Origin of the sequence: Rossellomorea sp. NPDC077527, from assembly GCF_044542955.1 — a bacterium.
In the GTDB taxonomy this organism is placed as follows: Bacteria; Bacillota; Bacilli; order Bacillales; family Bacillaceae_B; genus Rossellomorea; species Rossellomorea aquimaris_E.
Map to the genome: position 1 here is coordinate 1 of NZ_JBITVL010000011.1, position 57,671 is coordinate 57,671.

Consider the following 57,671-nt stretch of genomic DNA (forward strand, 5'->3'; position numbering starts at 1 on the left):
TCACACCCGTTCCCATGCCGAACACGGAAGTTAAGCTCTTCAGCGCCGATGGTAGTTGGGGGATCTCCCCCTGTGAGAGTAGGACGTCGCCAGGCGAAACATTTCTTTTTTGTACAATCACTTTAAATGTGAGGGTACATATAGTAGTATAAAAGGTAGAAACATTTTTATCGTCGCGGGGTGGAGCAGTTCGGTAGCTCGTCGGGCTCATAACCCGAAGGTCGCAGGTTCAAATCCTGTCCCCGCAATACCATTTTTGCTTGTTATCAGTAAGAGGTTAACTTTGATCTTTTATGAGTCACGCAAGGATAGTTATTTTTGCTAGCGCAAAAAAACTCTGGTCCGGTAGTTCAGTTGGTTAGAATGCCTGCCTGTCACGCAGGAGGTCGCGGGTTCGAGTCCCGTCCGGACCGCCATTTTGTTTATTCAAACGAAACGTTGTTTCGTTTTTTTTATTGTCTATTTTCATAACCTTTACTCTCATACCCGAAAAAGGGTAAACTACATATATACATTCTCCCTTAGGGTAATAAATGATCCTAAGGTTTTTTTATACTCTAAATGATGATTGAGGAGATTAACATGAATCAGTTTGAGATCGTAACGAACAGCCCGGAGGAAACAGGCCGATTTGCTGAGGAACTGGCAGCGCATCTGAAGCCCGGTTCTGTATTGACATTGGAAGGTGACCTTGGGGCGGGAAAGACGACGTTTACGAAGGGTCTAGCCAAGGGTCTCGGTGTGACTAAAACCGTGAACAGTCCCACTTTTACCATCATAAAAGAATATAAAGGGCGTTTGCCTCTTTATCATATGGATGTATACAGACTGGACGATTCCTTTGAGGATTTGGGTTTTGATGAATATTTTGAAGGGGAAGGCGTGACCGTCGTTGAGTGGGCTCACTTAATACAGGATCAGCTTCCGAAGGAGTTATTGAGTCTATCGATTTACCGGGAAGGCGATTCAGCGAGAAGAATCGTGTTGAAGCCGTATGGAGATCGATATAGTGAATTGTGTAAGGAGATTGTGTCATGACGATATTAGCAATAGATACCTCCAATTATCCGTTTGGGGTTGCCCTTATTCAAGAAGATAAGGTAATTGGGGAGTACATCACGTATATGAAGAAGAATCATTCTGTAAGAGCGATGCCTGCAATCGAACAGTTGTTAAATGAATGCGGAATTGAGCCGAAGGACTTATCGAAGATAGTCGTGGCAAATGGTCCGGGATCCTATACAGGTGTAAGGATTGGGGTCACGTTAGCCAAGACCTTGGCATGGTCATTGAATATTCCCCTTATCCCGGTATCCAGTCTCGCGACACTTGCTTCGTCTGGACGGTATTTTTCAGGGTTTATCGTTCCCATATTCGATGCTCGAAGAGGGCAGGTGTACACAGGGCTGTATGAGTTTCAGGGAGATCAATTAGTTTGTGTTGAAGAGGACCGTAACATCATGCTTGAAGAATGGGTGACTAAGTTAAAAGAATCAAATAAAGATCTATTATTCGTCGGGAATGATGTTGCCATCCATGAAAACATCATTAAGGAAGTGCTGGGGGAGCAGGCCAAAATCGCTCCATTTGTCAGTCATAATCCGCGCCCGTCCGAGCTTGCTTTTATTGGAATGGGCCTTAAAGAGACAACAGCGCATGAAGTGCTTCCAAACTATATACGGATGGCAGAAGCAGAAGTGAAATGGCTGAAGTCTCAAAAAAAATCTCAATAGATGGTAAAGGATCGTTACAATATGGATATACGATTTATGACGGTTGATGATTTAGATGCTGTAATGGAAATAGAAAATCAATCTTTTAGCATACCTTGGAGCCGGGAGGCCTTCTTGAATGAAATGGAACATAACCATCTGTCCACTTATCTTGTTGCCGTGGAGGACGAAAAGCTTGCAGGCTATTGTGGGGTGTGGCTTGTTGTGGATGAAGCCCATATCACCAATGTAGCCGTACTCCCTGATTTCCGTGGGAGAGGCCTGGGGGAAAGCCTTATGCGCAAGATCATGGGGATTGCGATAGAATTCGGGGCACGCGTCATGACTCTGGAAGTCAGAGTCTCGAACATGCCTGCCCAGCATTTATATCGTAAGCTCGGGTTTCAGGATGGTGGAATCCGTAAGCGGTACTACTCGGATAACCAAGAGGATGCTTTAGTAATGTGGGTGAATTTATGAGAAAAGATACGTTCGTATTAGGAATTGAAACAAGCTGTGATGAAACAGCTGTAGCGATCATTAAGAATGGAACCGATATTGTGACGAATATCGTATCGTCGCAAATAGAAAGCCATAAGCGATTCGGTGGAGTAGTCCCTGAGATTGCTTCACGTCATCATGTAGAACAAGTAACATTTGTGCTGGAAGAAGCCCTGAATCAAGCAGAGATGACAATGGACGATATTGATTGTGTCGCCGTCACAGAGGGACCAGGTTTGGTAGGGGCCCTCTTGATTGGAGTAAATGCAGCTAAAGCACTGGCATTTGCCCATCATAAACCGTTGGTGGGAGTCCATCACATTGCAGGGCATATCTATGCCAATCGTTTAGTGGAAGAGATGAGATTTCCTCTCCTTTCCCTAGTCGTTTCCGGAGGTCATACGGAGCTTATACTCATGAAAGAGCATGGTTCGTTTGAGGTCATCGGAGAGACGCGGGATGATGCGGCAGGGGAAGCCTACGATAAGGTTGCACGAACCCTCGGTCTTCCGTATCCGGGAGGCCCTCATATCGACCGGTTGGCCCATGAAGGGGAAGCGACTCTTGAACTGCCCCGGGCATGGCTGGAGGAAGGTTCTTATGATTTCAGTTTTAGCGGGCTAAAATCGGCAGTTATCAACACATTACACAATGCGAAGCAAAAAGGAGTGGACATTCCTCCACAAGATTTGGCAGCAAGCTTTCAGGCAAGTGTCATTGATGTATTAGTGACGAAAACGGTGAAAGCTGTGAAGGAATACGGAGTGGAGCAAGTACTATTGGCAGGTGGAGTTGCGGCCAATAAAGGTTTACGGAGTGCCCTTCAAGAAGCATTTGATGGGCTGGAGGCAGAATTGATTATCCCTCCTTTATCCCTTTGTACGGACAATGCAGCCATGATAGCAGCTGCAGGTACGATTTTGTTTGAACAAGGAAAAAGGGGAGGCATGGATATGAATGCTCACCCGGGACTTGATATTGAAACGTTTTAAAATGAAAGCCTGAACGAAGTCTTCATTCAGGCTTTTTTTAATGCAGGTTTGTTGATATCTTGTGTGTAACATTCTGAATGGATCAAAAGAAGAGAGAAAATAGAAACGAACATACGTTTTATCAACAGGTTGTGGATAAAATGTGAGTAACTGTAGATATGATGTGTATACTTTGTGAAAAACACTTGGAATAAACTTCCTATAAACTTGGTTATTCTGTGGATAAACTAGTGAAAATTTGTGGATTATGTGGAAAAGTGATGTGAATGACGGTTCATAAGTCTTTTTACTGTGGATAATAATGTGGAATAAGAAAGGATTGGGGTGAAGTAGTTATCCCCAATCCTGTGGATTATTGTTCTTCTTGCAGAAGCTCTTCTAGTTCAGTCCACTCTTCCAATAAAGAATCAAGCTCTTCCTTCTCTTTGGTGAGTGATTCATTGATGTTCTGTACCTTCTCGTGATCTTGAAAGATTTCAGGATCGCAGAGCAGGTCCTCTTTTTCCTGGATGTTCTCTTCGAGTGTTTCCATGAGGCCTTCGATTTCTTCTACTCGGCGCTTTCGTTGACGTTCGAGTTTTTTCGCTTCTTTATCGATCTTATGAGACTGCTTTTGAGTCGTACCTTGAGATAAAGACGTTTCTCCTTGTTCGATACGTTCAAGTGCCGCCAATTCTTCCTGCTGTTGTAACTTTTCCACATAATAATCGTAATCGCCAAGGTATTCGGTTGACCCTTTCTTGGATAATTCTACAACCTTTGTGGCAATCCGGTTGATGAAGTAACGGTCATGGGAAACGAATAGGATCGTTCCTGGATAATCGATCAGGGCATTTTCCAACACTTCTTTGCTGTCTAAATCCAGATGGTTCGTCGGTTCATCGAGAATCAATACGTTTCCTTTTTCCATCATCATCTTGGAAAGCGCTAATCGTGCTTTTTCTCCACCGCTTAATGTGGAAACGGGCTTAAGGACATCTTCGCCTGAGAAAAGGAAGTTACCCAGGACTGTGCGAATTTCTTTCTCCATTTTCATCGGATACTCGTCCCACAGTTCATTTAAGACGGTTTTATTAGAAGACAGTTCGGCTTGTTCCTGATCATAGTAACTGATGGACACATTGGATCCGAATTTAAATGTTCCATTCAGTGGCTGGAGTTTATTCACCAATGTTTTTAAAAGCGTCGATTTCCCGATTCCGTTCGGGCCGACGAGCGCGATGCTGTCCCCTTTTTTGACAGAGAAATCAATATGAGAAGAAATTTTCTCGTCCCTACCATATCCAATGGTAAGATCCTGGACATGCAGGACGTCGTTTCCACTTGGACGTTCGATCTGGAACGCGAAGTTGGCAGATTTCTCATCTCCGAGTGGCTTGTCCATCCTATCCATACGTTCTAACTTTTTTCGACGGCTTTGAGCCATCTTGGTAGTGGAGGCACGAGCGATATTCCGTTGAATGAAGTCTTCGAGCTTGGCGACTTCCTGTTGTTGACGCTCGAACATTTTGAGATCCTTTTCATAGTCTTCTGCTTTCTGTTCAAGGTACCTACTGTAATTGCCCAGATATTTCTTGCTCCTGTTCCGTGAAATCTCATACACCTGGTTGACGACGCTGTCTAAGAAATAGCGGTCATGGGATACAATCAGGACGGCCCCTTCATAGCTTTGAAGATAGGTCTCAAGCCATGATAACGTGTCGATATCCAAATGGTTGGTCGGCTCATCAAGGATGAGGATATCGGGCTTGGTGAGAAGAAGTTTACCGAGAGCGAGACGGGTTTTCTGCCCACCGCTCAATGTGGATATCTTAGTGCCGTAATCGAAATCGGCGAAATTCAATCCGTGAAGGACGGATCGGATATCCGCTTCATACTGATATCCACCGGAGTCCTTGAAGCGTATTTGAAGTTCATCATATTCTTTCAATACTCTTTGATAGAAATCTTCTTGTTCATAAACGGAAGGGTCGGCCATCTGCTGCTCCAATGAGCGTAATGTTTTCTCCTGTTGCTGTAACTCTGCGAAGACGGTGAGCATCTCGGCCCAAATGGACAGATCAGACTCCAAGCCAGTATTCTGCGCAAGGTACCCGATGGAGACACCTTTTGGCTTTGTGATTTCACCGGCATCATAGGAAAGATGACCTGCAATAATTTTAAGAAGAGTCGATTTGCCCGCTCCATTACGGCCAACGAGGGCAACACGATCTCGGGTCTGTATTTCAAGTTTAATATTTGATAGGATATTATCTGCACCAAAGTTTTTGGTTAGTTGATTCACTTGTAGAAGAATCATGACGTTTCACCTCTATTTCATAGTGCTAGTGTACCGTATTTGAGAGGGGAACGGCAATCATTCGACTATTAATCATCATACACTTGGGATAAAATATAGTGTATGATGATAGGAGAGTTTATAAATTCTGTATGCCCGCTTTTTTGGAAGCGGTATCAGAGGGCTTGAAAAGATGTGGGGGAATACAATATGAACCAGGATACAACGAAAATTCCACAGGCAACGGCCAAGCGCCTTCCGTTATACTATCGCTTTATTAAAAATCTGTATTCATCTGGTAAGCAAAGGGTTTCATCGAAGGAATTAAGTGAAGCGGTGAAGGTCGATTCTGCTACCATCCGCAGAGATTTTTCTTATTTTGGAGCATTGGGAAAGAAGGGATACGGCTATAATGTCAATTATCTCCTCTCCTTCTTCCGCAAGACACTGGATCAGGATGCCCTTACGAAGGTAGTGCTGATCGGGGTGGGGAACCTTGGAACGGCGTTTCTTCATTATAATTTCATCAAGAATAATAATACAAAGATTGAAATGGCATTTGAAGTCGATGAAAAAAAGGTCGGCACGCAAATCAGCGATGTCCCTGTTTTTCATTTGGATGATTTAGAAGAGAAGCTTCTAGGGCATGATATTGAAGTAGCGATCCTGACAGTTCCGGCATCTTCTGCTCAGAACATCACAGATCGGTTGGTTTCTTCCAATATAAAGGGGATCTTGAATTTCACCCCAGCGAGATTGACCGTACCAGACCATATCCGCGTCCACCATATCGATTTAGCGGTTGAACTACAGTCACTCGTATACTTCTTAAAGCATTACTCTGAGGATGACACGGAAATGTCACAAGATGGAATCATAACAGAATAGAAAATCTTTCAAATGTACGTTATGATAGAATGGTAAAAGAGGAGGTGTCTCATTATGCCAGGTCCAGGTAGCCTCGTATTAATTGCAGTCGTTGCATTACTTATTTTCGGTCCTAAGAAATTACCGGAATTAGGAAAGGCAGCAGGAAATACACTGCGTGAATTTAAAAATGCAACAAAAGGCTTAGCAGATGATGAAGACGAAAAAAATAATAGTGCTAAGTAGAGTAGGATGAACGCCATGAGTCAAAGAGACATGACAGTTTATGAACATATAGGAGAATTGCAGAAACGACTCATGTTTGTAGTCGTTTTCTTCTTGTTAGCCGTTGTTGTAAGCTTTTTTCTTGCAGAGCCGCTAATCAGATACTTACAGCATGCCGATGAAGCGAAAGAGTTAACGATGAATGCCTTTCGTATCACAGATCCTCTGAAGATCTATATGGAAATGATCATGTTCATCGCTTTGATCATGACATCTCCCATCATTTTGTTCCAGGTCTGGTCTTTTGTCAGTCCAGGTTTATATGAACGGGAAAGAAAAGTGACACTTAGTTATATTCCCGTGTCCTTATTACTTTTCCTAGGTGGATTGTCATTTTCTTATTTTATTTTGTTTCCATATATCGTGAAATTCATGATGGGTTTATCAACGAATTTAAATATAGAGCAAGTGATTGGGATCAATGAATACTTTCATTTCTTGTTCCAAATCACCATTCCTTTTGGTTTTCTGTTTCAGTTACCTGTAGCCATGTTATTTCTTACACGGTTAGGGATTGTAACGCCGATGATGATGGGGAAAATGAGAAAAGCCGCATACTTTATCTTATTGGTTATCGCAGCGCTTATCACGCCCCCGGATATTGTATCTCATTTAATGGTGACTCTGCCATTATTCATATTATATGAAATCAGTATTTGGATATCCAAAATCGGCTACAAAAAGGTGTTAGAAGCAGAGCAGAAGCTTGAAATGGAACAGTTCGAGAATATAAATAAGGATTGATCAAATGATCAATCCTTATTTTTTGTTCTTTATTTGTTTTTTGATCTTGAAATGCAACATGATCATCCGTAGCCCGGAACCGAAGTCCAGGGTCGCAAGAAAGATGAGCATGTACGTGAAAAATCCCCAACCTTCATCATTCTGTACGTTTTGTACAGCGAAGTATGTGAAGAGCACACCGAGAAGGAGATAGATCACTCCTGAGAATAATGGTGATCTCCTCATAGAAATAATCCTCCAATAAATCCTTGTATTTTTTCAGCTTCGTTCATCATTTTCTCGATTTCGTCCTTATAGATAGATTGCATTAGAACGACCGTTGTATTCATGGCAACGTGGGCAAATATTGGCACCAGGATCCGCTTCGTTTTTACATAAAGGAAGGCGAAGGTGAAGCCCATCGCGGAATAAAGGATCACATGCTCCGGCTCGAAATGGGCTAGAGCGAAAATGACCGAGCTGATAAGGGCGGCAAAGAAGAAATGCATCTTCTCGTAAAGCACGCCAAAAATGATCTTCCTGAATACGATCTCTTCCAAAATTGGGCCGATTATGGCCGCAACTATCATAGATAATGGAACCTTTTCAATAATACCGATAATCATCTGGGTGTTTTCAGAACCCATCTGGATCCCCAGGGCATACTCGACTCGGATTGCAATCGTTTGGGCAAAGAAGGCCATGAAGATCCCGAGCACCGCCCATATGATGGAACGGCCAGTTCCTATGGGAGCGCTGCGTTCAAGCCGAGTACTAGTCTCACTTTTCCTAAGAATGCTCCAGACAACGAGAAGAGTCAGCGTAAAGCTGATGACGAGCCAATAACCTGGAACCACACTTTTGACTACATTTTCCGGTTTCCCTAGGATATCGACACCAATTTTATATAAAAGGGGTACCCCGACAATGCTTGAAAGCTGCATGACGATATAGGCAATTAAAATAAATCCGAAATGTTTTTTCAACGTTTGATCTCCTTTAGCTCCTGTAAGATAACGACCAGCTTTACTCCTGTACAATTCTACTAAGAAAAGCGGAACTGTTCAAATCTAAGGGTTTTATTCATCCTGGAATATATGGGGAAAGAGGAGCATAGGATAGGAGGGTGTGAAAAAAAGAGAAATATGACGAAAAAAATTTTAAGCAGGACTCTTGCAAAATGAAAACGAATTAATTAATATAATAGTTGTGTTAGCACTCACAGAGCTCGAGTGCTAATAAATATCATTTACATATTTCAAGGAGGTTGTTTCACTTGTTAAAACCACTAGGTGATCGCGTCGTTATCGAGCTAGTTGAGTCAGAAGAAAAAACAGCAAGCGGTATTGTGCTACCGGATTCCGCAAAGGAAAAGCCACAAGAAGGTAAAGTGATGGCTGTAGGTACTGGTCGCATTCTTGACAACGGTGAGCGCGTTGCTCTTGAGGTAGCTGTCGGCGATCGGATCATTTTCTCTAAATACGCTGGTACAGAAGTGAAATACCAAGGCACAGAATACCTGATCCTTCGTGATAGCGATATTCTGGCTGTAGTTGGCGAATAATTAAATTTCCGTATAGTAAACCATACATTATTTAAATAAGAGGAGGACTTTATCAATGGCTAAAGATATTAAATTCAGCGAAGAAGCACGCCGTTCCATGCTTCGCGGTGTCGATCAATTAGCAAATGCAGTAAAAGTAACTCTTGGACCAAAAGGACGTAACGTGGTACTTGAGAAGAAATTCGGTTCACCACTTATCACAAATGACGGTGTAACCATTGCGAAAGAAATCGAACTGGAAGATGCATTCGAAAACATGGGTGCCAAACTGGTTGCTGAAGTAGCAAGCAAAACAAACGAAATCGCCGGTGACGGTACAACGACTGCAACGGTCCTTGCTCAAGCAATGATCCGTGAAGGTCTTAAAAACGTAACAGCTGGTGCTAACCCTGTTGGCGTTCGCAAAGGAATCGAAAAAGCGGTTCAAGCGGCTATCGAAGAATTAAAAGTGATTTCTAAGCCGATCGAAGGCAAAGATTCCATCGCTCAAGTTGCGGCTATCTCTGCAGCTGACGAAGAAGTCGGTCAATTGATTGCAGAAGCAATGGAGCGCGTTGGAAACGACGGCGTTATTACAATCGAAGAATCAAAAGGGTTCACTACTGAACTTGACGTAGTAGAAGGAATGCAGTTCGACCGTGGATATGCATCTCCATACATGGTCACTGATTCAGATAAAATGGAAGCTGTCTTAGAAAATCCATACATCCTGATCACTGACAAGAAAATCGGTAACATCCAGGAAGTACTTCCTGTCCTTGAGCAAGTCGTACAACAAGGTAAGCCACTATTAATGGTAGCAGAAGATGTTGAAGGTGAAGCTCTTGCAACGCTTGTTGTAAACAAACTTCGCGGAACATTTAACGCTGTAGCTGTTAAAGCTCCTGGCTTCGGTGACCGTCGTAAAGCGATGCTTGAAGACTTAGCGGTTCTAACTGGTGGAGAAGTGATCACAGAAGATTTAGGCTTAGACCTTAAATCTGCCAACATCACTCAACTTGGCCGCGCGGCGAAAGTAGTTGTAACGAAAGAAAACACGACTGTCGTAGAAGGCTCTGGAGATCCAGAAAAAATCGCAGCTCGCGTAAACCAAATCCGTGCTCAATTAGAAGAGTCCACTTCTGAGTTCGATAAAGAAAAATTACAAGAGCGCCTTGCTAAGCTTGCAGGTGGAGTGGCAGTCGTGAAAGTTGGAGCTGCAACTGAAACTGAGCTTAAAGAACGTAAACTACGCATCGAAGACGCACTGAACTCTACTCGCGCAGCAGTAGAAGAAGGTATCGTATCCGGTGGTGGTACGGCACTAGTGAACGTATACAACAAAGTAGCATCCATCGAAGCGGATGCAGATGTTGCGACTGGTATCAACATCGTACTGCGTGCTCTAGAAGAGCCAATCCGTCAAATCGCTCACAACGCTGGACTCGAAGGTTCTATCATCGTAGAACGTCTGAAGAAGGAAGAAGTAGGTGTCGGATTCAACGCAGCAACTGGTGAGTGGGTCAACATGATCGAAAAAGGTATCGTAGATCCAACCAAAGTAACTCGTTCTGCACTGCAAAACGCAGCGTCTGTTGCAGCAATGTTCCTAACTACTGAAGCAGTAGTAGCGGACATTCCTGAAGAAGGCGGCGGCATGCCGGATATGAGCGGTATGGGCGGCATGGGTGGAATGGGCGGCATGATGTAAACACCCTCATAAACCCTTGTGAATAAAGGTTTTTTGAAGATTCAACGCAATTGATTTAACAATTGTTTAACGGAGGTCTCTCATAAGGTCACTAAACTTATGGGCGGCCTCCTTCTTTTTAGGCTTAGTTACATGCCAGTAAACATTTTTAGTTGTCGCATCATCTTTATGACCAAGACGATCCATAATCTCCTGTAAGCCTACCCCAGCTTCAGCAAGCAAAGAAGTATGTGTGTGTCTTAACGAATGAGGTGTGAGTCCCTCATTAAGTTTTGTTTCTCCAACATCCATCCCTTTGTTAGTTAGCTTCAATAACCTTTTCATACGGTTCTCTATTTTTTTTAAGTATAATGGATATCCTGGATTTTTTTCATCATTAAGAGCAAAAATAAAATCCTTATCATGGTACCTATTTCGATATTTCATTTTTATTTTCTTTTGAAGTTGTTGGTGTTTTTCAAGTTTTTTTATTACAAAGCTATCGATTTCAATTTTTCTCTTGGCACTCTTTGTTTTCGGGGGGAGAAGTTGGTAATTCAATATATTATTTTTTGGATTATAGTAGGTTTTAGTAACACTAATTGATTGTTGCTCAAAGTCAATATCCTTCCACTTTAGTGCACAGAGTTCTCCGACTCTCATACCTGTATAAGCTAATAGAGTAAATATTGGATCATCTTGATCTAATCCTTGAACTTTAGAGGTGTTAAGGAATCTAGATAGCTCTTCCTTTTCAAGGTATTTTATTAAATTCTCTTCAGATTCTAATTCTTCAACAGATTTTTGGGTTTTTGGTACATAAGCAAATTCTGTGGGATCTTTCTTTATCAAATCCATTTCAGCAGCTTTTTTAAATATCATACGCCCCGTTCTATGAGCACCATCTAATGTATTCTCTGCAAATCCACGTTCTTTTAAATTATTTAAAGCATCCTGGTACTTTTTACGACTGACATCTTTTATCTTTAGTTTAGCGAAATAATCTAAAAGGCGTTTGATTTCGTGGTTTCTAACTCTAATAGTGCTTATCTTTACCTTACCAGTAGCTTTATACATGTCTAACCATTGATATGCAAATTCTTCGAAAGTAACATTTCCTTCTTTAACATATTGACCAGCTTCAATCTCTGCTAAAAAGTGTGCAGCTGCAAGTTCTGCTTCTTTCTTTGTATTAAAACCACCTTTAAATTTTTGCTTTCTTCGTCCATTCTTGGGATTGATTCCTACATCCATTAAAAAACCCCATTTTGCTCCACATTTGCACCTTTTTCCTTTTTCACACTTGCAATTAGGTTTGTAAAAATGACCTTTCATAACGACTCTCCTTTATTTTTTATTGGATTTGTTACTCAATATCTTTTCCTTGTGCATACTGATTAATTGATTTAATAGAGCTTTCAATAACATCAAAAATCATATTAACGTGCCTATATAGCATTGGACTTTTATATGTTCCATGGAGGATTTTATCTCTTATTTCCATGTATTTTACCAATTCTTTATAATACTCTTCTTTAGTGATATCAAAGTCTACATACATTTGGAGGTGCATTTCAACCTTGCTTTTTAACGTTAAACTATTAATGAAATTAAATGCCTTATCTTCCTCTAGACCTGTCTTGTTAATAAAGCCCTTGATTAAAACTTCATTTAGCATAATTTCAAATGCATTAAATGCGATAAGAACTGCACTTTTATTATCGTAACTATGATTTCCTCGTATTTGTTTTTTTGAAGAATTTAACAGGAATTGATAAAATTGTGTATCCTCATTATTTGAATTTGGAGCCTCATTTTCATCATTTTCAAATAAATATTGTTGATGATAGACAATATGACCAGCAGCTTCCATAAGTTTTTCATAAGTTACATCGTTGTGAGCATGTTCGGATAATTTTTTTATTGTATTTGGACTTGGAGGGTTTTTAACCAACCCCCTTATAAATCGCGATATATGAGACGCATCTACTCCTGAGTGGAGCGCATAGTTGTTTATAGAACGATCACCTTTAGCTTCTTTTAATAACTCTCCAAATATCTTCCCATCAAATTCTGGCACTTTTTAACACCTTCCCAAAAGCATATTTAACATTAATTATAAGTGGTTATTGATTTTATTCAATGGAAGTGGTGAAAAAATATAGAATTTTTTCAATAAAACTGTTGAAAAAATTCTATGGAGTCGGTATAGTATGGAATATAATCAATATTGATTAAATTCTATAGTTAATAGAATTTAATCTACAGGAGGTTGTTGCCTTGTATTTAAGTAAAAGTAAGCTCAGAAGTTTAATGGATAAAGCGGCTGATGGTAATTACAATAAGTTCGCACGGATGCTAAATGTGGATGTAAGCCAATTGCATAAGATTATTAATAGCAATAGTAATGCAGGTCCAAAATTCTTAGGGAAATTAATGGTTTACTGTCAACGAAATAACTTAGATTTTAATGAATATCTAACAACCTAAGATGGTGAGAGATTTTCTAATATAGGTTCATACTTAGTTCTACAAATGATTAATAAATAAGTGGAGGTAGAATGGAATGAAGAACAAAACAAGGAATACTCTTCCAGAGGTGCTTACAGCAAAACACATTGCGGATTATTTAGGAATCTCTAGAAGAAGGGTTTATGAGCTGTTTCAGATGTCTAAAGAAGCCGGAGGAATTCCTAATTTTGATATTGGTAATTCAAAAAGAGTAGAAAAAGATGATCTTGTGATATGGATTCAAGAAAGGAAAAGTGAAAAAGAGGCTGCTTTTGTCTGAAGAGAGGAGGTGAAGAGGGGATAAAATGAGATGGGATAAGCTTAAACAAGAAATTAAGACCAATGAGGAACAATTAGAAGTTATAAAAAAAAGAATATTAACATCTACTCCTAATACGATTGATTATTTATTAAAAGAATTGGCAGAAAAGGCTTCTAAATTAGGTCAGTTGGAAAGAGAACTACATGAACTAGGGCCTAAACCGATTATTTTAAGTATTGAATTTTCCGATTATGTACCTGGGATGAGACTTTATCTTTGGGATGAACATGAGGATTTGGAACAAGGTCAGGTAGTCTTAATAGAAGAGGTTAATAATGAATGGAGCGATTATCATTTCATCGTAGAAAAGGGGGTGAAAATCAATTGGAATAAAACACCAGTATCGTGTGCTATACATTCTAATGAAACGACAGAGTTTTTAAATAGGATGTTTATTCACTTCGAAAGTGAAGCAAAAAGGATGCTAGCTTTTGAAGAGATGTATGGGTGGAGTCAAACCGAATACGAGCGTTATTTGTGGGAGAAAAACGAAACACTTATTGACTTGTTGATTGAATATGAACATGAAAGAGTGAAAGAAATATTATAGAGTTAGTAAGTTTTGCGATATAAAAAAAAGCCTGCAAAAAGGATCGCAGGACATATTTTTCCTTAAATACTATTATAACGTATAGAGACGATGTAAGCAATAATATATGGGTTAATTTTACATTTATTTTGCGTTGTTTTGCAGGCTTTCCATTAAAGAAAGGGGAATATTGGATTGGGAAGTCATTTTGAGTACAGCAATTTACCACAAGAGGTTCTTGATAACGCATTGTTATTGAGCGAACTTGCTACTGATGGGGTGGAAGGAGTTGAGAGGGATTTTATGAAAGACTATGGTTGTTTCCCAATAGCGGAGCTACCGGAAGTTTTTCGTAACTACATCGAACAAGCATCGAAATCTTTAGCAGCTCCCCCAGAATTTGTAGCACTTTCTGTGTTAAGTGTTGTCAGTACAGTATTAGGTAATGCATATGTGTTAAAGGTGAAAAATAATTGGGAAATTAGGCCGTGCATTTGGGTATGTATTGTTGGTCCGTCAGGTTCTAATAAGTCAGCTTCTCTAAAATTACCTCTGGGAATTTTAAAAAAATTGCAATCTGACAATTTGGCAAAGTATAAAAAAATGTCAGCGGAATATGAATATGAAATGTTGCAATATAATCAAGAAATGGAAGAATGGCAAAATGCAGTACAAGCAGGAAATGCAGATTTATCTAGCAAACCAGAAGAACCTGTTAAATCTCAGTTTAAGCAATTGATAGTTGGAGATGCAACCATGGAAAGTATTCCTGACCTGCTGGAAGATAATCCAAGGGGACTTATGAAATTACATGGTGAATTAGTAGGATTTATTAAATCGATGGACCAATATCGTAAGGGGGGAGGTGACCGTCAAAAGTGGTTAGAAATTAAAGATGGAGATCCTCTCAATGTTAATCGTAAAAATAAAGAACCTAAAATTGTAGAAAAGCCTTTTGTTAACGTCATAGGAACCACCCAGCCATCAAGACTCCCAGAATTCATTGGTGGAAAAGAAGGTGATAAAGGGGACGGTTTTGCTGAACGCTTCTTTTATGTTTATCCGGATAAGGTAGACTTTGAAGAAGACGATGATTATGAAATAGATGAAAAGTTAATTCAACAGTATGATGAAATTGTTAAGTCCATGTATCACTCTCACGAAGGCGGAGAAGATGAGCCCATTGAAATGAGTTTCGAACCAAAAGCTAAGGAACTTTTTTCGAATTTCAAAAGAGAATGTAAAAATGAGACTAGGGAGCCCAACTTCCCTGGGAATTTAGAATCTGCATGGAATAAATTGCGTGGGAGCGAAACATTAAGGATATGCATCATTATTCATGCTATGAGGTACTTTTCAGGTGAAGCTAAGGAAATTAAAATTGTAGATGAAATAACTGTTAGAAAAACTATAAGTATTATGCAGTATTTAAAATCCCAATCACGAAAAGTTTTCACTATTTTAAATGCCAACGACCATGAGGAACGAATTCAAAAAGTATGCGAACATATTAAACGAAGAGCACGTAAAACAGAAAAAGGATATTTCATTAAAATAAATAACCTTACCCAAGGCAAGCCTTTTGGTAGAGAAACCCGAGCAGCCATCGTAAAAGAGACTCTTCGAGAAATGGAAAAACAAGGATACGGATATGTTGAAGAAATTAAAAATACAAATAATAAATTTACAGAATTCTTTACTCTCAAGTATTAAATTTTAACGGAAGGGGTTTCTCCCTTTCGTTTTTTAATTTAACTGTAGAACATAAATAGAACACTGTGTTCTATTGTTCATTCCAAGAGTCATAAGGGAGAAATGTAATTTTAAGCTTAAAAATAGAACAATAGAACCTTATTTTAATCAAAATCGAAAAATAAAAAGTTATAACATATTATAGTGTTCAATGTTCTATGTTCTATTTTGTGGAATATCATACTGCTGATACCGTGGGGTGTAAGGGGGGATCAGTAGAACAGGGTGTTCTATTTAAGTTCTACAATAGATAGTATTCCTCCACCACTTTTTATTTAGAAATCCATTGGTTTTTGAACCTGAATTAAAAAGCCTTTGAACTTGTTGGACCAAACGACACTCTCAAATTTATAACCTTCTTCGATGTACGGTAAAATCTCCTGCTTTAGAAAATCTCTTATTGTTTCAATCGGTTCGTTATGGGCAATACCACTGTCAACCACAAAAACAAAGAAATGACGACCGGCCAAAAAACCTTGGCGAACAGAATCTCTGACTGTATATTTTCTCATTACAACTTACCTCCTAAATAGATATAAATAACATCAGCTCTGTTATGGCCAACCTCTTTGGTGACAATTTGAGCTGCTTGCTCTCTGTTGTATCCTTTATCTACTTCCTGTTGTACTCTATCTTGAATGTAGTTATACCGCAAACCATGCAACGTCAGATTATTTGTATATGCCTTTCCCAGATGTCTATCTGTCCAAGTGCGTTGTCCTATACCTTCAGATGTAATAACCTTATCCCGATGATTTGAATTGAATTGTTCAATGCGATCAATAGCATGATGTGACTTTTCATTTCGTTGAACAAACAGCTTATCACCTCTAGGTGTATTCGCAACCCTTTCTTCAAGCACTTGACGACCTTCAGGAGACAAGGGAACGCTTCTAGGTCTTCCATTTTTGGCTTCTGAGCCGATGTTGTACATTCCACCCCTTAATGCTTCTTCTGCTTGAGAGCGGCTTGCTAACGTAGCTTCAGCCACTCTCATCCCCATTGTTCTAGCCATTGTAGCTACATCACGATAATCTCTAGCAGACCTAGCATTATCAGGATTAATTTTACTTTTTTCTACTTCTCTAGTTATGTCCATCATTTTAGAATACTCTTCTTTCGTCCAGCCACGATCACCTTTAATTGTTTGAACTTTAGGTATTGAAAACTTATATTCTTGTTGTAATGTCTTGTTATCACTTATTGAATGCTTTGTCCGTGGAGCATTATCGTGCATATACCTTATTGCTGATAAGCTATCCTTAATTGTTTTTGGCTTGAGATCCTGAGCTTGCATATACTTAGCGTAAGCTGCTACGTGCTTATCTTGTATGTTTTTGAGGCTTTGCAACTTAAATTCTTGCGAGATCCATTTAGCTGCTCTCATAGCGTTACCTCTATACTTATCTCTCGTTGCATATGATCCAGCTCTCGTATGCCTGAAAACCTTTTGAACTTGTTGCTCTAAACTTGATAAACCTTTATTCAATACATATACCCCCTTGTTTTCTAAAAAAGTGCGTACTTCATCCTGGGCCATTTATAGGTTTCTTCCTTAATTCTTCTAAGAACCAAGTATGGAAACCCCGATCTGATGATGGGATCCTTATTTCGTCTAGCACTTTCTCTTTGGTGTTCGTTCGTTCCTCACAAACACCAAAGAGAAAGTGCTAACCCCATCAATCATATAAAGTTGTGGTTATGAGTAATAGTAGAAGCAACCTTTACAGGCTCAGCATAAGCTGACGCTCCAAGTAAGCAATTCCATTAGGACTGGCAAATAAGCCAAGCTCACTGTAGCTCTCGCAAGAGCAAATAACCAAGGTGAAGTTCATTCCGCAGAGTCTTACCAGCCTAAATCTGTTACCAGAAGTATCCTGAATTCAAAGTGACGTTTGGTCAGAAAACGGTATTTTTCGAAGCCCCGAATGGCGTTCGGCTGTATCGTTGCCTGCATACGCTTTTCACCAACCTGCCAAGAATAAAGAACCTGACAGATTTCACACAAAAGGAAATGAATTTCAGTTCCCTAATCTAATAAAAGAAAAGGAACTATTGAAGGCGATTTTATTATTTATTTCGGATAGATTTTATTCTGTCTTACCAGTGCTATAGCCCCCGAAATTGACTATCTTCTCGCCAAATCATAATGTTTTAAAAAACTTTATATATAAAAAAGCGACCTACTGGAAGATTGAAAGTGTATCTTTACACTTTATTCAATCGACCAGAGGTCGCTTTGGGCTTTAATATTTTCTGCTTCCGCAAAGGAAGTAGCCGTTAGGGAATTTAAGTTAAATTATATATTAAGTATACCAACTGTAATAATCTCGCGCAATTATTAACGAAGAAATCGGAGTGAGAAAAGAAATATTCAACGAACGCTAACAAGTAAGATCCAATTTTTCTTAAACAAAAGAGGGTGTTAATCCAAGAAGGAATACTTCTTTTTAGATTTATTATTTATTATAAGAAAGAGTAGTGAACTTGAAAATTATTCCTAAAAAATATTAGCGAAATAAAAGGTCCGAAGGTGAATCGGGTTAAAAGTTTCAAGGTCTTTGAGGTAGGGATATTTCTCATTGAGACCATGCTAGACTTCTAATTTATGGGTTGTTATAATCAAGCAGACATGTCAGCGTGAAGTTAAAAATTGCTCCGGATATAAATTGGATTGATAAAAAAGTATTGATCGGAAGGATTTACTGTTGCCAGGAATTACACTAGGGCTTCATGTTGGCAAGAAAAACCTACACCAGGAGGGGTCACTATGAACCCAGTAGAAATTGAAGCAGCAGTCTCTGACTTGGCGATTCAGCCCTTTGATAAGGAAGAATTTCCGTTTTCCTTTCTGAGGGCATTCGGTAACAAGGAGACAACAATCAAGAGACTACGCTCGGGCGAATCAAACAAATCTGACCTAGGCGGCGTGCTACAAACGAACAATATCCATATCGCGATCGCCCCACCTGGTGAAGTAAGCGAGACGCTTGCTTCACTGAAAGTAAGCCCGGCAACGTCTAGAGCGAAGGCACAATACATCCTCGCTACTGATGGGGCAGAGTTTGTGGCAGAGGAGCTTGAGTCCGGCGAGATCATTGTTTGTACATATAATGAATTTCCAGACCATTTTGGCTTTTTCTTGCCACTTGCAGGAATTACGACCGTTAAGCAGGTACGCGAAAGTTCTTTTGACATCCGGGCTACAAGTAGGTTAAATCGCCTCTATGTTGAGCTGTTGAAAAGCAATCCTCAATGGGGTACAGCAGCACGCCGCCACGAGATGAATAATTTTATGGCTCGCCTGATTTTCTGCTTCTTTGCCGAAGACACCGGTATCTTTAGAAAAAACGGTATGTTCACTGAAACCATCGAGCAGATGAGTGTCCGAGATGCCTCCAACACGCATGAAGTGATTAGTGAAATTTTCCGTGCCATGAATACGGAGGTTACTGACCGAGAGAAAGCCAAAATGCCACGCTGGGCTGACGCATTTCCTTACGTAAACGGCGGGCTTTTCTCTGGTAGCGTAGATGTTCCAAGGATCACTAAGATTGCGCGCTCCTACTTGCTTCACATAGGGAAGCTTGACTGGACTAAGATCAACCCCGACATCTTTGGATCTATGATACAAGCTGTGGCTGACGACGAGGAGAGGGGAGCACTTGGTATGCACTACACGAGTGTGCCCAACATTTTGAAAGTACTAAATCCGCTGTTTTTGGATGACTTACGCTCGCAACTTGAAGCAGCAGGCGATAACACTCGTATGTTGTTGAACTTGCGGAAGCGCCTTTCGCGGATTAGGGTTTTTGATCCTGCCTGTGGGTCAGGCAATTTTCTAGTTATCGCCTACAAGCAGATGCGAGAAATTGAAAATACTATCAACGAGAGACGCGGCGAAAGTGGCCGTGAGAGTGTCATACCTTTGACAAATTTCCGTGGAATTGAGCTCCGCGATTTTTCAGCAGAAATTGCACGTCTCGCTTTAATAATTGCGGAGTTCCAGTGTGATGTTCTTTATCGTGGAATCCGGCTGGCTCTGTCGGAATTTTTGCCACTGTCATCGGAAAACTGGATTACCTGTGGTAATGCCTTACGATTGGATTGGCTTAGTATTTGTCCACCTTCTGGAACTGGTGTGAATCTCCACGCTGACGACTTATTCCATACACCACTTGATCAGGCTGAAATCGACTTCCAAAATGAAGGTGGAGAAACTTATATCTGCGGTAACCCACCTTACAAGGGGAGTAAATGGCAAACTGGAGAACAGAAAAAGGATCTGGCCAATGCATGGTCAAAACACCCGAAGCTTGCCAAGACGACAGATTATGTTACTGGGTGGTTCGCCAAATTACTGGACTACACTGACATTGAGGAGAGTACTGTGGGGGCATTTGTAGCCACTAACAGCGTTTGTCAGGGGCAGCAGGCTATTGACGTATGGCCACAGGTGTTTCAGCGTGGGTGTGATATTCGCTTTGCACACACGTCCTTTAAGTGGGCAAATCTAGCCAGCCACAACGCGGGAGTTACCGTGGTAATCGTTGGTTTGGGAAAGAGCTCCTCTGCACCGAAGAAACTATACCAGGAGGGGTTAGTCAAGCAGTGTTCTTCAATAGGACCATATCTGGTACCAAATAGCCTCGCCTATGTGCAAAAGACAAAAACACCTATTGATGATAAATCACCTATGCTATTTGGTAATATGCCGCGTGATGGAGGGCATTTGTTACTGGATAGTGAACTAGCAGAGAAGGTGATGGCTGAAGATATGATTGCTCGTCCCTTCATCAAGAGATTCGTCGGCTCAGATGAATTGATAAAAGGCAAACTGCGATATTGCCTATGGATCGAAGACCACGAGGCAGATGCAGCAAGAAAAAGTAAATTCATTGCGGAGCGATTGAAATTGGTTGAAGAGAACCGCCTCCAATCTGCTGCTGCATCGACCAGAAAATTTGCTACACAACCGCATCGTTTTGTCCAAACTGCAGGCCGTCCAAAGCGGGATTGTATTGTTGTTGCTACTGTATCATCCGAGAGCAGGGAGTATCTTCCAGTAGGTTATGCTACAGCGGATACGATAGTTAGTAACCTGGCCTTTGTACTTTTTGATGCACCTCTTTGGAATATGGCAGTGATATCATCACGGTTGCATAAGATATGGGTTAAAACGGTTTGCGGACAACTAGAGACTCGATTAAGGTACTCAAATACGATAGGGTGGAACACCTTCCCTATCCCAATGTTAACGGAGAAGAACAAGGCGGACCTTAACCGTTGTGCTGAGGATATTCTATTAGCCCGTGAGGCTCACTTTCCAGCAACAATTGCGGATCTCTATGAAAATATGCCATCCAATCTACGCGAAGCCCACAAGCGAAATGATGAGGTACTAGAACGCATCTATATCGGCAGACGTTTTCGTAATGACACCGAGAGGCTCGAGAAGCTATTTGAGCTTTATACCAAAATGACGAATTCAAAAAAAACCAACTAAGATAGGGAAAGGAAGGTAGACGCATGACCAAAGGGAATAAATCGATCCCCTCAATTTCTGTATCCTATGGTACTAAAGGAAATTCAACTAAAGCCAATGAATTGGGCATGCGACCGATGCAGGAACGTGCATATGAACGACGTGGTGAACAATACCTGCTTATTAAATCACCGCCAGCTTCAGGTAAAAGTCGGGCTCTTATGTTTATTGCTCTCGACAAGCTCCTTAATCAAGGGCTCAAACAAGCCATCATTGTGGTACCAGAAAAGTCAATTGGTTCGAGCTTCAATGATGAACCTTTGAGCGACTTTGGCTTTTGGACAGACTGGAGTGTTGAACCCAAATGGAACCTATGTAATGCACCGGGTTCAGATAATGGGGGGAAAGTTAATTCGGTAGGCAAGTTCCTCGAAAGTGATGACAAAATATTGATCTGTACCCACGCTACCTTTCGATTTTCTGTAGATAAATTCGGAGTGGAAGCATTTGACAACAGGCTGATCGCTGTAGACGAATTTCACCACGTATCAGCTAATCCTGATAACAAACTTGGTCTACACTTAGGGCAGTTTATCAACCGTGATCGTGTGCATATTGTTGCGATGACCGGTTCCTACTTTCGGGGCGATGCTGAGGCTGTACTTGGACCAGAGGACGAGTTGAAGTTTGATACCATCACTTATACTTATTACGAACAACTCAACGGTTACGAGTACCTGAAGCAACTTGATATTGGCTATTTCTTTTATTCTGGGTCATACACCGATGACATCCTTAAGGTGCTCGACCCGACGGAGAAAACCATCATTCACATCCCGAACGTCAATTCTCGAGAGAGCACGAAGGATAAGATTAGGGAGGTAGAGTATATTATCGAAGAACTGGGAGAATGGCAAGGAACTGATTCTTCGACCGGTTTCCAGTTAGTCAAGTCCCCGGGTGGTAAAATTCTTCGTATTGCTGATCTGGTGGATGATGAACCTACCAAGCGCGATCGAGTGGCAGCAGCACTTAAAGACCCTGCCCATAAGAACAATCGCGACCATGTGGATGTTATTATTGCACTCGGCATGGCGAAGGAAGGGTTCGACTGGATTTGGTGTGAACACGCATTAACGGTTGGTTATCGAGCGAGTCTGACAGAGGTTGTTCAAATCATCGGACGCGCTACTCGTGACGCGCCAGGTAAAAGCCGTGCTCGTTTTACGAACCTAATAGCTGAACTGGACGCATCAGAGCAGTCAGTTACAGAGGCCGTAAATGATACCTTAAAGGCTATTGCTTCCAGCTTACTAATGGAGCAAGTGCTTGCTCCACGCTTTGAGTTCAAGCAGAAAAATCCAAAAAATGGACCGGATCAAGGATTTGACTATGGCGACGGCGGTTATGATCCAGCTGCAAGCAATGTCGGAATAAACCACGAAACGGGACAGCTGCAGATTGAGATAAATGGTCTATTCGAGCCGAAAAGCGAAGAAGCAGTACGGATTTGTCGAGAAGACCTGAACGAAGTAATTGCTAAGTTTGTTCAGGACAAAACTACTGTGGAGCGCGGCATGTTTGATGAAGAAGTGATTCCGGAAGAATTGAACCAGGTTCGAATGGGTAAGATTATTCAGGAAAAGTATCCTGATCTTGACGTAGAGGATCAGGAAGCGGTACGTCAGCACGCCATTGCTGCACTTAACCTTACTCAGCAAGCCAAACAAACTGTACTTCACAGCCGAGAGGGCAAGAGTGAACCTGTTACAAACAATTCACTCATCGACGGGGTCCGTAAGTTTGTGATGGACGTTCGGGAACTAGACATTGATCTTATTGACCGTATCAATCCTTTTAGTGAGGCGTATGCAGTCCTCGCCAAAGCAATGAGTGAGGAGAGTCTGAAGCAAGTTGCTTCTGCGATTGCAGGTAGGCGTGTAAATATTCCTTATGATGAGGCAAGGGCACTAACTGAACGGGCTCTGAAATTCAAGAAGGAACGTGGAAGACTACCAGATATAAGTGCGCAAGATCCATGGGAGAAACGAATGGCTGAAGGCATTGCCGCCTTAAAACGCTATCGGGCGCAACAACAAGCGGCAGAAAGTGCTGGAGGTGACATTAATGGCTAAGCTCTCTGATGACGAATTACTCAATGAGCTTGGTGTGGAACAAGAGGAGTTAAAGACAAGAACATACTCCCTTCGCGAAACACGCATAATAGCGGGCTTTGAGGAGATTCAGAAATTTACAAAGCTGCATGGCCGTGTCCCCCTGCACGGAGAAGATAGTGATGTCTTTGAGAAAATTTACGCCGTGCGACTCGATAGCCTGCGTAAGCAGGAGGAATCTCGGGTTCTTCTTGCATCAATAGACCACCAAGGGCTGCTTAAAGAAGCGGATAGTGTGTTGGATAATACAGTGAAAATGATTGATGATGATGACTTACTCGCTGAACTCGAAGGTGCAGGTGATCCTATGGGGATTACAGAACTACGCAATGTTCGTTCTCGAGTAGAAATACAGGCGGCCGAGGAAATCGCTAAACGCGATAAATGTAAGGATTTCGATCGCTTTTCACCGATGTTTGAAAAAGCTGAGCGTGAACTCAGTTCCGGTATTCGACAAACCCGACCGTTTGGTAGGGATGCAAGTGTCAGTACTGGTAACTTCTTTATTTTGGGAGGTCAACTTGTTTACGTAGCTGAGAAGGGGGATGAATTCAAAGCACCGAATGGCCACCCCGATGCTCGACTTAGAGTAATCTACTCCAACGGCACCGAAAGTAATCTTTTGCTCAGGTCTTTGCAACGGGCATTGTACAAAGACGATGCCGGCCGCCGATTAACTGAACCTGATGACGGGCCATTGTTTAGTGCTACTTGGGATGAAGAAGATGTAGAAAGTGGTACAATTTATGTTCTGCGTAGCTTCTCAACTCACCCTTTTGTAACCGAGCATCGTGAACTAGTTCACAAGATTGGAGTTACTGGGGGCAAAGTTGAAACCCGCATTGCAAATGCGGCACGTGATGCCACATATTTGCTGGCAGATGTCGAAGTGGTTGCCAGCTATAAACTGGCTGGCATCAATCGTGTCAGGCTGGAGAGTATATTCCACCGTATCTTTGCACCGGCTCAACTCGACCTCACTATACATGACCGTTTTGGCCACCCTGTAAGGCCAAAGGAATGGTTCCTTGTTCCGTTACACGCGATCGATGAAGCAGTTCGATGTATTAGAGATGGCTCCATAACAAACGTGGTGTATGATCCGAAATCTGCCAGTTTGGTGAAACTTATATAAGCTTTATGTAACTTTTTGATCAGTAAAAGATTGCATAATTAGTGATTTCTTATAAGAGAGCATTGTTTAGAATACTGATTCAGTGCTTTTTTGATTCTATAATATTAACCAGTTTATTTGCTTCCTAGAACGATACTTAATCTTGTTACTATAATTGGAACAATTTATTTAAGAGTGTTGGTGTCATAACTTAAAAAGTTATGGCACTTTTTTCTATTACTCCATTATAAAGGTATTAGTAGGTATCATAACAATTACAAATCATAAGCGTTAAGTTGTTATTTTAAAGCTCTGCCTTATTCCTCTGTTACTTTTGTTTCTTTATTAATAAATTTCCAATAGAACGTCTCAATTGAGTTTTCGTGCCACTTTTCCATAATAAAATCACTCATCTGGGATACTTCCTGATTTTTTCTTTTAGATTTTATCTCGAAGTAATCGTCTATATGAATTTTAATTGCTTTTAATAACTCATCACGGCTCATCATACATAATTCTTCATATTCTGTTTTAAATGGATGATATTCGCTTATTTGTGGTTTATTCTCCCATTTCATTTATATACCTCATTTCATCTTCACTAAAAAACATATGTGTTTTCCTATTATACAAGAGGGGATTTAAGAATTGTATAGAATATTTTTAGTATGCACTTATTGGCGAGAGCTTAAAACTACTGGCAAAGTGATAAGTAAGACCGAAATAGATATTACTGAGGGTGGGGAGGGACGTGAAATTTCTTATGAGCACGAAAATTTCAGGAAATCTGTAGAAAAGTTAAAAAAAATTGCTAGAGATTTAGAACCTAAAAATACAGAAAGCAATCCACTATGGGATTTAGTTAATGAAGTGTGTAATGAAGATGTTGTTCCGGAATTAGAACTAAGAATGGAACCACAACTACTAGATTACGATATGGTTAGCGAGGATTTACCGGAAAGATGGGAAATGCCCCGAGATGGTAAATTATTGTATTCAGATAGAGAATTACAAGAAGCAATGAAATTGCTTATATATAATTTAGGTGTGGAAAATACCTTAAATTTAATTCCTCGAAACCTTATTGATACCTATCTACAGAAAATAGATGAGTAAAAGAAAAAAATAATTATTCCATATTGAGTGGATGGATTGAAAGCGAATTTTATTCAACTAAAGGAATAAATCCTTTTGACGTAAGGACTATATAGAGGAAAGGGGATGTAATAGTTAAGTGCTTAAATTGTAATGCTAATTTCCATGAAACAGATATAGAAATTATGGAAGACTGGGATCTCCAGATGTGTGATGATTGTGAAGGTGAACTCATGCAAAACAAGACAGCTTTATCTGAGTGGGAATTTCTTAAGAAAGAAATGACCATTCTCCATAAGGGCGATAACTTTCTTACAGCGTTTTCAGCTGGAGAAGTAATAAAAAAGATGAAGTCTTTGGAAAGAAGAATTCTTTATAAGTGAAAGTAATCTTATAGAGTTCCTCGTAAATAAAAGTTGCTTTTCTATTTGGGTTCCGGAGATGCATGGTCTAACATGGGGAAATCCATCAGGGGAACCTTATCGGTCAATCTGCTTTTCACTAAATATGGATCTTCTCCGTAATATTAAAGTGGTTTTCCCGGTGGTTAAAAGATATTAAATTCTACTACCTGTTTTAAGCAGTATTTTGGTTCTAAGGGCAGGATATTAATAACTTCTATGAATGTCCCTTTTACTTGTAATTTACTTTAAAAGCATTACTAGACCAACCAAAACCTTTCTATTCTAATCATAATTCAACAGTAACACCATTATTGATACACTTTGTGAAACATTTTTTATACAAGGATTTGGTTAACCTTCAAAATTAAACTTAATTAATGTTTCAATATCATCTAAAGAATCAATACATCTGGCTACCTGTCTTACTGACTCTTCTTTTGAAATTTTCCCATCTTGGAGTGATAGTCCAAGGTTAATCAACTGTTCCTTTAATATTAAAAGTTCTCCTTTAAATGCAAATGTGTTAATTATATCCATATAAATTCACCTGCTATTTAAGTTAGTAAAATCAGTGTTTATGGGCTTCTTTTTAGTGTTTCCATTACCCTAAATAAAATGTCAATATGTAGTTGGACAAAACCACCATTGCTTCTCTGTTATGAATCAGAATTAAACGCAACATACATTTATACTATAAATGGGAGTTGGAACAATACATTCTTTTATACGCACATAGCAGAAACCTTGCACCATGATAAAGTTCTGTCATGGTGCAAGGTTTCTATCATTGCTACATTCATCTGTTAGAATTCTTGCAGTGTGTGTCATCACGACATTACTTGCCGGTGTATGAAAATGTACCTTTTTTACCTCACCTGTTCTTATAATATCTACGTGAAATTCCACCCATTATTTGATAGTGATTTTTTAAAACCCTTTCCATTATGCCTAGATAAAGTTCTATATTTACTGCTCCTGGTGGATCTACAAAAATTCCTACTTCATCGTAATAAGCAGAACTTTCCATATCTCTTAACATTTCATTTATGCTTCCATAAAATGAGTTCACATTTTCAAAACAGTCAGCACTTATTCCGGCAGCCCACTCGATTACCTGATCTGCTTCTTTTTGTAAATGTTCTAAATGCCATCTGAATTGATTTTTATATTTATCTTTCTCGTGAAAATTTTCTTCAGGGATTTGACTTTTTAATATTAAAATCGATTTATTTATTCTTTCTTCAATTTTATTTCCTTTTAGAGCCATCTTTGGATACTTATTTTCAAAATCAGTTTCTCTTTGTCTTGAAATCGTCAAATAAACACCAATAAGTGTCAATCCACCTGAGATTATCCCACCAAGTATCGCTCCCCAAAATGAGCCGAAAAATGAAATCCATGACTCCTCTGTACCTTTTACGGTAAAAGGACCATCAAACATTAGAGAATTAACAATTACAGGTATAAAAATAAATAAACTTAAGGTTACGCCACTGAATATTATCAAGTGCTTTTTATTCATTTGCTGTTTCCCCACCCGTTTCGGTATTTTCCTCTTTTAACTTTCTATATAAAGATGAGCGAGAAACTCTTGTAATTTCGCATATTTGATTAACAGTCATTTCTCCTTCTTTATAAAGCTTGATTGCGTAATTTATCCCTGCGTGTTTTGAGTGATATTTCTTTACTCTACCCTTATACTTTCCTTCTTTTATAGCAAGATCTATTCCTTCTCGTTGCCTCATACGGATTAGATCTCTCTCCAACTGGTTTACTCCACCCATAACTGTCATGAGGAAATTGCTATAAGGATTTTCTTCTGATAGATCAAGCCATGTATCTTTCAATGATTTTAAATTTGCTTTTTTATTTTTTATCTTATCCACTAACTCGAATAGGTCCCGTGTGCTTCTGGTTATTCGAGTAAGGTCTGTAACAAAAATGGTATCGCCTTCCTCAAGTGAGCTCATCATTGATTGGAGCTCCGGTCGTTCCTGGGTGGCACCGGATAACTTTTCTTGAAAAATGATATCCATTCCAATTTCGTTCAGCTGCTTTAATTGTCTGGCTGGATTTTGATCTACAGAACTTACTCGAACATACCCTATTTTCCTCATTTTTCATTCTCCCTTTTGAAACAAGTCTATTGATACACCTTCAAGACTGATTATACCAGTTTCAGAGAATGGTTTATATAGTGTCCCAATAAAGTAGACCCATTTGATACGGAAGAAAGAAATGATTAACTTATTTTAGAAAAGGAATAAAAGAATAATTCAACTGTAATACTAGATTTCAGCAAAAGTCTTCGATGTCTTTCATCTAAAGTTACTGGGAAAGGAAAAAATATTTCTCATCCAAAATGCTCAAGTCAGGTGTATAGAATTCTTCTTTATGCACCATAATTAATGAAGATAACTTTTTAAGGATGGTAGCGATGGCAATTTTTTTATTGAAAGAAAATAAGTTATTGATAGATGAGCTTTATCAGGTGCTTTTCAAAGACTTTAAAGATTCTAAATCTATTGATTGGGAATATTATATATGTAAAGAAAAAGAGGTTTTTCAAAAAGATATTATGGAAAGAATGGCAGAAAAACCAATATTTTCACCGTTTAATTCTGCAGAAGAAAAAATCATAGGATCCACCAAATTCCTTAGAGTATGGCATGAAGAATTTAATGAACAGCTCGGTATAAAGCCGCATAACTATAGTGGTGGTTCTCAACAATATGCTGTTTTTAAATGCCCTATTCCTGACTCAAACCACCCTCCTTATATAAAGCAAATATTCCAAGTGTTTACTCATCATCAAGATTGCCCATATTGTAGTTCTTTCCACCATTGTATTTCTAATTCTTTCGGATATCATTCTCCTGAAGCAACTCGCTTATGGATTTTAGAAGAAAATGATTTAACCCCTTTTCACATAGGAAGAAAGGCATCAAATCTTGTTACTTGGTTATGTGGAGATTGTAAAAAGAATGTAATAACGGCAAGGGTCGGAGATTATGAGTCTATACGTTTTTGTGAGGTGTGTAAACCTAAGAATAGAAAAAAGAAAGTGATAATACTTGGAGAAATTAGTCCTCGATTAAATAGATTTTATGATCAAACATGGATGGAACTTAAAAAAGAGGGATCAATAGATTGGGAAGTATTATTCTTTAAAGAAAGTGAACTGAAAAAAGAAGACTTACTAGAGAGTATTAAGAAAGCACCACAACGGATTAAAGGATTGCAACCCCTTATCCAAACTCATAAAGAGCTTGTAGAGGTCGAGTGGAACTTTGAAATAAATAATGCTCTAGGAATAACACCGGATAACATATCTGCTGGAAGTAGCCAAATTGTAGCTTTTACTTGTGATAACCCAACTCATCCTCCTTATGAAACTAAAATATCAATGAAGACAAATCCCTCAACTAGTAATGGTTGTCCTTATTGTCATGGTTCAAGAAGATGTTTATCAAATTCGTTTGGGTATCAACATCCTTACATTGCTCTAACCTGGTCTGCAAAAAATGAAAGTGCGGTTAATCCATTAATAATAGCTCCAGGAAACAAAACAAATTTCTATTTTAAGTGTCCTGAGTGCGAAAAAGAAGAATGGTTAGTTTCACCAAATAATAGAAAGAAACGTAACGTTTGTCCTAATTGTAAAAGATGGTCACAGGGGTCATTTGCTGAGATTGCCTTTTATTTTTACTATAAAGTGGTTTATCCAGAAAGCGAAAAGAAAAAAATGTCTATAGAAGGTAATGTATGTGAGATAGATATTTATGTCCCTAATTTAAGATTTGGAATTGATTATTTGGGTGAGTATTACCATAAAAATAAGAAGGCTGATGATGAGGAGAGACAAGGATTAATAAGGAGTAGTCAAATTGATTTGATAACAATAAGAGAATCTGAAAAATGCAACTCATATTTAGAAGATAAAATGAACTTTGTCCATTACGCTTCTAAGGGAATTGGTAGTAAAGAATTCCATGATTCACTAGATGAATGTATTATTAGGTCTTTTGCGTATTTATGTGAAAGAGGGGAAGAACTAGACCTCATTCAATTAAGAAGAATTGTTAACACAAGATTAGATATGTATAATATTTTAAGCCTTTTACTAGTAAGAGTTGAGAATAACATCCTTGTAACTCACCCCCATTTAGCCAAAGCGTGGGATTATGACACAAACAAACAACTAAGACTGAAGCCAGAGTATTTTACTTATGGTTCAAACATTCCTGCATTTTGGAAAATCAGGGGTAGTAGTTCTGTTGAGAGAACAATTAAGTATATGTGTGGGCTCAGTACCGAAAAATTGAAAAGTATAGGCTACCTTTCAGGCTGAATTTAATTTCTTTTGCGTCAGAATATAATAAACGTATAAGTACATGGTGCTTGTGCGTTTAAGTGTTTTCTTTACTCAGAATAAAGAAAGGATAGATGCCCAACGTCTTAATTTCATTCAAAAATGTTTACTTTTTTAGCAAAATTGGCTAATATATACATATGAACCTGTTAATTCGCAACTTAGCAAAAAAAGTGAAAGCGTTTACTTATAGGTTTTCAAATACCTATTAAGGAGGGGAAAACATGAGCAGGAGTGCAACTGACCTTGCTAAGTATTTTATTAAAAATAACTATGACTATCCCCGCAATACATTTGACGGCAATATGAAACTTCAGAAAATGCTTTATTTTTCTCAGTTAATACACATGGCTAGAAAAGGTGAAAGGCTCTTTTCTGATAACATGTATGCTTTTAAAAACGGTACGGTCATAGATAATGTGAGGCAAGTATACCAACACAATAATGACTTCTTGGTTATAGAGGCATTAAATTTTAATACTGATTTTGATGAAGTTGAGCTTGAATCAATTAAACTGGCTGAAAAAGTTTTTGGTCATTTGGATGCCGCAACTTTATCCGACTTAAACCATCAACAATACAGTTGGCAAGTATCTTATGAGAATTCGAAGGATACGTATTCATCTTATCATCACAAAGAGCGCAGTATAATTGATGAAGAAGTCATTAGAAAATATGATTTAAATAAAATCAGTGATATTTTAGCTGTAATTAGTGAAGAAGATAGTAGCGAAGAGTATGAGATAGTTAACGGCATAAAATTTTATTATGATCCAGAATCAATTTCTATTGACGAAAACCTTCTTGAAACATTGCAGAGCTTTCATGGTGATGAAGAGGCCTATTCTATTTGTTTCGATGAAGACAATGGATACATGATTTATTGATGAATATTCAAAAAGGTCAAGGATTAAAGCTATGCCTAGATTTTGCTGATGGCCAAGAATGCACTTATCCACGTACATTTCTTGTGTTGGATGCTGACCAAAGTACATCTCAACTATCTCTTCTAAATATTTCCTCTATAAGAGGAAAGGAACATAAATTACTCTTTTTTTCTAATGAAAGGATTATTTCTTATAATCCACCGTTTTATTTAGCTAGCTTTGTTAAACTGGATGCACAGTATACTATTGATTATTTTCCTGATCTAGATAGCACTATTATGGCTAAAGGGAATGCTTTGGATCCAGGAGAGTTTCAAAGAATAGAGCAAAGATACATTGATTACCTTAATCTTAACGAAATTTCTAGTGTGTATTATGAAGCTTCTCAGGTTAAGGAGTTTAATGGAATAACTTAAATATTTCCATAGTATGGTTTTTGGTTCTATTTAGGGAGGGAAATCCTTAAATCACAGTTAGTGTAGCAGCAGAAAAAACGTTGTAATTAATACTGAACTATAGTGAAAAACCCAGACCTTATGGCTCTGGGTTTTTGAATCTCTATTATCTTCTTATTCTGTTAGAGCACCATTGAGTTGAACAAAACCTGTAATTATTTCTAATGTAATTGCTTTTTATTTTTATTACTCAAGGCATTAATAAGCTTAGTCATAAATTCTGGATTATTAACAACAAGCAACATGATTTGTTTTCTTGCACGGGTAACAGATTGATAAAACATTCGCTCCGGATCATAATAATTTGCATGTCTTACAGCAATACTTTTATGATCATTGTAATAAAAAGTTGAACCAACTAATACAAGTACTTTATCAAATTCTTGTCCTAAAACGCCATGTGCATTTAATCCTCTGTTTAGCTTCATCCTCTGGATAGCATGACCATTGAAGTTTTGACCTGTATAGTCAATAATCTGCCACCCCTCGAGTTCCATCCCTTCTGCAAATCCCCTTGCCTGGTTAATATCGCCAAAATAATGGATGGATATATTTTCAGTATTATTACAGTACTTCATATATTCTAAGTTAAACAAACCTTTGATAAAAGCTCCAAGCTCTTTATTTGTTCTAATCTTTTTACTTAGTTTAAATAACTCATGGTTCTCCAAAGACTTGAGTGTATTCACATTATTGTAGTTACGTTCACTAATAGAAAGTATTTGCTTTGGATCGATAGAAAAGATACCGAATATATCATTTTCCTGTATATATTCTATAATATACTTAAGCTGCCAAGGATACATTCTTTGAGTTTCATCAACAAAAATAAATTGAGGTCTAAGTTGTTCAATCTTTTTAACTTCTTTAATTGGAATTATATTCCATTTACGTTGTTGGTTTAGTACTAAATGGCCAGCATTTAAATCTCCTGTATGAATTATAACTATATCATTATTTTCACTAAATTCTTTTGCTAAATCATAGAGTAATAGCGTTTTTCCGGCTCCTGGTAAACCTTCTAAAATTATAAATTGTGATGAGCTTTTTAGTATTTCACCCTTAAATTTTTGCTGTTGTTTCGTTAGGAAATATGATCCCTTATTGAATCTATCACTATCGTTGAAGGGAGATACCAAGTAATCAGAGGGATCAAATAAATCGTCTATATTTGAATGATGTTCTAATTTTTGACTAACTAAGAGTTTTTCGAATACAGCAAAGTCTACTGAATTAAAAGCTCCATCATCTCCTAATTGATAAAAACTATTATCTTCTGAAATATAAGTAAACAATTTTAACTTTCTACCTAAAGAAGATAAATAATAATTATTTTTAACTAACTGCTCCCGAGCATCTTCTTCTTTTAAAATAGATTTTATTTCCACATTTAATATGTAATTTTCCCCAAATCTAAGTAGATCAAATTCCTTATCTATTTGTGGTATTTTATAACCTACATAAAAATATCCAAGGTATCTATCTTCCACATTTAGATTAGCAATAAAAGCAGAAATTTGATCGATCTCTTCATATCTCATAGTAAAATCAAAAAAACTCAGTACTCCTTCAAAAATCTCCAACGGTAAATTCTTGTAGCTACTAATTAAAGAATTTAAATCCATGGGCTTTCTCAATACGTTCACCTACACTTATATGTTTTTATGCGTCTTTTTCATTAACTACTGTAATTTATCATTCAGAGAATTAAATATAGAATAAAACTCATCGATAATTTGGCTCGTTTGCTGAAAAAGGAATACTTTCAACCCTCAACAGTCCTTCCTGTTAATGGAATATCCAATATTTACAATTGTATCATATATGTCCTTACAGGAAGGCTCCTAAGAATAACTGCTCAGTTGGAATAGGGTGTGAATTGACAAGTCCTTTAGCACACAAATTCGCAACTTTTTTATGTCGCGAATGCCTCTTGCTAATTTAATGTATGGCGATTTAGTGCCGGGACAGTTTGGCAAAATACAATAAACCTTGAAAAAGGAAATTCACAAAACGGTGATAAGACAGTTACGTCGGATCTAATTCAACCACTGATTATTAAAATTAATCAAATTCGAAGTGGAAGGTTCAATCTTATAATTTTATAAACTAATATCCCTTAATGTCTCATCAAGGGATATTTTTAAGCTCATATTGCAATAAGTGTTTTTAAATAGTAGGTATAGGTTGCGGTCCTTCTTGTATGTTGAATGGATTCCTCATTAAAATACTTTACTGATTTTAAGGGGCACATAGATTTCTTCGTTCTAACAGGATAAATACTTCCCTTATAAGGATTGTGGATTAAGATAAGGTCGGGAATTTCAAAAGTTAGCTTCTAAAGATAATTACGACACTCTCACTTCAACTACAACGAATGAGACAAACCATGGATTTAACTCTTTCGTTATAATTTAAACCTGTTTTTGCAAAGTGATTTATTAGAGAGTAATCGTATCCAGTATTCATTTTCTTTTTGAACTGGAAATGTAATATTTCTTGCTACACAAAGTCGCTTATTTGGATTACGTGGTATAGGTGATTTACCTGCCATTTTTATCCTCTCCTAAATATAATGTCTTCTTTTGAAGTTCAGCAAGGTTTACATATTTTTTAAGGCACATCATCATACTTATCATTTTCTCTATACCTTCAGCTTCACCTTGGGTTTTTGCATATGTTTTAATAATTTCATCAACAGTCATCCGGGTTCCCCTCTCCTTTAGTTGTTATTTTTCAATTAATTCAGAGGGAATTATGTCCTGGCTCTTTTTAACACTTGAAATTAAAAATAAGCAGTAACATTGCCCTTTGGATGCCTTCATTATAATGAGAAAACACCCATTTATAGGGGGATCTTGCATTATTTTATGACCGACCGATTGATGTTCTAATTTTAATTCTAACTCTTCTATATTTCTCTCCTTCTTCCTGAAATATTCCGGATCATTCATCACTATCTGTTCAATAACTTTATAAAGTACCTGGTCAGGGGCACCAGCTTTTAAGCTAGTAGTTAATTCCTCGACTTTTTCTTGAATTCATCGCTACAAATAATTTCACCTCCTATTTTTTCTGTACTAATTATGATTGATAAAATTGAAAAAACTTTGAAAAGATGATTAGCAAAAACTTGAGCGTAATAGACATGTGGAGTGTGAAAATAAAGATGTTAAATTTAACATTTGTTTAACGCAATCCTATAAAAAGCCGTGAAAAGTAAGTAAAGATGTTTCAATAAATTATTTGATAAACCCATTAATACCGCGGGTCCGTGAAAAAAGGTTTAAGATGTTACAGTTTATAACGTAATGGGCGGTATGATGTAATACATCATCGCCATTCCCCTGAGCAGAGTGAAATGCTCACATAGAGGTGAATAAAGAGAGGCTTCTCAGGAGTTCAGTGAACTTTTGGGGGGCTTCTTTTTTTATATCATTATAGGAATTGAAAATAAAAGTGCGGTTTTTGAAAATAAATTCTACTTTTTGAAAAGAAGTGGATGGTTTTTGATAATAAAAGGTTCATTTTTGAAAATAAAACTCACCAACGGTATTGTGGAGTCCTTTAAGGTAACCTGAAATCATTGTTTTCTTCAAAAACTCAATACAGGATGAGAGAAAATACTCCTTTCAGTCTACTTTTCATCGATAGGCTACACTTTTTTTAAATAAACACTTCTTTCCCACATATCTAAGCTGCTATTCATGGTCATTCCTCTTGGAGTGACCACTTTTTTTTCACCCCAAGAGAGTCCAAACGTTTACAAAATCACCACATAGGTAAAAAGTATGATAAATACACATCCAAACTGAATCAATTTTCGTATACTCCATGGAACGTCTACTTACCGACTAAACAAAAGCAGGTGATAACATGAACTACGCAACGATGAAACTCAGGACACTGGTAGAACAGGTCATTGAAGGTGACGAAATGGCAAAGGAGGAATTTGAAAGACGCTGGGAAATTCCATGGGAACAAGTTGGGACAGTGCCTATATCCGTTGAGAAGGACCCAAGGGACTGAAATGGTTCCATCCATCCCTCTTATGATAAAGTATGGATAGAACAGTTCAAAAAGAGGGTTACCGATGACAGTCAAACAATACTATCAAGATGCCTATATGAAGACCTTTCAAACAGCCATCCAGGAGCAGCAGCAGGATGAGTCAGGCTGGTACGTCGAATTAGAACAAACGGCTTTCTATCCAACAGGCGGTGGCCAGCCCCATGATACGGGAACATTGAAGGGTAAGCGGATTATCGATGTGGAAGAAGTGAACGGAGAGATCCGTCATTACATAGAGGAACCGATTAACGATATTTCAGGCGTTATTGAGGGACAGATCGATTGGGAACGCCGATTCGATCATATGCAGCAGCACGCCGGTCAGCATATCTTGTCAGCCGCATTTGCAGAAGCGCTTCAATATGAGACGATCAGCTTTCATCTAGGGAAAGAGTTCCTCACCATAGACTTAAATGTAAGTGACATTAGCCATTCAGATGCTCAGAAAGCGGAGGAACTGGCCAACCGGATTATACAGGAAGCGAGACCAATTGAGACGAAGTGGGTGAAGGAAGCGGAATTGTCCCAGTACCCATTACGTAAGCAGCCCTCCGTTACAGATGAGATTCGTCTCGTCATTATTCCGGACTTTGACTACAACGGGTGCGGTGGAACCCATCCGCGTTCCACAAGTGAAGTCGGAGCCATCAAGATCCTGGATTGGGAAAAGCACAAAGGTCATATCCGCTTGCAGTTTATCTGTGGTAACCGTGTCCTCTACCAATTACACCGTAAGCACGGACTCCTGAAAGAGCTCACAAGTGTCCTGCAGGCACCAGAAGAAAATATGGTATCGACTGCCGAGCAACTGATCGCCAAACAAAAAGAGCAGGAGAAAGCATTGGAAGGATTGAAAGAGGTACTATTGACGTATGAAGCAGAAGGCTTACTTGGAGTCCAAAAAGATGACTATACGCTTATCCAGAAATCTTATATCGACAGACCAATCCAGGAACTTCAGAAGATTGCCCAGCACATCATCTCTAAGAGAGAAGAGGCAATTGTGTTGCTGGTCGTACAAAATGATCAAAAGCTTCAGCTCGTAGCGGCGAAGGGGTCATTACCAAATGTTAACTTACGAGGGGTCGCACAAAAAGTATTCCCACTCATCAACGGGAAAGGCGGAGGCAAAGAGTCGTTTGTTCAAGGCGGCGGAGAGGCCATTATGCGTAAGGAAGAACTACTTGCAAAACTGGTAAACGAACTATAAAAAGAATTGAAAAAGCCATCCTGCGTGACCGGATGGCTTTTTCAATTATATGGATGACATTATCTGTATTTGGAAAATTCAATCAACATAAAACTTCAGGGATTCATTCACACTTCATTCACAAATGATTCCAATTACCTACCAATTTTAATACTTGTAATAAAACACCTAAAAATTACCACTATAAAATTTAAATCCTCGGTTGAAAAATGCAATGTAAATCTTTAGTAGCTATACAAAATACCCAATTTTGTTTCTGGGAAAATTTATAAAATAGTCCAATAATAACAGACAAAATTCGACAAAGACTTTGTCGGATTGACGTCCACGGTTACCAGTGATAATTATTATATAGAAAAAAAGTATCAGGATTTTACATTTAAAAAGTTTTAAACATGAAATTCGTGGTAAATAAGGATAGAATTAATTCCATTTTCTTCAAACCTCATACTAAGGAATCATTTTGAGGAAAATGTGACATTGTTTTGTCTTTTGGTTCGTAGATACAGCTAGGAGTGGGGGATGAAAGAACCTAGATATTTAACTACTTGCAAGAAAATAATTAAAAATTAATAGTAACTAATCAACCTTGTAATGGAGTGACACTGGAGATGATTGAGTCCAAAAAAAGGGCATTTATATTTTTGTTTTTAGCATTTCTTTTAGCAGTCGGTGCAGGCTACTTGGTTTACGACAAAGTGAAAGATCTGAATTCTGAGTTGGGTGGCATGACAAAGGTTTATGTGGCAAAAAGTGATATACCGTCAAGAACGCCTATAAAAGAAAGTCAGATCGATGTAATGGAGATACCTAATAAATTCGTTACAAAATCACATATTACAGGGAAACTTCAATTGGAGAATCGGGTATCAGTGGTCCCTCTTAAAGCCGGTGATATTATAACTGAAAATATGATTAAACCTGTTTCGAATTTAAATAACGAAAACAACAGGTTAGTTGCCATTTATCGGAATGATAAGGTTCAATTCGACCAGGTAATCGAAGCCTTGGATAGAATCGATATCATTGTTTCAACTGAAGTGAATGGTGAAAGAAAGACGGAGCTATTTATGAAAGATGTACCAGTTTCCTACGCTGAAGGAGATGAAAAGAATTTCGCTGGAGTTGCGGTCGAGGTTCCGGAAGAAAAGGCACCCAAGTTGATACATATGCAAAACTACGCGGAGCATATACGAATCTTAAAAGCTAATGTAGGAAAAATGGAAGGACCTCCAGCTGAACAAGAAAAACCTGTAAAATCGGAGGAAACCGAAAAGAAAGAACAACCTGCACAAACTACAAATGAAAAGACAACAGATCCAAAGCCCGCTGAACAAAACAAACCAAAAGAATCAAATCAAGGAGACGCATCAAATGGAAAAGAATCTTGATATTCTACTAGTAAGTGAAGATGACGTAGTGACCAATCAAGTCTTAAACACCCTTGATCAAGAGGATAGTAGAGTTTCTGTCATACTCGCAGAAGATACAGTAAGGGAAGTAAATAGACAAACAAGAGATATGATCGTGTTTGTCCAGTCAAATAATGATAATTCAGTCGAGCTGATCCAATACATTAAATCAGTGAATCCTTCCACTTATATCATTTTTTTAGCAAGAGATTCGGATTTTACTATATTACGAAACATTTCAAAAGCTGGTGCAGAAGACTTCTTCGTATTGCCGGATGAGATGTCATTGTTCCTAAGTAGGTTCCCAACGATTAAGAAGAATTATGAAATGAAAAAGAGCAGTCAAGAAGAGAGTACAGTGGTCTTTGGGAAGGGACGGGGACAAATCTATTCGTTTTACAGCGGAAAAGGAGGAAGTGGGAAGTCGATCATTTCTTCTACTTTTGCCCAAACGCTCAAGCTTGAATCGGCAGCAGAAGTCATCCTCATTGATTTCAACCTGCAGTATGGCGGTATTGAAACGATGATGTCGATTGAAACAAATCGATCGATAGCCGATTTGACACCGGTTATTGAAGAGCTAAATGAAAGCCATGTAAGGAATGTTTCTCAAACCGAAACCCATTCTCAATTGGAGATATTAGTAAGTCCGTGTGATGCAGAAGTAGGGGAAACATTAGATGAACAATTCATCGCTAAGCTTCTTAGAACATGTAGAAGGTCATTTGATTATGTCATCATCGATTTACCATCTGACGTCAATAACTTAATCGTCACCGCAATGGAAGAGTCAGACAAGATTTATTACGTTCTATATCCGGAAACTTCATCTTTGAAAGTCCTTAAGCATTATGAGGAATTATGTACCCGCTTGGGGATAGATCTTCAATCGCGTTTGGAAATTGTTTTAAATGAGATTTCCAAAGAAAACGAACTGCAGCAAAGTGATTTAAAGGACATTCTTAGATTTCCAATATCGGCGTCCATAAGGAGAGATCTTAAAGGACTGCAAACTTATATTAATAAGGGTGAACCGGTGAGGAAATCACCTAAGGAAAAAAGGTTGATTCCTTTTGCAAAGGATGTAAGAAAATTCACTATGGCAGTCTTGAAATAGGAGGGAATAAAGATTGTCGTCCCTATTCGATAAACGAAAAGAAAAAATGAAGAAAAATCGGCCGACAACATATGAATATGAAAATCATTTAGTTGACGACCTTGTTGAACACTATAAAGCCAGACTTCTTAGAGATACGAATTTAGAAGCCCTTACCCAATTAACTCAAGGGGAAATGAGATTAAAAATTGAACAATTGGTATCTCAATTCATGTCGGAGGAAAGAGTGATAATTTCACGACATGATAAGGAGCTATTGATATCCCGAATTCTTGATGAAGCGGTTGGATTTGGTCCGTTGGAGCCACTCATTAATGATGAGACCGTCACAGAAATCCTGATTAATGGGTACGAAGAGATTTACGTTGAACGATTGGGTAAGTTAGAAGTTAGCAATATTAAGTTCCGAGACGATGAGCATGTACGGCATGTAGTAGATCGAATCGTTGCACCGTTAGGAAGACGAATTGATGAAAGTTCACCAATGGTAGATGCCAGACTTCCTGATGGGAGCCGTGTGAATGCGGTCATCTCTCCAATTAGTTTAAACGGTACCTTGGTGTCAATTAGGAAATTCAGAGCAGAACCATTTAAAATGGAAGATCTTTTAAACTTCAATTCATTGAATTCTCATATGGCCCACTTTTTAGAAGCGGTTGTAAAATCCAAACTTAACACGTTGATCTCAGGCGGTACCGGGTCAGGGAAGACCACTATTTTGAATGTCATTGCTGCGTCTATTCCTTATGGTGAACGGGTTATAACGATAGAGGATTCGGCAGAACTAAGACTCGATCGCCCCAACGTTGTCGGGATGGAAGCGAGACCTGAAAATGTTGAAGGTCGAGGAGAGGTTACAATTCGTAATTTGGTAAAAAACGCTTTACGTATGAGACCTGATCGCATCATCGTTGGGGAGGTTCGTAGTGGAGAAGCCTTTGATATGCTTCAAGCCATGAATACGGGGCATGAAGGTTCTATCACGACAGTGCATGCCAATTCACCTGAAGATGCATTAAGGCGTGTAGAAGCTATGGTTGTAATGGCAGGAATGGATCTCCCATCCCATATTGTTAGGGAATATATTGTAGGTGCCTTGGACATTATCATTCAAGCAACACGATTGACTGATGGTACAAGGAAGATCATCTCGATATCGGAAGTAATAAAACACTCTGATGGTCGCCATGAAATGAAAGAAATCTTTACATTTAAAAGAACGGGCATGAAAAAGGATGGCTCCATAGAAGGCCATTATACGGCCACAGGATATGTACCTAAGTGCCTGGAACGACTGAAGGTGTTTGGAAATAACATTTCCGAATCTGCCTTTACACCTGTTTTTGAGGAGGTGAGCACTTGATATCTGCTGCCATAGCGACTCTCTCGGCTCTTCTATTCATTATTTCAATAAGCTTCTATTTGGATTATCGTAAGGAAAAAAGAGAATGGAAGAAGCAAGTAAACGATTTTTATAGTAATGGAGAAAAAAGAAAAAGTTATATTGTTCTCTTAGGTGATAAATTTGATCGAACAGAAACGGCGAAACCTATTTTTGAGAAACTAAGGGAGTCAAACATTCCCCTTACTCCGTCTGAATACTTTGGTGCACAGTTTGTGGCATTTATGGGAATCGTCATTATGCTGAAGAACTTTTTCAGTCTTAGCTTTCTAATCAGTATCTTTGTGTCTCTCCTTTTCTTGGAAGGGGGAAAAAGACTCCTCTTTCTATTGAGGAAAAACAAATTAAAACAACGACTAGTTGAACAATTACCTGAAATCTGCCGCTTGCTTGCAAATGCAACCAGATCGGGGATGACGCTGAATCAGGGAGTTCAGCTTGTGGCCCAGGAAGTAAATGAACCAGCTAAAGGAGAATTTAAACGATTAGCGCAGGAAATTTCATTGGGAATTGATTTTAACACAGCAATTCGATCGATGGAGAAACGCGTTGACAATCGTGAATTCAAATTATTTGTCGCTACAATTCTCATTCAGAAAAAAGCCGGAGGTAATTTATTCTCTGTTTTGGATGAGATGGGCCAAACGTTGGAAGAACGGAAGATCTTAATGCAAGAAATTAAAACAATGACAGCAGAGCAACGATATGTTGCCTATATCGTTCCGGTCATTCCGATTTTCCTGGTTCTGATGATGAACAATATTATAGACGGCTTCCTTGACCCTTTGTTTACAGGGCTTGGGGTCATCCTGTTGTTACTATTCATAGGTGGTACTTTATTAACTTTTATCCTCGTTAAAAAAGTAACCAATATTAGGGTGTGAGGCGATGGATGGTTTAATTGTCATATTTTTAGTGCTAACCTTGTTGTTTTTGGGTTTAAGCCTGAGAAGTTTTTACACATATATTATTTATAAAAATGATCTAAAGAAGGAAATAGAAGAAAAAACGTATATTTATAATTCTTTTGAAAAGAAGATTACGAGAAAAGAAAAGATACTCAGTAAACTTTTTGAATATGCAGATGATTTTTCCGGTATTGGACAAAGGGTTAACTTTTTTAGCGAAGATCACGACATACAGAAGTTACTGATAAAAGCGGGACACCCCTATGGACTAACGGTTCAACGATTTCAAGGATTAAAGATGTTCTTTCTTGTAATTGGATTCATTGTAGGGGGGATTTGCTTCCTCTTAAGGCTACCATTCTCTCAGATTGCCGTGATTCTCTATCCACTTGCAGGGTATGGAGGAGCCATTCTATGGTTAAATGGAAAAGCCAAAAAACGACAAGAAGACTTGTCCTTTCAACTTCCAGACTTTCTCGACACCATGAGCGTCACTCTTCAAGCAGGGGTAGGGTTGGATCAAGCCTTAAGGGATATCGTCCCCTACTTTGAAGGACCCATCAGGGAAGAGTTCGGGCGCTTCATTCAGGAGTTAAGTGTAGGCGTTCCGAGAGGGGAAGCATATAACACCTTATTAGAACGAAACGATAGTAGAGAATTTCAATTACTCTTAAAGTCATTAATACAAGGCGAAAGACTCGGAGTTCCAATATCAAAGACATTCAAATTACAAGCCGAAGAAATGAGGAAAATCAAGAAAGAAATGATTAAAGAGAAGGCTGCCAAAGCCTCTCCTAAAGTAACGCTGATTACCACATTTCTAGTTTTACCATCTGCATTAATCCTGATTGGCGGCTTGATGATTATAAATATGTTTAGTGAAAACCGAAACATTTTACAAATGTTTCAATAAATAAAATTAAAACCAACTTTAAGGAGAGAAAAAAACATGATGAACAAACTAACAGAACTATACGTGAAATTTACTACACCGGTGAAAAATGAAAGAGGAGCTCAATCGTTAGAGTGGTTAGGATTAGCGGCTTTATTGATTTTAGTATTGGGTATTGTATCGACGGCTGTGAGTGATAACAAGGATAGCGTATCATCAATTATTAGTAAAATATTCTCCAAAATCGGCAAGATGGTAGGAGAATAATGAAATCCATAAAAAGTTTATTAAGTATAATAATAGTTTTATCACTATTTATTATCGGGTGTGGTAACGAGAGTAAAGAAGGAAAAGAAAAAGCAAATCAACAAGGGGAACCCCCTCAAGAAACATCTAAAGTCGATAAAGATAAGGAAGTAAATGAAAAGGAGGTAGAGGTTCAAGTCGAACCTTTACCTTCTACATATAGCGAACTGGAGAATAAACCCGTTGGAAAAGATTCGAATTATATTCCATTGTCTACTTCTGAAGATAAAGAAAAGGCAGTAGAAAGGTTCAAAGATCTGCCGGAGATAAAAAATAATCCAAGTGAAAAAGAATTGGATTACTATTATCAAGAGCTATTGAAACGTGTCCAGAGAGACTTTAATGGGCCAGATAGCTTGATAAAACAGCTTAAATTTCAATCCTTTGGTAATCCAGAAATAGAAGATCCAAGATATCAGTTCAAAGAGAATTTGAATGTTGAAGTGATCCTTGATGCGTCTGGGAGCATGGCTCAAGACGCTGGTGGCCAAACAAAGATGAAAGCAGCAAAAGAAGAAATCACACAATTTGTAAAGAATTTGCCTGAGGGAACTAAAGTAGGTCTGAGAGTATATGGACATAAGGGTAGCAATGCTGATTCTGATAAGGAGTTGTCTTGCAAAAGCTCGGATATCTTATATCCAATAGATAATTACGATTCTACAAAGTTTAATCAATCACTCGACAAAGTTAAACCAACTGGGTGGACGCCAATAAGCCTAGCCTTAAATGATGCTAAAAACGATTTGTCCAGTTTTAATGGAGATAAAAATACTAATATTGTTTATTTAGTAAGTGATGGAATTGAAACATGTGACCAAGACCCAGTAGAAGCTGCTAAAGAACTTTATAATTCGGACTTGACTCCAATAATAAATGTGATTGGTTTTAATGTAGATGGGGAAGGTCAGAGACAGCTCAAGGATATTGCGGATGAGACTAATGGTATTTATTCTAATGTTGAAGACCAAGCTGGTCTCAAAACAGAGCTTGAAAAAATAAATAATATTGCAGAGGCATGGAAAAAGTGGAAAGAAAAAGGAGAAAAATCGATAGAGCTTAAAGAGGTGCAAAATAACCTGGAAATCTTCAATTATATTGCTGAGGAGGAGTCTAAGTCTCTCAAAGAAAAAGACCAGATTAATCTCCTGATCTACACCTTACAACAAAAGAATTTAATGAGTAAGGAATCACGTGAGTATATTGAAAAGAAGAACAATGAATATCACAGTTGGATAGATTCCGAGATTAATAACTTTAATGATGAATTAAAGAAAATTAACCAACAAAGCTATCTCGAGGCCAAAGAAGCACTTGAAGAAAAATATCAAATTAACACTCAATAAGACTGGGGTGAGAATGAGTTGAATATAACCAGAGTTTTCAGTCTGATGTTAACGTTCACGATATTATTTTGGAATGTATTCCCTGTAGTGAGTATGGCCGCCGGTACATTTATAACCCCAGGAGAATCCATCAAACCAGGTCAAGCAATCACTCCAGGTGAAGCAATAAGCGGTGGTGAATTCCTTGTTCCTGGTGATGTGTTCAAACCAGGCCAAGCGATCAAGCCCGGGGAGTCATATAATGGAGGTCAAGTTTCGAATTCGGGAAAACCAATCTTAGAAAATTTCCCTTTAAATAACGGTACTTTCATAATTCCAAACGCTCCACCACCTGTTCCAAACTTTGTATTTGGAGGAGAGAGTTTTACTACTGGAGGACCGATTACTCCAGGGACTCCTCCTAATTCAGGTAAATCAGTAGAAGGCGGAGATGTAGACGGAAACGGTAAATCAATAGAAGGCGGAGATGTAGACGGAAACGGTAAATCAATAGAAGGCGGAGATGTAGACGGAAATGGTAAATCAGTAGAAGGTGGAGACGTAGATGGAAATGGTAAATCAGTAGAAGGCGGAGACGTAGATGGAGATGGCAAATCAGTAGAAGGCGGAGACGTAGATGGAGATGGCAAATCAGTAGAAGGCGGAGACGTAGATGGAGATGGTAAATCAGTAGAAGGCGGAGACGTAGATGGAGATGGTAAATCAACAGAAGGTGGAGATGTAGACGGGAATGGTAAGTCAGTAAAGGGCGTTGAAACTCTTGATGAAAAACTATCGTCAAGTTTAGCATGGATTAAAGCTGCGAAAAGATGGGGAACTGATATGTTATTCGCAGCAGATGATATTGTTCAGGGATTAGTTGCTCATAAAGCTGGTTACAAATTTGTCAAAGACGGGACAAAAAATTGGAAATTGAAAGGGGATCGCAAGACTGGTAACAAAGTTACACAATGGTTCCTTGATCGATTCAATGACAATGATAGTATTAATAATGGGAAGAAAAACTTTAATAATTTCAGAAGGAATGAATTCCTAGACGGAAAAAAGTTAAATGGATTTACTTCTAACCTTAAAAAAAGTATAAGGGATAAATGGATACCTTTTTATAAAAAGACAGAAGAAATTCAAAAAAAGGGTTGGATGAAGCCCAAATATGTATCCAATTGGACATTTAATACAAAGGTATTAAAGCCTATGCAACTGATTAAGGGGAGTGCTCCGGTAAATTTTGTACTTACAACTGGTCAAACCCTAATAGATTATACAGTCGGTGCCAAAAAGAGTATGTTCAATACTTCTGATTTTTATGCTGACCTTTCAACAGATCTGACAATAGGTGCTGGAACCACACTGGTTGGTTCAATTGTAGGATCAGCTGCAACAGGTGCTGTAGGGGGTTCTATTGTTCCAGGGTTAGGCACAGCAATTGGTGCAGTAGCTGGTATCGGAGTGGGTGTAGGTTCTTATTTCTTTATGGAATCCAGACCAGGAAAGGCGCTAAGACGCGGTATTCGGTCGGGATATAAGAAAGCATATGATTTTGTTGGAAATTCAGCGAAAAAAATTGGAAGCAAGGTCGGCGAATTAGGAGATAAACTGAAGTCAGGATTGGGTGGTATTTTTGGATGAAACGAACAACCTTTCTTTTAAAGAAAGCAGGATCATACATGTAACGGTTTCTATAATAATTGTTACTTTCTTATTTAGTGCTCTGCCAGAATGGTATACTCCACAATTCATTATGAACAGTATTGTTTCTAGCATATTAGTCATCATAATTGTGGTTTCTTGGAGAATAGTGGAACTTAAAGTGAGATATTTCTCTATCCAAAGCTATTGTTTAGTTTTCAGTCTTTCCTTTTTGTTTGCCCAGCCACTTATTAAATACTTCTGGCAAGAAGAAAATTCCATATGGTTTTTCTTATTAGGAATTTGGATAGGAAGCTTTATCATTACACATCTCTTAAAGGAGAATATTTTTCAAGCCTTTTCAAAGACGTTTGAAAATAAGTTTAGCATTGCTTTTCATATTGTAGTCTTTATCTGCATAACGGTTGGTCCAATGTTTATCATTATCGGGAATGCAAATGATTTTAATAAAAATATTTCATATGGGTTGGTATTATATTTTTTATCAGCTCTATTACAAATTACTCTCCCTGCGTTTTTAAAGCACCCAAAAGATATTTAAGATAATTTCTAGGTCATAATATCTTATGTATGGCCTAGAAACTTTCTTTAGAAAGAAGTGGTTTTTTGGTTAATATTAATGGAATTTTAAAGACCATAAGTTACCCCTTATTAGTAAATGTGGTAATCGGATTTTTATTTGGTATCTTTGATTTAAGTAATATGAACTTGCTATTTATTTTATTGTTTGTAATTAGTCACCTACTAATTGGTTGGACAGCTCCAAAATTCAATCCGGATACTCCATATTTTTCTTGCTATATCTCAACGGTCACATTTAACTTTCTAAATTACTTGGCAGGGACATATGTGTTTGAGTTTTATATTTTGGAATCACCAGATTTAGTGAATCGTAATATGGTGTTAAGTTCTATTTTTGCACTCGTAATATCTACAGTTTACTTAAAGGTAATAGAACGAAAAGGTGAAAAATATGCTTAAAGAAACGTTTTATATATTTAATCAAAATTTGGTAAAGATTTTCCTTTTAAGTTTGGCGGTGGTACTGCCAGTAAGTTATTTGATTCAGTCTTTCGTCATATATTTCTTAACTGCGGATTATTTGATGACACCGAACCTTTATTCAATATGTATGGTGTTAATTAACTTCACCATTTTATTCCCTCCATTTGTTGTAGTGGCTAAGAATTACCTAAATGATGAAGAGTATAGTATTAAAGATTCATTACAAAGTTTCTTGGATAACTTTTTTTTAATATTAATAGTCACAATCATTGCATTTATAATTATGGTCGTGGGATCACCCTTAATACTGATTCCTACCTTAATTTCTTTATCTTTTTTAATTGTATTCCCACTGTTTGCTACAGATGATATCCCATTGATCAATAAAATAAAAAATGCGTGGTCGGTAATGAAAAATGAGAATATAGGTCTGTTAGGAGATTTGATACTCGTCATTTCAATAAATATTTTGCTGTGGTTTTTACTCACTTTATTTGTCGATAAAATGGAGAACAGTTTAATAGTTTATTTAACATTAAAAGTATTGATTTTCACTATATTTTCTCCATTAATATACATCTACTTAGCGGTGAAATATCATAAAAGCAATACAACAATATAAAAAGAGGGAGAAAATGAATGGCTGATAAAACAATGATATTTAAGAAATCAAACTTATTCTTCCTTATTCCAATATCCATACTTACATTTGGTGTTTATTATGCTTATTGGTTTATTTCAAGAAAAAAGTCGTTTTCTCAACTCACTTCTAAAAATTTCATACCTCATGGATGGTGGAAATTTTTCTTGGTATTTACAATTGTATCTTTAATTTACGATCTAATTAAGGACCCGTTCTTCACGGGATATGGCATATCTATATTAGATAGTTATGACATAATTTTATCTTTCTATTTTGTAGGTTGCCTTTACTATTCAGTTTTTAGGGCAAGGGAAATGATAGAAGAACATTTAGACGAAAAAATTTTTAAACCTTGGTTATTAGTCATATTTAATGTTTGGTATCTCCAATTCAAAATCAATCGACTAAAAGAAAATTAGGAGAGGGTAGCAATGAGAAAGTACTTCAAAAAAGTAAATAATGAAAAAGGTGCTCTCACATTTGAATTCCTTGGAATTCTACCTTTCTTCTTCATGTTTTTTCTGCTCCTCTGGCAGGTTGTAGCGTCAGGGTATGCCATATATACAGTTAAAACGGCAGTGAATGAAGGGGCTAAATCTTACTCTGCTACTAAAGATGCATTAGAAGCAGAAAATACGGTAAAAAAAGCAATTGGAGCAAGCAATGTGATAACTTATGATGGAATGTCCATTACTACACCCGATGTCAACGGAAAGTTTGAAATTAATGTTAAGGTCGAGCATCCGCTTGTGTTTATTCCTAAACAATGGAAAGATGAAACGGCTCTTTCATTTGATCAATCGGCAGTGGGCCAGGTGTTGGTGGAATGAGAAAGTATATAGACAATGAGAAAGGGAACTCAATCTTTTTTATTCTTTGGCTATTTGGCATCGTTGCTGTCGTTTTTCTGATCGTGGCAAATATTGCAAAGATCTACGTTGTTCAAGCCCAGGCAAACAGTTCTGTAGAGCAAGCTGCCTTTGCTGGTACGTCTGTATTAATTGATGAAACAACGAAAACGATAGAAGAATTCGACGGTAGTGTCATTTCTGCCGCTCAGAAGGCCTTAGATGGTGGTAAAAGTATTAATGAACAAGTCGAAGAAAAACAACAGGAACTCAAGGATTCTGGGAAAGCTTCTGATCTTGCTTATATACAGGCGCTCAATGATGTGCTCCCTGGCGAATTAGAAGAACACCCTTTACTTAAAGAGGCTTTTAGGGAGCATTTTTCTGATTCTACTCTTAATAGTAGAATTCAAAATGCAGCTCAATCCATATTGATCGACAATGATGCAAACCCTGAGGATATGGATATTATTTTATCCACAGAGGATTGGAGAATTGAAGTAAAGTCAACGGCAACTTTCGAAAGTATTTCGGACAATAAACTCATTAAGGTATTTCAAGAGAAAATTCCTCAGAAGGGATATGGGCCTAAACTGAAATATCTTGAGAAGGTATATGAATAATTAAGTAGAAAGGACCTTGGAAGTTAGTTTTCAAGGTTTTATTTTTTTGTTGAAAAACACATAAACTATGAACTAGAAGAGATGCCCACAAATAAAAAATGCAAGATTTTACTTTTTATAGGTTTTTTATTTGAAAATTGTGGTAAATAAGATTAGGTAAATTTCCATTATATTCTAAAAATGTTAAGTGCATCTATAGTGTATTAAGAAAAGAGGGTATCCAAGTGTCCAAAAAAGAAAAACGATGGAGAAGATTTTATTTATTCTTAATGATTTTCTTCTACGTCATATACGTTCCTGTATCAGTATTGGAATGGCTGCTGGGTGATGGAGGGTTGCCTGTAACTGCAGTAGTTGTAGGAATTGCATTACCGTATATGAGGAAAAATCATCTTAATCAAATCGAAATGAAAGAAAGTACAGGAGCTTGAAGCAAACTTCAGGCTCTTTCTTCAGACGAAAACCAAATAATTAGAAGGTAGGAGATACAAATGAATCCAGCTACTGAAACTGAATTGCAATCAATACAAAAGCTCAACCCGCTAGTAAACATTTGGACGAAACCCCGAAGAACGGTTCGTTACATATTAGAAAATAAGAAATTCGCATGGGTCTTTTTATTCGTCAGTTTAGCCGGTATTTCCACAATTCTTGATGCGATGTCCTCAGCAAACATTGCCGATAAAGTGAACACGGATATAGGTGGGATCTTTTTCTTTTCCATATTACTTGGACCTTTGTTTGGACTTTTTGTATGGGGACTATCCGGATTAATGTACTGGGGGATTGGCAAAGTTTTCAAAGGGTCTGCCAGCTTTAAAGAGATTCTGAAGGCAACAGCATGGGCCAATATCCCAATTGTCTTATCGCTTCTATTATGGATTCCGGACATTCAAGTATTCAAACTTGGTGCTTTTTCGGCTTTTCCACCTCCACTCTCTCCAGGAGAAGGTGGGATCATCATTGCTTCATCCATTATAGAAATGGTACTTTCCGTCTGGTATATCATCATTCTTATTAAAGCGATTGCGGAAGCTCACCAATTTTCTTCATGGAAGGCACTTGGTACAGCGATATTGCCAGGTGGGGTTATGTTGATCTTTATTGCGATGCTTATGTTTGTTTCATAAGTCCATTCATGCATCTATCCTGATTGATGGACCGGTAGCAGCCTATATAAATAAGAGAGAACTTATTGAATAGTTCTCAGTGATAGTGAGTCTTCTTTTTAAGATTGTTGACTACACGAGTAAAGATAACGATTGGAATTTATTAGAAGTTTTCATAGGTGTTTTAGTCAGGAGGGTAAGGAATGAGTAAGCGACTACTAATATTTATTGTCATAGCCCTTCTCGTATTAGCAGGTTGCTATGAAAAGAGTAAAAATACGACTTCCGAAGATGAAAAGGTAATAACGGAAAAGAACGTTAGTGAGAAAGATGATACTTCAGATGCTGAAAAAGAAGAGAGTATTGATGATCTCCCAGGGGTTCCTTCAACAACAGAAGGAGTGGTTAATCAAACTCCCGGATTGTTCGCAGGAATGTATGTAGAGGAAGATCCATGGACAGCTAAGATGCTGAAGGAAATGAAAAAGGCTCCAGCACTACCGGACAACCCCTCAGATGAAGAATATGATCAATACTTTGCTTACATTTATTCATTAGCCTCAGAAGATTTCCCAGATCCCCAGGAGTTAATTAAGAAATGGGAATATGCAATATCGGGCACTCCGGATGCAACAGATGACCGCTTTCAATTCAAAGATAATTATAATATCGAAATTATTCTTGATTCAAGCGGTAGTATGAACAATACGGTAAACGGAAGAACCCAAATGGATTTGGCTAAGGAAACGATCAATAACTTTTTAGCTAGTGTTCCAGAGAAAGCAAGTGTGTCATTAAGAGTATATGGTCACAAGGGATCTGGTTCTGATTCCGATAAAAAGTTAAGCTGTTCAAGTATCGAGCAGGTTTATGGCTTTGACACCTACAAAAGAGATAAGTTTGATCAAGCTCTAAATCATTTTAAACCTAGTGGTTGGACACCTATTGAGGGGGCATTGAAAGCTTCCAAAGAAGCATTCTCAAAATATAATGCTAAAAACAATACGAATTTAATTTACTTAGTGAGCGATGGAATTGAAACATGTGATGGTAACCCAGCAGAATTTGCTAAAACGCTTCAAGATTCCGAGATCATCCCTATTGTTAATGTCATTGGATTTAATGTAAATGGGGAAGCGCAAAAACAGTTGAAGGCTGTGGCTGCAAACAGTGATGGGGTGTATACAACTGTAACAAGCGCTGAACAATTAGAAAATGAATTTAACAGAACTCAAGAAGTACTTGAAAGTTGGAATCAATGGAAAGAAGATGCACTGTATGATTTAGATGGGAAAAGCACCGATGTATTTTTCGATATAAGAGATTTTTCCATTAACTATGATCAAAAAGCAAGGGCGCAGGATAATAGGGTTTGGAAAATAATCCAGATATCAACTTTAGAGAACTTGATTACAAATGAAGAAGAAAAAGAATTAACGAAGAGAAGAAAAGATATTGAACAGCTGGTTGATGAGTCTTTAAGTGAAATCGAAAGCGATCTGAAAAATACTGGTGACAAAAAGATTGAGGAGATAGCGAAAGAAATAAATGAAAAATATGATTCAAATGTAAAGGAATAGCATTTGGAACTGGATTTGAGGTCAGTCCCCATTCATGGGGTTTAATATTACTAAAATTATATATAGGTGCAGTTGAACTTTAACATCTCGGATAGGTACAGAGACAAAATGGTATTATAGCTTATTATGCAAGCTCAGATGCAAGAAATAAGTTGATGAGCTGTGTCATTATTGTAGCTACTCCTCTTCCAGCAACTCAATTAGTTGAGGCAAATGAAGCAGTAGTTGGAGGATTGATGTGGCAAAGTGCGATAGCATTCAATTTCATGTTTTAGTAATTGATTATAAAATACATTTTTTCAAATGCTTTTAAAAGTAACCATTTGGGGGAATATCATGAGGAATTTTAGAGTAACCCTGACTTTATTAATAGGAGTATTTATATTAATGACGGGGTGTGGCAAAGAAGAGAAAGAAGAGCAACAAAGTAGTAAGCAGGTTGTTAGTAATAATAGTGAGTCTTCAGACAAGGGTAGGGTAGAACCTAAGGGGAAACGAGAAGAAAAAAGTATGAAGATAACACCATTACCCGATACCTACAAAGAGTTGGAGAATCTACCTGTAGGGAAAGATTCTAGTTATATTCCAACGGCAACAAAGGAAGAAAAGATGCAAGCGATAGAGCTCTTTAAAGATTTGCCGAACATTAAAGAGAATCCTTCTCAGAAAGAGTTAGACAATTACTATCAGGAATTGCTTCAGAGAGTACAAAAAGACTTTAAAGGTCCGGAAACTTTGTTTAAACAAATGCGTTTTCAATCTTTTGGGAACCCTGATATAGAAGACTCCCGCTACCAATTTAAGGATAATTTAAACGTGGAAGTAATTCTAGATTCATCAGGAAGTATGGCTCAGAATGCAGGTAACAATACCAAAATGGACGCTGCAAAAGAAGAAATAATGGAATTTATAAGAGAGTTACCAGAAGGTACCAAAGTAGGATTAAGGGTGTATGGACATAAAGGAAGCAATGCTGATAAGGATAAAACACTATCCTGCAGCAGTTCTGAGATCTTATATCCAATAGAACCGTTTGTAGAATCAGAGTTCGAATCAGCTCTGAAGGATGTACAACCAACAGGATGGACCCCCATATCTCTTGCTTTAAATGAAGCTAGGCAAGACTTGATGAAATACGATGGGGAAAGTAATACAAACATTGTGTATTTAATAAGTGATGGTATCGAGACCTGTGATGAGGACCCTGTATCAGCCGCTAATAAACTATATAAATCCAACATTAATCCAATTATTAATGTAATTGGATTTAATGTTAATGGTGAGGGGCAAAGACAGCTAAAAGAGATTGCGGACTCAACGGAGGGCATCTATCAAAACGTAGAAGATCAAGATGGACTGAAATCAGAGCTCAATAAAATTAATGATGTAGCAAACTCATGGAAAGAGTGGAAGGAAAAAGGTGAGCAATCCATAGATCTTAAAGAGGTGCAAAATGGCTTGGAGATTTTTAATTATATTACTGAGGAAGAATCCAAGTCTCTCAACGAGAAAGATCAAATTAATCTACTGGTTTATACTTTTCAGCAAAATAGCCTTATGAGTAAGGAGTCTCGTATCTATCTTGAAGAGAAGAACAATAAGTATCATGAATGGATAGATTTAGAAATTGAAAAATTCAATTCGGAATTAAAAAATATTAATCAACAGAATTATCAGCAAGCCAAAAAGATACTTGAGCATAAATATCAAATTAATACTCAATGAAGTAAATTCCAAAAACTAACAGTACTTTAGTGCCTGAATAAATTGGATGAATTGCACCACAAAAATTAAAGGCATAATAGAGAAAATCGGAAGAGATCAAAAGAAAATTATACGTCAGGAGGTAGAGCACACAATATGAGACTATCAATCTTCTCCTTTATTATGACTATATCCTTCCTATTAGTAGGCTGTAGTGAAGAAGGAAATACAAATGAGGCTAAACAAGAAAATAAGACAAAAGATTCAAATGTGGAAGTTGTTAAAGATGAGAAAGAGACACTAGTCAATGAAAAGAATTTTAAGGACCTTCCTGATATTCCTCAAAATGAAGTTGATATCATTCATCAACGGCCAGGGGTTTATGCCAATAAGGAAGTATTGGGTGATGAGGTAGAGAAGCAGGTAATTGAGCACATAAAAGATTTACCTCCCCTACCTGAAAAACCAAGTGAAGAGGAATATGATAAATATTTTCAATATGTGTATTCTCTTGCTGCAAATGACTTTCCTGATCCTGATGACTTGGTTAAGAAATGGGAGTTTTCTATGTATGGCAGTCCAGAAATGGAAAATCCCAAGTTCAAATTTAAAGAGAATTATAATGTGGAGATTATACTTGATTCAAGTGGAAGTATGAATGCCAAAGTTGGAGACAAAACTCAGATGGAGCTCGCAAAAGAAGCGATAAATGATTTTGTTTCTAACCTTCCAGAAGATGTGAATGTATCTTTAAGAGTATATGGTCATAAAGGTACAGGCGATGAATCGGATAAAGAAAAATCTTGTTCCAGTATAGAGCAGGTATATGGATTTGATCAATACAACCAGGATTCGTTCAGTAATGCTATAAATCAGTTTAAACCCAGCGGTTGGACACCAATTGCAGAAAGTTTAAAACAATCTTTTGAATCATTTAAAGAATATGACAAAGAATCAAATACCAACCTCATTTATTTAGTGAGTGATGGCATTGAAACTTGCGATGGTGATCCTGTTGCGGTGGCAAAAGAATTTTCAGGGTCTAACGTGTCACCAATCATTAATGTGATTGGGTTTAATGTAGATTCTAAGGCTCAAGAGCAGTTAAAACAGGTAGCTGAAAGTTCAGACGGAATATATTCTACTGTTACTAACAAAGATCAATTAACTGAAGAATTTGATCGGGCTCAGAATATTTTAGAGCGGTGGGAGAGTTGGAAGAAAGACGCCATAAGGGATGCAGATGCACAGCGAGTAGATAATAGTTTTGATATTCTTGGGTTTTCAAACGATTGGAATGCTATTGAGAGGGATCAATCTTTAAGGGTTAGTTACTTACTCACCATTCTTCGTGAACAAGGAAAGATCAACTTTGAACAAAGAGACGAATTAAAGAAACGAGCATCCACCGTCCGAGATCTTATTGACGCAGCTTTAGATGAAATTCTAGAGGATTTAAAATCTATGAATGAAACCGAAATAGAATCTTTAAAAGAAGAAATAAAAAATAAATATAAAACCGAAGTGGAATGAGCGGTTTGAATTGTTCGCTAGAAATAAAACGGAAGGCACATATGGATTTTTCCACCATTGCCGATTATTCGTCCATTCAGTAGCGATTTAGTGAATTTCTCTCAATACAGGAGGCATCCTATGAAATATCTTACAATGATTTTGCTTTCACTCAGTCTTATTCTTATTGGTTGTGATGAAGCAGTGACGACAGAAGATACATCCCATCAAAGTGAAAATAATACTGAAAACAGTAAGCAAGAAGAAGAGAAAAAAACAGATAACACCAAAGAAAGTTTTTATGATGAGATAAAGGAAGTTCCTGAAAGCGCCGAGGAATTAATTAATCAGTCACCGGGTCAATTCGCTGCAAAGCCAGTTAGTTCGGATGAATGGGAGTCTAAAGTGATGAAAGAGATAAGAAAAGCTCCTTCCTTAAGTGAAAATCCCACAGAAGAAGAATACGAAAATTACTTTAAATATTTATATTCTCTAGTGTCTGAAGATTTTCAAGACCCCCAAGAACTACTGAAAAAATGGGAATATGCTGTCTCGGGCACCCCTAACGCAACAGATGAAAAATATAAATTCAAAGAAAACTATAATATTGAAGTTATCTTAGATTCAAGTGGGAGTATGAAGAATAAGGTTGGTAACCAAACACAGATGGCACTGGCAAAGGAATCCATTCATAACTTCCTCTCTACTGTTCCAGAGGAAGCAAATGTATCTTTAAGGGTCTATGGCCATAAAGGGACAGGGTCTGATGCTGATAAAGAGAAAAGTTGTTCAAGTGTGGAGCAGGTATATGACTTCAAACCATACAACGAAAAAGAATTTGAACAAGCCTTAGACAGCTTTCAGCCAAGTGGTTGGACACCTATAGAGGGAGCACTAAAAGCATCCAAGAAAGCATTTTCGTCATATGATTCTGAAACCAACACTAACTTAATCTATCTAGTGAGTGATGGTATCGAAACGTGTGATGGAAACCCAGCCGGATTTGCTAAAACACTTGCAGATTCAAATATTAACCCAATCGTAAATGTTATTGGGTTCAATGTTGATAGTGAAGCTCAAAAACAATTAAAAGAAATCGCCTCTAATACAGACGGTACCTATACAACCGTCACGAATTCAGACCAACTTGAGAGTGAATTTAACCGAGCTAAGGATGTGTTGGAGAGTTGGAAAGAATGGAAAGAAGACGCTTTGAATGATGTGGATGCCAAAGAAACAGACGCGTATTTTGATGTTTTAGGATATACGAATGACTTTTATTTCACTGGTCTAAGTCAGTCTAACAACCTATCTAGCTTAATACAAAATATTTATTTAGAGGATATTATTACCCAAGAAGATAAGGGAGAATTACAGAACAGATTAAAGAATGTTGAAGATCTACTAAAAGAAGCAGAAAAAGAAATCGAAAATGATTTAAATAATAGTAGTTCTAAGAGATTAAACGATTTAAAAGAAGAAATTAACAATAAATATGACAGTAATACGAATCCATAGACTCATAGATTCTTACATGTGAAAAAGAATATGGGAGACAATGGGGATGAATACTTGAAGCACTTTAAATCAGAGACATGGAAAACATTCTCCATTATGGAACCGAACAGAGTAAATAAACAAGAACCATTGAACAAAAAATATTCATTTTAAGTAGAGTGTAGAAAACTCCAATCCACTGATTCAAGTAATCAAACAAGTTACATGCATTCAAGGAGGATATACATGAAAAAATACCTTTTCGTATGGCTCCTGCTGGCTTTGGTGTTATCAGGTTGTAATAGCGCTGAGCAAAAAGCAGATAACCAAAATAAGAGTCAAGGAACTGAAAAGAACGAAAAAAACGCTTCGGAGACGAAGGAAAATAAAAAACACAAAGAGGATTTTTACATTAATATATCCGAAGTGCCAAATTCAGCGGAAGCGGTAATTGGTCAGTCACCTGGTACATTCGCAGGTGAACCAATAAGGAGTGAAGAATTTGAGCCTACTCTTTTCAAGGAAGTTGAAAATGCTCCTCCACTAAGCGAACATCCAAGTGAGGAAGAGTATGATCAATATTTTAAGTATCTGTATTCTTTAGCTGCGGTTGATTTCCCTGACCCCCAAGACCTTGTGAAAAAGTGGGAATACAGTATGTCAGGTACACCCAATACTACCGATGAAAGATACCAATTTAAAGACAATTACAATATTGAAATAATATTGGATTCAAGTGGGAGCATGAAGAATGATGTGGAAGGTAAAACTCAAATGGACCTTGCAAAACAAGCCATTAATGACTTTCTGTCAACCGCTCCTGAAGAAGCTAATGTATCTCTAAGGGTCTATGGCCATAAAGGATCTGGCTCGGATCAAGACAAAAAAATGAGCTGCTCCAGCGTGGAACAAGTATATGGGTTTGATAAGTATAATAAAGAGCAATTTGATAAAGCATTAAACAGTTTTGAACCGAGTGGCTGGACGCCAATTGAAGGGGCATTGAAGGCTTCCAAAGAAGCGTTCAGCAAATATGATTCAAAGGATAATACGAATCTAATTTATCTTGTAAGTGATGGGATCGAGACTTGTGACGGAAATCCTGTTGAATTTGCTAAAACTTTTGCGGACTCTAACATTAAACC

The 57,671-nt window shown here is 37.9% G+C and carries 54 protein-coding genes, 2 tRNA genes and 1 rRNA gene (1 of these 57 running past the window's edge); 44 read left to right on the forward strand and 13 right to left on the reverse strand.

What is annotated here, in order from left to right; genetic code table 11:
* The 7 genes from rrf to tsaD all read left to right on the forward strand — a co-directional run.
* Positions 1-95, forward strand: a 5S ribosomal RNA gene (gene rrf / locus ACIGG7_RS22285); the annotation flags it as partial.
* Positions 96-174: 79 nt separating this feature from the next.
* A tRNA-Met gene (locus tag ACIGG7_RS22290) sits at positions 175-248 on the forward strand.
* Between the two features lie 91 nt (positions 249-339).
* Positions 340-416 (forward strand) — tRNA-Asp (locus ACIGG7_RS22295).
* Between the two features lie 166 nt (positions 417-582).
* Positions 583-1,038 (forward strand): tRNA (adenosine(37)-N6)-threonylcarbamoyltransferase complex ATPase subunit type 1 TsaE, encoded by a 456-nt coding sequence (gene tsaE / locus ACIGG7_RS22300; protein WP_224945602.1) that lies wholly within the window; start codon positions 583-585, stop codon positions 1,036-1,038.
* Complete coding sequence (tsaB, locus tag ACIGG7_RS22305) at positions 1,035-1,733, forward strand: tRNA (adenosine(37)-N6)-threonylcarbamoyltransferase complex dimerization subunit type 1 TsaB (RefSeq protein WP_397551051.1); 699 nt, start codon at positions 1,035-1,037, stop codon at positions 1,731-1,733. Before tsaE ends, tsaB begins: the two co-directional genes overlap by 4 nt.
* Positions 1,734-1,754: 21 nt before the next feature.
* Positions 1,755-2,192, forward strand: coding sequence for a ribosomal protein S18-alanine N-acetyltransferase (gene rimI / locus ACIGG7_RS22310; RefSeq protein WP_397551052.1), 438 nt, complete (start codon positions 1,755-1,757; stop codon positions 2,190-2,192).
* Complete coding sequence (tsaD, locus tag ACIGG7_RS22315; RefSeq protein WP_224945605.1) at positions 2,189-3,205, forward strand: tRNA (adenosine(37)-N6)-threonylcarbamoyltransferase complex transferase subunit TsaD; 1,017 nt, start codon at positions 2,189-2,191, stop codon at positions 3,203-3,205. The genes rimI and tsaD overlap by 4 nt, the downstream gene beginning before the upstream one ends.
* 352 nt (positions 3,206-3,557) lie before the next feature.
* Here the strand turns inward: tsaD and ACIGG7_RS22320 are convergent, their stop codons facing one another.
* Positions 3,558-5,504 carry an ABC-F family ATP-binding cassette domain-containing protein gene (locus tag ACIGG7_RS22320; RefSeq protein ID WP_397551053.1) on the reverse strand — a complete coding sequence of 649 codons (1,947 nt, stop codon included), beginning with the start codon at positions 5,502-5,504 and terminating at the stop codon, positions 3,558-3,560.
* A gap of 189 nt (positions 5,505-5,693) precedes the next feature.
* On the opposite strand from ACIGG7_RS22320, the gene ACIGG7_RS22325 reads away from it, so the two are divergent.
* From ACIGG7_RS22325 to tatC, 3 genes are read left to right on the forward strand one after another with little or no spacing between them, the layout of a single operon-like run.
* On the forward strand, positions 5,694-6,371 hold the full coding sequence (locus ACIGG7_RS22325; protein ID WP_224945607.1) for a redox-sensing transcriptional repressor Rex: 678 nt from the start codon (positions 5,694-5,696) through the stop codon (positions 6,369-6,371).
* A gap of 54 nt (positions 6,372-6,425) precedes the next feature.
* Positions 6,426-6,596, forward strand: coding sequence for a twin-arginine translocase TatA/TatE family subunit (locus tag ACIGG7_RS22330; protein WP_034766054.1), 171 nt, complete (start codon positions 6,426-6,428; stop codon positions 6,594-6,596).
* 15 nt (positions 6,597-6,611) lie between these two features.
* Entirely contained in the window at positions 6,612-7,379 is a 768-nt protein-coding gene (gene tatC / locus ACIGG7_RS22335) for a twin-arginine translocase subunit TatC (RefSeq protein ID WP_224945608.1), read from the forward strand.
* A gap of 15 nt (positions 7,380-7,394) precedes the next feature.
* Here the strand turns inward: tatC and ACIGG7_RS22340 are convergent, their stop codons facing one another.
* Positions 7,395-7,604, reverse strand: a complete 210-nt coding sequence (locus ACIGG7_RS22340; protein ID WP_219165768.1) for a YdiK family protein — start codon at positions 7,602-7,604, stop codon at positions 7,395-7,397.
* Complete coding sequence (locus tag ACIGG7_RS22345) at positions 7,601-8,344, reverse strand: CPBP family intramembrane glutamic endopeptidase (protein ID WP_224945610.1); 744 nt, start codon at positions 8,342-8,344, stop codon at positions 7,601-7,603. Before ACIGG7_RS22345 ends, ACIGG7_RS22340 begins: the two co-directional genes overlap by 4 nt.
* 290 nt (positions 8,345-8,634) lie before the next feature.
* Between ACIGG7_RS22345 and groES the strand changes: the two genes are divergently transcribed.
* Both groES and groL read left to right on the forward strand, forming a co-directional pair.
* On the forward strand, positions 8,635-8,922 hold the full coding sequence (groES, locus tag ACIGG7_RS22350; RefSeq protein ID WP_034766060.1) for a co-chaperone GroES: 288 nt from the start codon (positions 8,635-8,637) through the stop codon (positions 8,920-8,922).
* Positions 8,923-8,977: 55 nt separating this feature from the next.
* The gene (gene groL, locus ACIGG7_RS22355; RefSeq protein WP_034766062.1) at positions 8,978-10,612 is read left to right on the forward strand and encodes a chaperonin GroEL; all 1,635 of its coding nucleotides are present in this window, start codon (positions 8,978-8,980) and stop codon (positions 10,610-10,612) included.
* A gap of 66 nt (positions 10,613-10,678) precedes the next feature.
* Here the strand turns inward: groL and ACIGG7_RS22360 are convergent, their stop codons facing one another.
* Both ACIGG7_RS22360 and ACIGG7_RS22365 read right to left on the reverse strand, forming a co-directional pair.
* Positions 10,679-11,926, reverse strand: coding sequence for a site-specific integrase (locus ACIGG7_RS22360; RefSeq protein ID WP_397551054.1), 1,248 nt, complete (start codon positions 11,924-11,926; stop codon positions 10,679-10,681).
* A 31-nt stretch (positions 11,927-11,957) separates the two neighbouring features.
* A complete protein-coding gene (locus tag ACIGG7_RS22365) occupies positions 11,958-12,671 on the reverse strand; it encodes a hypothetical protein (protein WP_397551055.1) in 714 nt (237 codons plus the stop codon).
* 486 nt (positions 12,672-13,157) lie between these two features.
* Between ACIGG7_RS22365 and ACIGG7_RS22370 the strand changes: the two genes are divergently transcribed.
* The 3 genes from ACIGG7_RS22370 to ACIGG7_RS22380 all read left to right on the forward strand — a co-directional run bounded on the left by ACIGG7_RS22370 (position 13,158) and on the right by ACIGG7_RS22380 (position 15,666).
* Positions 13,158-13,382, forward strand: a complete 225-nt coding sequence (locus tag ACIGG7_RS22370; protein ID WP_397551056.1) for a helix-turn-helix domain-containing protein — start codon at positions 13,158-13,160, stop codon at positions 13,380-13,382.
* A gap of 25 nt (positions 13,383-13,407) precedes the next feature.
* Positions 13,408-13,974 carry a hypothetical protein gene (locus tag ACIGG7_RS22375; protein WP_397551057.1) on the forward strand — a complete coding sequence of 189 codons (567 nt, stop codon included), beginning with the start codon at positions 13,408-13,410 and terminating at the stop codon, positions 13,972-13,974.
* Between the two features lie 174 nt (positions 13,975-14,148).
* The gene (locus ACIGG7_RS22380; RefSeq protein WP_397551058.1) at positions 14,149-15,666 is read left to right on the forward strand and encodes a DUF3987 domain-containing protein; all 1,518 of its coding nucleotides are present in this window, start codon (positions 14,149-14,151) and stop codon (positions 15,664-15,666) included.
* A gap of 314 nt (positions 15,667-15,980) precedes the next feature.
* Here ACIGG7_RS22380 and ACIGG7_RS22385 read toward each other — a convergent pair whose 3' ends face one another.
* Entirely contained in the window at positions 15,981-16,217 is a 237-nt protein-coding gene (locus ACIGG7_RS22385) for a hypothetical protein (RefSeq protein ID WP_397551059.1), read from the reverse strand.
* Entirely contained in the window at positions 16,217-17,194 is a 978-nt protein-coding gene (locus tag ACIGG7_RS22390; RefSeq protein ID WP_397551060.1) for a tyrosine-type recombinase/integrase, read from the reverse strand. Before ACIGG7_RS22390 ends, ACIGG7_RS22385 begins: the two co-directional genes overlap by 1 nt.
* A gap of 1,281 nt (positions 17,195-18,475) precedes the next feature.
* Here ACIGG7_RS22390 and ACIGG7_RS22395 point away from each other — a divergent pair.
* The 3 genes from ACIGG7_RS22395 to ACIGG7_RS22405 are packed head-to-tail and all read left to right on the forward strand — an operon-like array spanning position 18,476 to position 24,499.
* Entirely contained in the window at positions 18,476-21,211 is a 2,736-nt protein-coding gene (locus tag ACIGG7_RS22395; protein WP_397551061.1) for a class I SAM-dependent DNA methyltransferase, read from the forward strand.
* Between the two features lie 23 nt (positions 21,212-21,234).
* Positions 21,235-23,325, forward strand: coding sequence for a DEAD/DEAH box helicase (locus tag ACIGG7_RS22400; RefSeq protein WP_397551062.1), 2,091 nt, complete (start codon positions 21,235-21,237; stop codon positions 23,323-23,325).
* Positions 23,318-24,499 carry a GIY-YIG nuclease family protein gene (locus ACIGG7_RS22405; protein ID WP_397551063.1) on the forward strand — a complete coding sequence of 394 codons (1,182 nt, stop codon included), beginning with the start codon at positions 23,318-23,320 and terminating at the stop codon, positions 24,497-24,499. The genes ACIGG7_RS22400 and ACIGG7_RS22405 overlap by 8 nt, the downstream gene beginning before the upstream one ends.
* 296 nt (positions 24,500-24,795) lie before the next feature.
* Here the strand turns inward: ACIGG7_RS22405 and ACIGG7_RS22410 are convergent, their stop codons facing one another.
* On the reverse strand, positions 24,796-25,056 hold the full coding sequence (locus ACIGG7_RS22410; protein WP_397551064.1) for a hypothetical protein: 261 nt from the start codon (positions 25,054-25,056) through the stop codon (positions 24,796-24,798).
* A gap of 70 nt (positions 25,057-25,126) precedes the next feature.
* Between ACIGG7_RS22410 and ACIGG7_RS22415 the strand changes: the two genes are divergently transcribed.
* Positions 25,127-25,594, forward strand: a complete 468-nt coding sequence (locus ACIGG7_RS22415) for a hypothetical protein (protein ID WP_397551065.1) — start codon at positions 25,127-25,129, stop codon at positions 25,592-25,594.
* 734 nt (positions 25,595-26,328) lie between these two features.
* On the opposite strand, the gene ACIGG7_RS22420 is transcribed toward ACIGG7_RS22415, so the two are convergent.
* The 3 genes from ACIGG7_RS22420 to ACIGG7_RS22430 form a co-directional block, all read right to left on the reverse strand.
* On the reverse strand, positions 26,329-26,514 hold the full coding sequence (locus ACIGG7_RS22420; RefSeq protein WP_397551066.1) for a hypothetical protein: 186 nt from the start codon (positions 26,512-26,514) through the stop codon (positions 26,329-26,331).
* Positions 26,515-26,848: 334 nt separating this feature from the next.
* A complete protein-coding gene (locus tag ACIGG7_RS22425) occupies positions 26,849-27,499 on the reverse strand; it encodes a hypothetical protein (RefSeq protein WP_397551067.1) in 651 nt (216 codons plus the stop codon).
* Positions 27,492-28,094: a recombinase family protein gene (locus ACIGG7_RS22430; RefSeq protein WP_397551068.1), complete on the reverse strand. Its 603-nt coding sequence runs from the start codon at positions 28,092-28,094 to the stop codon at positions 27,492-27,494. The genes ACIGG7_RS22425 and ACIGG7_RS22430 overlap by 8 nt, the downstream gene beginning before the upstream one ends.
* Positions 28,095-28,414: 320 nt before the next feature.
* On the opposite strand from ACIGG7_RS22430, the gene ACIGG7_RS22435 reads away from it, so the two are divergent.
* The 3 genes from ACIGG7_RS22435 to ACIGG7_RS22445 all read left to right on the forward strand — a co-directional run bounded on the left by ACIGG7_RS22435 (position 28,415) and on the right by ACIGG7_RS22445 (position 31,652).
* Complete coding sequence (locus ACIGG7_RS22435) at positions 28,415-30,328, forward strand: zinc-ribbon domain-containing protein (RefSeq protein ID WP_397551069.1); 1,914 nt, start codon at positions 28,415-28,417, stop codon at positions 30,326-30,328.
* 245 nt (positions 30,329-30,573) lie between these two features.
* A complete protein-coding gene (locus ACIGG7_RS22440; protein WP_397551070.1) occupies positions 30,574-31,236 on the forward strand; it encodes a Panacea domain-containing protein in 663 nt (220 codons plus the stop codon).
* Positions 31,233-31,652: a hypothetical protein gene (locus tag ACIGG7_RS22445; RefSeq protein ID WP_397551071.1), complete on the forward strand. Its 420-nt coding sequence runs from the start codon at positions 31,233-31,235 to the stop codon at positions 31,650-31,652. The genes ACIGG7_RS22440 and ACIGG7_RS22445 overlap by 4 nt, the downstream gene beginning before the upstream one ends.
* A 200-nt stretch (positions 31,653-31,852) precedes the next feature.
* Here the strand turns inward: ACIGG7_RS22445 and ACIGG7_RS22450 are convergent, their stop codons facing one another.
* Both ACIGG7_RS22450 and ACIGG7_RS22455 read right to left on the reverse strand, forming a co-directional pair.
* Positions 31,853-33,337, reverse strand: a complete 1,485-nt coding sequence (locus tag ACIGG7_RS22450; RefSeq protein WP_397551072.1) for a DNA/RNA helicase domain-containing protein — start codon at positions 33,335-33,337, stop codon at positions 31,853-31,855.
* A gap of 897 nt (positions 33,338-34,234) precedes the next feature.
* Complete coding sequence (locus ACIGG7_RS22455) at positions 34,235-34,396, reverse strand: hypothetical protein (RefSeq protein WP_397551073.1); 162 nt, start codon at positions 34,394-34,396, stop codon at positions 34,235-34,237.
* Between the two features lie 1,171 nt (positions 34,397-35,567).
* Between ACIGG7_RS22455 and ACIGG7_RS22460 the strand changes: the two genes are divergently transcribed.
* The 22 genes from ACIGG7_RS22460 to ACIGG7_RS22565 form a co-directional block, all read left to right on the forward strand.
* Positions 35,568-35,720 carry a hypothetical protein gene (locus ACIGG7_RS22460; protein WP_397551074.1) on the forward strand — a complete coding sequence of 51 codons (153 nt, stop codon included), beginning with the start codon at positions 35,568-35,570 and terminating at the stop codon, positions 35,718-35,720.
* 64 nt (positions 35,721-35,784) lie between these two features.
* On the forward strand, positions 35,785-36,972 hold the full coding sequence (locus ACIGG7_RS22465) for an alanyl-tRNA editing protein (protein WP_397551075.1): 1,188 nt from the start codon (positions 35,785-35,787) through the stop codon (positions 36,970-36,972).
* 611 nt (positions 36,973-37,583) lie between these two features.
* Complete coding sequence (locus tag ACIGG7_RS22470; RefSeq protein ID WP_397551076.1) at positions 37,584-38,363, forward strand: flagella basal body P-ring formation protein FlgA; 780 nt, start codon at positions 37,584-37,586, stop codon at positions 38,361-38,363.
* A complete protein-coding gene (locus ACIGG7_RS22475; protein WP_397551077.1) occupies positions 38,347-39,501 on the forward strand; it encodes a CpaE/TadZ family protein in 1,155 nt (384 codons plus the stop codon). The genes ACIGG7_RS22470 and ACIGG7_RS22475 overlap by 17 nt, the downstream gene beginning before the upstream one ends.
* A gap of 13 nt (positions 39,502-39,514) precedes the next feature.
* A complete protein-coding gene (locus ACIGG7_RS22480; RefSeq protein WP_226677663.1) occupies positions 39,515-40,864 on the forward strand; it encodes a TadA family conjugal transfer-associated ATPase in 1,350 nt (449 codons plus the stop codon).
* Positions 40,861-41,787 carry a type II secretion system F family protein gene (locus ACIGG7_RS23740; protein WP_219165774.1) on the forward strand — a complete coding sequence of 309 codons (927 nt, stop codon included), beginning with the start codon at positions 40,861-40,863 and terminating at the stop codon, positions 41,785-41,787. Before ACIGG7_RS22480 ends, ACIGG7_RS23740 begins: the two co-directional genes overlap by 4 nt.
* Before the next feature lie 4 nt (positions 41,788-41,791).
* The gene (locus ACIGG7_RS22490) at positions 41,792-42,724 is read left to right on the forward strand and encodes a type II secretion system F family protein (RefSeq protein WP_397551078.1); all 933 of its coding nucleotides are present in this window, start codon (positions 41,792-41,794) and stop codon (positions 42,722-42,724) included.
* A 36-nt stretch (positions 42,725-42,760) separates the two neighbouring features.
* Positions 42,761-42,970 carry a hypothetical protein gene (locus ACIGG7_RS22495; protein WP_219165776.1) on the forward strand — a complete coding sequence of 70 codons (210 nt, stop codon included), beginning with the start codon at positions 42,761-42,763 and terminating at the stop codon, positions 42,968-42,970.
* Complete coding sequence (locus tag ACIGG7_RS22500; RefSeq protein ID WP_397551079.1) at positions 42,970-44,355, forward strand: VWA domain-containing protein; 1,386 nt, start codon at positions 42,970-42,972, stop codon at positions 44,353-44,355. The genes ACIGG7_RS22495 and ACIGG7_RS22500 overlap by 1 nt, the downstream gene beginning before the upstream one ends.
* Positions 44,356-44,373: 18 nt before the next feature.
* The gene (locus ACIGG7_RS22505) at positions 44,374-45,984 is read left to right on the forward strand and encodes a hypothetical protein (protein ID WP_397551080.1); all 1,611 of its coding nucleotides are present in this window, start codon (positions 44,374-44,376) and stop codon (positions 45,982-45,984) included.
* The gene (locus ACIGG7_RS22510; RefSeq protein ID WP_219165779.1) at positions 45,977-46,546 is read left to right on the forward strand and encodes a hypothetical protein; all 570 of its coding nucleotides are present in this window, start codon (positions 45,977-45,979) and stop codon (positions 46,544-46,546) included. Before ACIGG7_RS22505 ends, ACIGG7_RS22510 begins: the two co-directional genes overlap by 8 nt.
* Before the next feature lie 432 nt (positions 46,547-46,978).
* On the forward strand, positions 46,979-47,632 hold the full coding sequence (locus tag ACIGG7_RS22515; protein ID WP_397551081.1) for a hypothetical protein: 654 nt from the start codon (positions 46,979-46,981) through the stop codon (positions 47,630-47,632).
* Positions 47,633-47,649: 17 nt separating this feature from the next.
* Positions 47,650-48,072, forward strand: coding sequence for a DUF4234 domain-containing protein (locus ACIGG7_RS22520; RefSeq protein WP_397551082.1), 423 nt, complete (start codon positions 47,650-47,652; stop codon positions 48,070-48,072).
* 12 nt (positions 48,073-48,084) lie between these two features.
* Positions 48,085-48,483, forward strand: a complete 399-nt coding sequence (locus tag ACIGG7_RS22525; RefSeq protein WP_219165782.1) for a pilus assembly protein — start codon at positions 48,085-48,087, stop codon at positions 48,481-48,483.
* Positions 48,480-49,124, forward strand: a complete 645-nt coding sequence (locus tag ACIGG7_RS22530) for a hypothetical protein (RefSeq protein WP_397551083.1) — start codon at positions 48,480-48,482, stop codon at positions 49,122-49,124. Before ACIGG7_RS22525 ends, ACIGG7_RS22530 begins: the two co-directional genes overlap by 4 nt.
* A 224-nt stretch (positions 49,125-49,348) precedes the next feature.
* Complete coding sequence (locus tag ACIGG7_RS22535; RefSeq protein WP_397551084.1) at positions 49,349-49,555, forward strand: hypothetical protein; 207 nt, start codon at positions 49,349-49,351, stop codon at positions 49,553-49,555.
* Positions 49,556-49,615: 60 nt separating this feature from the next.
* A complete protein-coding gene (locus tag ACIGG7_RS22540; protein ID WP_397551085.1) occupies positions 49,616-50,254 on the forward strand; it encodes a Yip1 family protein in 639 nt (212 codons plus the stop codon).
* A gap of 182 nt (positions 50,255-50,436) precedes the next feature.
* Entirely contained in the window at positions 50,437-51,813 is a 1,377-nt protein-coding gene (locus ACIGG7_RS22545; protein WP_397551086.1) for a VWA domain-containing protein, read from the forward strand.
* A gap of 336 nt (positions 51,814-52,149) precedes the next feature.
* Entirely contained in the window at positions 52,150-53,538 is a 1,389-nt protein-coding gene (locus tag ACIGG7_RS22550; RefSeq protein ID WP_397551087.1) for a vWA domain-containing protein, read from the forward strand.
* A gap of 135 nt (positions 53,539-53,673) precedes the next feature.
* Positions 53,674-55,050: a VWA domain-containing protein gene (locus ACIGG7_RS22555; RefSeq protein ID WP_397551088.1), complete on the forward strand. Its 1,377-nt coding sequence runs from the start codon at positions 53,674-53,676 to the stop codon at positions 55,048-55,050.
* Positions 55,051-55,170: 120 nt separating this feature from the next.
* On the forward strand, positions 55,171-56,547 hold the full coding sequence (locus ACIGG7_RS22560) for a vWA domain-containing protein (RefSeq protein WP_397551089.1): 1,377 nt from the start codon (positions 55,171-55,173) through the stop codon (positions 56,545-56,547).
* Between the two features lie 225 nt (positions 56,548-56,772).
* Positions 56,773-57,671, forward strand: the 5' portion of a protein-coding gene (locus ACIGG7_RS22565) for a VWA domain-containing protein (protein WP_397551090.1). It continues 478 nt past the right edge of the window; 899 of the gene's 1,377 nt are visible here — the first part of the coding sequence; it begins with the start codon at positions 56,773-56,775; the stop codon falls past the right edge of the window.

Coding starts and splice junctions, on each gene's coding strand:
- tsaE (WP_224945602.1), top strand. CDS start 583: ATGAATCAGTTTGAGATCGTAACGAACAGCCCGGAGGAAACAGGCCGA.
- tsaB (WP_397551051.1), top strand. CDS start 1,035: ATGACGATATTAGCAATAGATACCTCCAATTATCCGTTTGGGGTTGCC.
- rimI (WP_397551052.1), top strand. CDS start 1,755: ATGGATATACGATTTATGACGGTTGATGATTTAGATGCTGTAATGGAA.
- tsaD (WP_224945605.1), top strand. CDS start 2,189: ATGAGAAAAGATACGTTCGTATTAGGAATTGAAACAAGCTGTGATGAA.
- ACIGG7_RS22320 (WP_397551053.1), bottom strand. CDS start 5,504: ATGATTCTTCTACAAGTGAATCAACTAACCAAAAACTTTGGTGCAGAT.
- ACIGG7_RS22325 (WP_224945607.1), top strand. CDS start 5,694: ATGAACCAGGATACAACGAAAATTCCACAGGCAACGGCCAAGCGCCTT.
- ACIGG7_RS22330 (WP_034766054.1), top strand. CDS start 6,426: ATGCCAGGTCCAGGTAGCCTCGTATTAATTGCAGTCGTTGCATTACTT.
- tatC (WP_224945608.1), top strand. CDS start 6,612: ATGAGTCAAAGAGACATGACAGTTTATGAACATATAGGAGAATTGCAG.
- ACIGG7_RS22340 (WP_219165768.1), bottom strand. CDS start 7,604: ATGAGGAGATCACCATTATTCTCAGGAGTGATCTATCTCCTTCTCGGT.
- groL (WP_034766062.1), top strand. CDS start 8,978: ATGGCTAAAGATATTAAATTCAGCGAAGAAGCACGCCGTTCCATGCTT.
- ACIGG7_RS22360 (WP_397551054.1), bottom strand. CDS start 11,926: ATGAAAGGTCATTTTTACAAACCTAATTGCAAGTGTGAAAAAGGAAAA.
- ACIGG7_RS22370 (WP_397551056.1), top strand. CDS start 13,158: ATGAAGAACAAAACAAGGAATACTCTTCCAGAGGTGCTTACAGCAAAA.
- ACIGG7_RS22375 (WP_397551057.1), top strand. CDS start 13,408: ATGAGATGGGATAAGCTTAAACAAGAAATTAAGACCAATGAGGAACAA.
- ACIGG7_RS22385 (WP_397551059.1), bottom strand. CDS start 16,217: ATGAGAAAATATACAGTCAGAGATTCTGTTCGCCAAGGTTTTTTGGCC.
- ACIGG7_RS22395 (WP_397551061.1), top strand. CDS start 18,476: ATGAACCCAGTAGAAATTGAAGCAGCAGTCTCTGACTTGGCGATTCAG.
- ACIGG7_RS22400 (WP_397551062.1), top strand. CDS start 21,235: ATGACCAAAGGGAATAAATCGATCCCCTCAATTTCTGTATCCTATGGT.
- ACIGG7_RS22405 (WP_397551063.1), top strand. CDS start 23,318: ATGGCTAAGCTCTCTGATGACGAATTACTCAATGAGCTTGGTGTGGAA.
- ACIGG7_RS22410 (WP_397551064.1), bottom strand. CDS start 25,056: ATGAAATGGGAGAATAAACCACAAATAAGCGAATATCATCCATTTAAA.
- ACIGG7_RS22420 (WP_397551066.1), bottom strand. CDS start 26,514: ATGGATATAATTAACACATTTGCATTTAAAGGAGAACTTTTAATATTA.
- ACIGG7_RS22425 (WP_397551067.1), bottom strand. CDS start 27,499: ATGAATAAAAAGCACTTGATAATATTCAGTGGCGTAACCTTAAGTTTA.
- ACIGG7_RS22430 (WP_397551068.1), bottom strand. CDS start 28,094: ATGAGGAAAATAGGGTATGTTCGAGTAAGTTCTGTAGATCAAAATCCA.
- ACIGG7_RS22435 (WP_397551069.1), top strand. CDS start 28,415: ATGGCAATTTTTTTATTGAAAGAAAATAAGTTATTGATAGATGAGCTT.
- ACIGG7_RS22440 (WP_397551070.1), top strand. CDS start 30,574: ATGAGCAGGAGTGCAACTGACCTTGCTAAGTATTTTATTAAAAATAAC.
- ACIGG7_RS22455 (WP_397551073.1), bottom strand. CDS start 34,396: ATGACTGTTGATGAAATTATTAAAACATATGCAAAAACCCAAGGTGAA.
- ACIGG7_RS22460 (WP_397551074.1), top strand. CDS start 35,568: ATGAACTACGCAACGATGAAACTCAGGACACTGGTAGAACAGGTCATT.
- ACIGG7_RS22465 (WP_397551075.1), top strand. CDS start 35,785: ATGACAGTCAAACAATACTATCAAGATGCCTATATGAAGACCTTTCAA.
- ACIGG7_RS22470 (WP_397551076.1), top strand. CDS start 37,584: ATGATTGAGTCCAAAAAAAGGGCATTTATATTTTTGTTTTTAGCATTT.
- ACIGG7_RS22475 (WP_397551077.1), top strand. CDS start 38,347: ATGGAAAAGAATCTTGATATTCTACTAGTAAGTGAAGATGACGTAGTG.
- ACIGG7_RS22490 (WP_397551078.1), top strand. CDS start 41,792: ATGGATGGTTTAATTGTCATATTTTTAGTGCTAACCTTGTTGTTTTTG.
- ACIGG7_RS22495 (WP_219165776.1), top strand. CDS start 42,761: ATGATGAACAAACTAACAGAACTATACGTGAAATTTACTACACCGGTG.
- ACIGG7_RS22500 (WP_397551079.1), top strand. CDS start 42,970: ATGAAATCCATAAAAAGTTTATTAAGTATAATAATAGTTTTATCACTA.
- ACIGG7_RS22515 (WP_397551081.1), top strand. CDS start 46,979: ATGCTTAAAGAAACGTTTTATATATTTAATCAAAATTTGGTAAAGATT.
- ACIGG7_RS22520 (WP_397551082.1), top strand. CDS start 47,650: ATGGCTGATAAAACAATGATATTTAAGAAATCAAACTTATTCTTCCTT.
- ACIGG7_RS22525 (WP_219165782.1), top strand. CDS start 48,085: ATGAGAAAGTACTTCAAAAAAGTAAATAATGAAAAAGGTGCTCTCACA.
- ACIGG7_RS22530 (WP_397551083.1), top strand. CDS start 48,480: ATGAGAAAGTATATAGACAATGAGAAAGGGAACTCAATCTTTTTTATT.
- ACIGG7_RS22540 (WP_397551085.1), top strand. CDS start 49,616: ATGAATCCAGCTACTGAAACTGAATTGCAATCAATACAAAAGCTCAAC.
- ACIGG7_RS22545 (WP_397551086.1), top strand. CDS start 50,437: ATGAGTAAGCGACTACTAATATTTATTGTCATAGCCCTTCTCGTATTA.
- ACIGG7_RS22550 (WP_397551087.1), top strand. CDS start 52,150: ATGAGGAATTTTAGAGTAACCCTGACTTTATTAATAGGAGTATTTATA.
- ACIGG7_RS22555 (WP_397551088.1), top strand. CDS start 53,674: ATGAGACTATCAATCTTCTCCTTTATTATGACTATATCCTTCCTATTA.
- ACIGG7_RS22560 (WP_397551089.1), top strand. CDS start 55,171: ATGAAATATCTTACAATGATTTTGCTTTCACTCAGTCTTATTCTTATT.